This is a genomic window from Bacillus sp. BHET2, from assembly GCF_005938125.1.
GTDB lineage: Bacteria > Bacillota > Bacilli > Bacillales > Bacillaceae_B > Rossellomorea.
Window position 1 is genome coordinate 1,323,772 of the sequence record NZ_VCQN01000001.1, and the last position, 57,671, is coordinate 1,381,442.

Annotated in this window: 54 protein-coding genes and 1 other annotated feature (2 of these 55 only partly in view); of the genes, 1 reads left to right on the forward strand and 53 read right to left on the reverse strand. The window is 41.7% G+C overall.

What is annotated here, in order from left to right:
* The 31 genes from FGG79_RS06790 to FGG79_RS06940 all read right to left on the reverse strand — a co-directional run.
* Positions 1 to 331, reverse strand: the 5' portion of a protein-coding gene (locus FGG79_RS06790) for a putative DNA-binding protein (protein WP_138776960.1). Its footprint begins 2 nt before the window's first position; only the first 331 of its 333 coding nucleotides appear in the window; it begins with the start codon at positions 329 to 331; only part of the stop codon is in view: it crosses the left edge, with 1 base visible at position 1.
* A 338-nt stretch (positions 332 to 669) separates the two neighbouring features.
* The gene (ftsY, locus tag FGG79_RS06795) at positions 670 to 1,659 is read right to left on the reverse strand and encodes a signal recognition particle-docking protein FtsY (protein WP_138776961.1); all 990 of its coding nucleotides are present in this window, start codon (positions 1,657 to 1,659) and stop codon (positions 670 to 672) included.
* 18 nt (positions 1,660 to 1,677) lie between these two features.
* Entirely contained in the window at positions 1,678 to 5,244 is a 3,567-nt protein-coding gene (gene smc / locus FGG79_RS06800; RefSeq protein ID WP_138776962.1) for a chromosome segregation protein SMC, read from the reverse strand.
* An 11-nt stretch (positions 5,245 to 5,255) separates the two neighbouring features.
* Positions 5,256 to 6,002 carry a ribonuclease III gene (gene rnc / locus FGG79_RS06805; RefSeq protein ID WP_138776963.1) on the reverse strand — a complete coding sequence of 249 codons (747 nt, stop codon included), beginning with the start codon at positions 6,000 to 6,002 and terminating at the stop codon, positions 5,256 to 5,258.
* A 193-nt stretch (positions 6,003 to 6,195) separates the two neighbouring features.
* Positions 6,196 to 6,429: an acyl carrier protein gene (gene acpP, locus FGG79_RS06810; RefSeq protein WP_138776964.1), complete on the reverse strand. Its 234-nt coding sequence runs from the start codon at positions 6,427 to 6,429 to the stop codon at positions 6,196 to 6,198.
* Positions 6,430 to 6,523: 94 nt separating this feature from the next.
* Complete coding sequence (gene fabG, locus FGG79_RS06815; protein WP_138776965.1) at positions 6,524 to 7,267, reverse strand: 3-oxoacyl-[acyl-carrier-protein] reductase; 744 nt, start codon at positions 7,265 to 7,267, stop codon at positions 6,524 to 6,526.
* Positions 7,268 to 8,212 carry an ACP S-malonyltransferase gene (fabD, locus tag FGG79_RS06820; RefSeq protein WP_138776966.1) on the reverse strand — a complete coding sequence of 315 codons (945 nt, stop codon included), beginning with the start codon at positions 8,210 to 8,212 and terminating at the stop codon, positions 7,268 to 7,270. It abuts the gene before it with no gap.
* Position 8,213: 1 nt separating this feature from the next.
* On the reverse strand, positions 8,214 to 9,203 hold the full coding sequence (gene plsX / locus FGG79_RS06825; RefSeq protein ID WP_138776967.1) for a phosphate acyltransferase PlsX: 990 nt from the start codon (positions 9,201 to 9,203) through the stop codon (positions 8,214 to 8,216).
* The gene (gene fapR, locus FGG79_RS06830; RefSeq protein WP_138776968.1) at positions 9,204 to 9,785 is read right to left on the reverse strand and encodes a transcription factor FapR; all 582 of its coding nucleotides are present in this window, start codon (positions 9,783 to 9,785) and stop codon (positions 9,204 to 9,206) included.
* Between the two features lie 92 nt (positions 9,786 to 9,877).
* Positions 9,878 to 11,929: an ATP-dependent DNA helicase RecG gene (gene recG, locus FGG79_RS06835; protein ID WP_481747254.1), complete on the reverse strand. Its 2,052-nt coding sequence runs from the start codon at positions 11,927 to 11,929 to the stop codon at positions 9,878 to 9,880.
* Positions 11,916 to 12,809 carry an L-serine ammonia-lyase, iron-sulfur-dependent, subunit alpha gene (gene sdaAA, locus FGG79_RS06840; protein ID WP_138776970.1) on the reverse strand — a complete coding sequence of 298 codons (894 nt, stop codon included), beginning with the start codon at positions 12,807 to 12,809 and terminating at the stop codon, positions 11,916 to 11,918. The genes recG and sdaAA overlap by 14 nt, the downstream gene beginning before the upstream one ends.
* A gap of 45 nt (positions 12,810 to 12,854) precedes the next feature.
* Positions 12,855 to 13,517 carry an L-serine ammonia-lyase, iron-sulfur-dependent subunit beta gene (gene sdaAB / locus FGG79_RS06845; RefSeq protein ID WP_138776971.1) on the reverse strand — a complete coding sequence of 221 codons (663 nt, stop codon included), beginning with the start codon at positions 13,515 to 13,517 and terminating at the stop codon, positions 12,855 to 12,857.
* Between the two features lie 99 nt (positions 13,518 to 13,616).
* Positions 13,617 to 15,281 carry a DAK2 domain-containing protein gene (locus FGG79_RS06850; protein WP_138776972.1) on the reverse strand — a complete coding sequence of 555 codons (1,665 nt, stop codon included), beginning with the start codon at positions 15,279 to 15,281 and terminating at the stop codon, positions 13,617 to 13,619.
* A gap of 15 nt (positions 15,282 to 15,296) precedes the next feature.
* Entirely contained in the window at positions 15,297 to 15,659 is a 363-nt protein-coding gene (locus FGG79_RS06855) for an Asp23/Gls24 family envelope stress response protein (protein ID WP_034755738.1), read from the reverse strand.
* Between the two features lie 349 nt (positions 15,660 to 16,008).
* A complete protein-coding gene (gene rpmB / locus FGG79_RS06860; RefSeq protein WP_138776973.1) occupies positions 16,009 to 16,197 on the reverse strand; it encodes a 50S ribosomal protein L28 in 189 nt (62 codons plus the stop codon).
* A gap of 514 nt (positions 16,198 to 16,711) precedes the next feature.
* Positions 16,712 to 16,792 (reverse strand): stage V sporulation protein SpoVM, encoded by an 81-nt coding sequence (spoVM, locus tag FGG79_RS06865; RefSeq protein ID WP_032088878.1) that lies wholly within the window; start codon positions 16,790 to 16,792, stop codon positions 16,712 to 16,714.
* 111 nt (positions 16,793 to 16,903) lie between these two features.
* Positions 16,904 to 17,551 carry a thiamine diphosphokinase gene (locus FGG79_RS06870; protein WP_138776974.1) on the reverse strand — a complete coding sequence of 216 codons (648 nt, stop codon included), beginning with the start codon at positions 17,549 to 17,551 and terminating at the stop codon, positions 16,904 to 16,906.
* Between the two features lie 62 nt (positions 17,552 to 17,613).
* Entirely contained in the window at positions 17,614 to 18,267 is a 654-nt protein-coding gene (gene rpe, locus FGG79_RS06875; protein ID WP_138776975.1) for a ribulose-phosphate 3-epimerase, read from the reverse strand.
* Entirely contained in the window at positions 18,267 to 19,148 is an 882-nt protein-coding gene (rsgA, locus tag FGG79_RS06880; RefSeq protein ID WP_138776976.1) for a ribosome small subunit-dependent GTPase A, read from the reverse strand. Before rsgA ends, rpe begins: the two co-directional genes overlap by 1 nt.
* Positions 19,149 to 19,294: 146 nt before the next feature.
* A complete protein-coding gene (gene pknB, locus FGG79_RS06885; RefSeq protein ID WP_138777646.1) occupies positions 19,295 to 21,304 on the reverse strand; it encodes a Stk1 family PASTA domain-containing Ser/Thr kinase in 2,010 nt (669 codons plus the stop codon).
* 4 nt (positions 21,305 to 21,308) lie between these two features.
* Positions 21,309 to 22,058, reverse strand: a complete 750-nt coding sequence (locus tag FGG79_RS06890) for a Stp1/IreP family PP2C-type Ser/Thr phosphatase (protein ID WP_138776977.1) — start codon at positions 22,056 to 22,058, stop codon at positions 21,309 to 21,311.
* Positions 22,059 to 22,199: 141 nt separating this feature from the next.
* A complete protein-coding gene (gene rsmB, locus FGG79_RS06895; RefSeq protein ID WP_138776978.1) occupies positions 22,200 to 23,558 on the reverse strand; it encodes a 16S rRNA (cytosine(967)-C(5))-methyltransferase RsmB in 1,359 nt (452 codons plus the stop codon).
* Positions 23,551 to 24,501, reverse strand: a complete 951-nt coding sequence (fmt, locus tag FGG79_RS06900) for a methionyl-tRNA formyltransferase (RefSeq protein WP_138776979.1) — start codon at positions 24,499 to 24,501, stop codon at positions 23,551 to 23,553. The genes rsmB and fmt overlap by 8 nt, the downstream gene beginning before the upstream one ends.
* Positions 24,498 to 24,983, reverse strand: a complete 486-nt coding sequence (gene def / locus FGG79_RS06905; protein WP_138776980.1) for a peptide deformylase — start codon at positions 24,981 to 24,983, stop codon at positions 24,498 to 24,500. Before def ends, fmt begins: the two co-directional genes overlap by 4 nt.
* 31 nt (positions 24,984 to 25,014) lie before the next feature.
* A complete protein-coding gene (priA, locus tag FGG79_RS06910; RefSeq protein ID WP_138776981.1) occupies positions 25,015 to 27,438 on the reverse strand; it encodes a primosomal protein N' in 2,424 nt (807 codons plus the stop codon).
* Complete coding sequence (gene coaBC, locus FGG79_RS06915; RefSeq protein ID WP_138776982.1) at positions 27,425 to 28,654, reverse strand: bifunctional phosphopantothenoylcysteine decarboxylase/phosphopantothenate--cysteine ligase CoaBC; 1,230 nt, start codon at positions 28,652 to 28,654, stop codon at positions 27,425 to 27,427. Before coaBC ends, priA begins: the two co-directional genes overlap by 14 nt.
* Positions 28,655 to 28,790: 136 nt before the next feature.
* A complete protein-coding gene (gene rpoZ / locus FGG79_RS06920) occupies positions 28,791 to 29,012 on the reverse strand; it encodes a DNA-directed RNA polymerase subunit omega (protein ID WP_138776983.1) in 222 nt (73 codons plus the stop codon).
* Complete coding sequence (gmk, locus tag FGG79_RS06925) at positions 29,013 to 29,627, reverse strand: guanylate kinase (protein WP_138776984.1); 615 nt, start codon at positions 29,625 to 29,627, stop codon at positions 29,013 to 29,015.
* On the reverse strand, positions 29,628 to 29,900 hold the full coding sequence (gene remA / locus FGG79_RS06930; RefSeq protein ID WP_034755776.1) for an extracellular matrix/biofilm regulator RemA: 273 nt from the start codon (positions 29,898 to 29,900) through the stop codon (positions 29,628 to 29,630).
* 56 nt (positions 29,901 to 29,956) lie between these two features.
* On the reverse strand, positions 29,957 to 30,832 hold the full coding sequence (locus tag FGG79_RS06935; protein ID WP_138776985.1) for a YicC/YloC family endoribonuclease: 876 nt from the start codon (positions 30,830 to 30,832) through the stop codon (positions 29,957 to 29,959).
* A gap of 113 nt (positions 30,833 to 30,945) precedes the next feature.
* On the reverse strand, positions 30,946 to 33,627 hold the full coding sequence (locus FGG79_RS06940) for a cation-translocating P-type ATPase (protein WP_138776986.1): 2,682 nt from the start codon (positions 33,625 to 33,627) through the stop codon (positions 30,946 to 30,948).
* Positions 33,628 to 33,838: 211 nt separating this feature from the next.
* Between FGG79_RS06940 and FGG79_RS06945 the strand changes: the two genes are divergently transcribed.
* On the forward strand, positions 33,839 to 35,542 hold the full coding sequence (locus tag FGG79_RS06945) for an Rqc2 family fibronectin-binding protein (RefSeq protein WP_138776987.1): 1,704 nt from the start codon (positions 33,839 to 33,841) through the stop codon (positions 35,540 to 35,542).
* A 212-nt stretch (positions 35,543 to 35,754) separates the two neighbouring features.
* On the opposite strand, the gene pyrE is transcribed toward FGG79_RS06945, so the two are convergent.
* From pyrE to sigG, 22 genes are all read right to left on the reverse strand, one after another.
* Positions 35,755 to 36,378, reverse strand: coding sequence for an orotate phosphoribosyltransferase (gene pyrE / locus FGG79_RS06950; RefSeq protein ID WP_138776988.1), 624 nt, complete (start codon positions 36,376 to 36,378; stop codon positions 35,755 to 35,757).
* On the reverse strand, positions 36,375 to 37,085 hold the full coding sequence (gene pyrF / locus FGG79_RS06955; RefSeq protein ID WP_138776989.1) for an orotidine-5'-phosphate decarboxylase: 711 nt from the start codon (positions 37,083 to 37,085) through the stop codon (positions 36,375 to 36,377). Before pyrF ends, pyrE begins: the two co-directional genes overlap by 4 nt.
* A complete protein-coding gene (locus tag FGG79_RS06960) occupies positions 37,057 to 37,998 on the reverse strand; it encodes a dihydroorotate dehydrogenase (protein ID WP_138776990.1) in 942 nt (313 codons plus the stop codon). The genes pyrF and FGG79_RS06960 overlap by 29 nt, the downstream gene beginning before the upstream one ends.
* Positions 37,995 to 38,768, reverse strand: coding sequence for a dihydroorotate dehydrogenase electron transfer subunit (locus tag FGG79_RS06965; RefSeq protein WP_138776991.1), 774 nt, complete (start codon positions 38,766 to 38,768; stop codon positions 37,995 to 37,997). Before FGG79_RS06965 ends, FGG79_RS06960 begins: the two co-directional genes overlap by 4 nt.
* Positions 38,765 to 41,977 (reverse strand): carbamoyl-phosphate synthase large subunit, encoded by a 3,213-nt coding sequence (carB, locus tag FGG79_RS06970; protein WP_138776992.1) that lies wholly within the window; start codon positions 41,975 to 41,977, stop codon positions 38,765 to 38,767. Before carB ends, FGG79_RS06965 begins: the two co-directional genes overlap by 4 nt.
* Positions 41,970 to 43,061, reverse strand: coding sequence for a carbamoyl phosphate synthase small subunit (locus tag FGG79_RS06975; RefSeq protein WP_138776993.1), 1,092 nt, complete (start codon positions 43,059 to 43,061; stop codon positions 41,970 to 41,972). Before FGG79_RS06975 ends, carB begins: the two co-directional genes overlap by 8 nt.
* A complete protein-coding gene (locus FGG79_RS06980) occupies positions 43,058 to 44,344 on the reverse strand; it encodes a dihydroorotase (RefSeq protein WP_138776994.1) in 1,287 nt (428 codons plus the stop codon). Before FGG79_RS06980 ends, FGG79_RS06975 begins: the two co-directional genes overlap by 4 nt.
* Positions 44,345 to 44,359: 15 nt before the next feature.
* A complete protein-coding gene (locus FGG79_RS06985; RefSeq protein ID WP_138777648.1) occupies positions 44,360 to 45,238 on the reverse strand; it encodes an aspartate carbamoyltransferase catalytic subunit in 879 nt (292 codons plus the stop codon).
* Positions 45,239 to 45,404: 166 nt separating this feature from the next.
* Positions 45,405 to 46,736, reverse strand: a complete 1,332-nt coding sequence (locus tag FGG79_RS06990) for a uracil-xanthine permease family protein (protein WP_138776995.1) — start codon at positions 46,734 to 46,736, stop codon at positions 45,405 to 45,407.
* A 149-nt stretch (positions 46,737 to 46,885) separates the two neighbouring features.
* Positions 46,886 to 47,431, reverse strand: a complete 546-nt coding sequence (pyrR, locus tag FGG79_RS06995; RefSeq protein WP_138776996.1) for a bifunctional pyr operon transcriptional regulator/uracil phosphoribosyltransferase PyrR — start codon at positions 47,429 to 47,431, stop codon at positions 46,886 to 46,888.
* Between the two features lie 193 nt (positions 47,432 to 47,624).
* Positions 47,625 to 48,536 carry an RluA family pseudouridine synthase gene (locus FGG79_RS07000; RefSeq protein ID WP_138776997.1) on the reverse strand — a complete coding sequence of 304 codons (912 nt, stop codon included), beginning with the start codon at positions 48,534 to 48,536 and terminating at the stop codon, positions 47,625 to 47,627.
* Entirely contained in the window at positions 48,484 to 49,002 is a 519-nt protein-coding gene (gene lspA / locus FGG79_RS07005; protein WP_138776998.1) for a signal peptidase II, read from the reverse strand. The genes FGG79_RS07000 and lspA overlap by 53 nt, the downstream gene beginning before the upstream one ends.
* Before the next feature lie 108 nt (positions 49,003 to 49,110).
* Positions 49,111 to 49,392: a hypothetical protein gene (locus FGG79_RS07010; protein ID WP_138776999.1), complete on the reverse strand. Its 282-nt coding sequence runs from the start codon at positions 49,390 to 49,392 to the stop codon at positions 49,111 to 49,113.
* Between the two features lie 137 nt (positions 49,393 to 49,529).
* A complete protein-coding gene (gene ileS, locus FGG79_RS07015) occupies positions 49,530 to 52,301 on the reverse strand; it encodes an isoleucine--tRNA ligase (RefSeq protein ID WP_138777000.1) in 2,772 nt (923 codons plus the stop codon).
* 106 nt (positions 52,302 to 52,407) lie between these two features.
* Positions 52,408 to 52,643, reverse strand: a binding site (T-box leader).
* Between the two features lie 51 nt (positions 52,644 to 52,694).
* Entirely contained in the window at positions 52,695 to 53,210 is a 516-nt protein-coding gene (locus tag FGG79_RS07020) for a DivIVA domain-containing protein (protein WP_138777001.1), read from the reverse strand.
* A gap of 89 nt (positions 53,211 to 53,299) precedes the next feature.
* Positions 53,300 to 54,070 (reverse strand): YlmH family RNA-binding protein, encoded by a 771-nt coding sequence (locus FGG79_RS07025; RefSeq protein ID WP_138777002.1) that lies wholly within the window; start codon positions 54,068 to 54,070, stop codon positions 53,300 to 53,302.
* Between the two features lie 118 nt (positions 54,071 to 54,188).
* A complete protein-coding gene (locus FGG79_RS07030) occupies positions 54,189 to 54,452 on the reverse strand; it encodes a YggT family protein (RefSeq protein WP_138777003.1) in 264 nt (87 codons plus the stop codon).
* An 8-nt stretch (positions 54,453 to 54,460) separates the two neighbouring features.
* On the reverse strand, positions 54,461 to 54,907 hold the full coding sequence (locus FGG79_RS07035) for a cell division protein SepF (protein WP_138777004.1): 447 nt from the start codon (positions 54,905 to 54,907) through the stop codon (positions 54,461 to 54,463).
* A 16-nt stretch (positions 54,908 to 54,923) separates the two neighbouring features.
* Complete coding sequence (locus FGG79_RS07040; protein WP_138777005.1) at positions 54,924 to 55,598, reverse strand: YggS family pyridoxal phosphate-dependent enzyme; 675 nt, start codon at positions 55,596 to 55,598, stop codon at positions 54,924 to 54,926.
* Positions 55,585 to 56,421, reverse strand: a complete 837-nt coding sequence (pgeF, locus tag FGG79_RS07045; protein WP_138777006.1) for a peptidoglycan editing factor PgeF — start codon at positions 56,419 to 56,421, stop codon at positions 55,585 to 55,587. Before pgeF ends, FGG79_RS07040 begins: the two co-directional genes overlap by 14 nt.
* Positions 56,422 to 56,472: 51 nt before the next feature.
* Positions 56,473 to 56,760, reverse strand: coding sequence for a YlmC/YmxH family sporulation protein (locus FGG79_RS07050; protein WP_138777650.1), 288 nt, complete (start codon positions 56,758 to 56,760; stop codon positions 56,473 to 56,475).
* Between the two features lie 249 nt (positions 56,761 to 57,009).
* A protein-coding gene (gene sigG / locus FGG79_RS07055) for an RNA polymerase sporulation sigma factor SigG (RefSeq protein ID WP_138777007.1) crosses the window boundary here: on the reverse strand, positions 57,010 to 57,671 show its 3' portion. Its footprint extends 115 nt past the window's final position; 662 of the gene's 777 nt are visible here — the last part of the coding sequence; its start codon lies beyond the right edge, outside the window — the gene reads right to left on this strand; its stop codon occupies positions 57,010 to 57,012.

Here is a 57,671-nt window from a genome sequence, read left to right on the forward strand (position 1 = left end):
AATCCAATATTTCAAGATCATCAATGAGTTTTAAACAATGAGAAGAATCGATTGATGGCTCTTCTATTTTTTGTCTTAGTTTATCAAGAATCTCGTTGCGTTCTTGAAATTTATTAAATAATAAAAGCTTTTCTTCGTACTCCTCGATCATTGCCTCTGTTCGTTTAATGTTATCATATACTGCTTGTCGACTAACATTATACTCTTCAGCGATTTCACCTAAAGAGAAATCATCTAAATAATAGAGGGACATATAGCTTCTTTGCTTGGGAGTTAACAATGATTGATAAAAATCGTAGAGATAATTCATTCTGGTCGTTTTCTCCAGCACGGATATCCCTCCTTGTTAAGTGAAAAACCTTTACATATGAAGAATACAGTCTTTACGGGCGTTTGTCAAGAATACTACGTGATATTTTACGATTTAAAATTGATGTTATTTCATTTTAAGCGGAAATTTAATTATAGCTACTATGCTTCTATCAAGAAGTGAGCGCTATAGATGGTGAGGGGAATAACTTCACTTTCCTAGGACCTACAATCCATCCTCCTAGCACCACCAATCGTTACCTTAAATAGCAACAAAATTTACGAAAACAACTTTTAAATAGAATATAAAAAAGAGCAACCTGGAAACTATTCGTTTCTTCAGGCTACTCTTTTTTTATTCTATTCTTCTTCTTTATCAACGAGATTGGAGAACAGGCCGTATACATATTTTTCTGCATCAAACGGCTGCAGGTCATCCATTTTCTCGCCAAGTCCCACGTATTTCACAGGGATCTCAAGCTCGTTTCTGATCGCCAGTACGATCCCACCTTTTGCTGTCCCATCCAGCTTCGTCAGGACGATCCCTGAGACATTTGTTGCTTCTTTAAAGGTTTTTGCCTGTACCATGGCATTTTGACCTGTTGTAGCGTCAAGTACTAACAGCACTTCATGTGGCGCTCCTGGGATCTCTCTTTCAATGACCCGTTTAACTTTTTCCAATTCTTTCATCAAGTTTACTTTATTTTGTAATCTTCCAGCTGTATCACATATGAGTATATCTGCTTTCTTCGCTTTTGCAGATTGAACGGCATCAAACATGACAGCCGCAGGGTCACTTCCGGCTGCTTGTTTAATAACCGGAACCCCGACTCGCTCTCCCCATACTTCTAGTTGTTCAATTGCTCCAGCACGAAACGTGTCTCCCGCTGCAAGGACAACTTTCTTTCCTTGTTCCTTAAACATATGAGCCATTTTCCCGATAGTGGTCGTCTTCCCAACACCATTTACTCCGACAAACAATAAAACGGTCAGTTGGTCTTCTTGAATGTTAAGGCTGCTATCCTCTACGCGATCTCCTTGGTAGATATCAACCAATTTCTCTGAGATGACAGATTGAACATCCTCTGTGTCCTGTATATTACGACGTTTCACTTCAAGCTTGAGTTCATCAATCAGCTCCATGACGGTATCAAAGCCAACATCTGCACCGATTAGGATTTCTTCCAGTTCTTCAAAGAATTCTTCATCCACATTACGGTATCTGGCAACCAGATCATTTACCTTTGAAGTGAAGTTATCCCTGGTTTTACTTAACCCATCCTTGAATTTCTCCGTTACATTGTCACCGGATTGCGTAAATTTGTCTTTAAGCTTCTTAAAAAAACTCACTCTTTCACACCCCGCTCATTAAGTTTCAAGTAATTCCTTTGTTTCTTGTAATCTGACCGATACTAATTTAGACACACCTGATTCCTGCATCGTTACTCCATAAAGCACATGAGCCTCTTCCATCGTGCCCTTACGGTGAGTGATGACGATAAATTGTGTATCGTCACTGAATTTCTTCAAATATTGACTGAACCTCTGTACATTTGCTTCATCGAGGGCAGCCTCGACTTCGTCAAGTATACAAAATGGGACAGGTCTGATCTTCAGAATTGAAAACAATAGAGCGATCGCCGTCAAAGCTCTCTCTCCACCGGACATTAGTCCCAGATTCTGAAGTTTCTTCCCTGGTGGCTGTGCTACTATATCAACCCCGGTATGGAGAATGTCTGAAGGATCTGTAAGCTTCAACTGAGCTCGCCCTCCGCCAAACAATGCTTTAAATACCCCTTCAAATTCCACTTGTATGGCTGTGAAAGTCTGATCAAAGCGTTTGACCATTTCTGTATCCATTTCATTGATGACCAGATAAAGAGTATCCTTGGCTTCTGCTAAATCGTTTTTTTGCTCTACTAGAAACTCGTATCTTTCTTTTACTCGTTCATACTCATCAATAGCTCCCAGATTAACGGTGCCCAGTTCTTCTAAAGCTAATTTGACAAGCTTTACTTTTTTTCTTGCTTCTTCCACCTCTAGCGTCAATGGGTAATCTGCCTTTGCCGCTTCGAAAGAGAGCATATACTCATCACGCAAATGATCAAGTCGATTTTCTAGCTCAACATCCAGGCGATTGATTTTTACTTCTTCATCCCTTAATGCTCCGACAAGCCCTTTGTGCTGACGTTTTAATTCTTTTAACTCAAGCTCTTCGTCTTCAACAGCGTGTTGAAGATTTAAACGCTCGTCCCTCCGCAATGAGATCAGCTTGGTTGTTTCAGCCTTTTGCAGGGCACATTCTTCTGCTTTTTCACCGAGTTGTTCTTCTCCAGAGAAATTATCCTTCATTTCAGTTTGAAGCCATTCTAGATCATCCTGGAGAGCTTCTTTTTGTTTTTTTGTTTCCAGCATAGATTCGTTCATGCGTTTCAACTGCTGGCGACTGTTTACCAATTGCTCGTTCTTAGCGGCTAGATTTGCCTTCATATCACTGATTTCATTCAATAGTGCATCCTTGGAAGTCCGTTCGCTATTTTTCTGAGTAGTGAGTTCGCTGATCTTTTGGTCAAGCTTGGATATCTCTTCTCCAATTTCTTTTAGAGACTCCTCCAGTTCTTTCGTTCTTGAGCTATGTTTTTCTTTTATCGAGGTGAAATCTTTTTTCTCTAAATCATATAATGACAGTCTTTCGTCGAGGTTTTGTTGCGACAGTTCAATTTCACGAAGTTGAGAGAGCAGTTCTTGCTCTTTAAGGCGCAAACGTTCCCCTTTCACCCTCATTTCTTCCAGCTTTTTCTCCCTGAAACCGCACTCTTCTTTGAGTGATTTCACTTGAGATTGAAGCTGTTCAGTCTGATTTTCCATTGCCACGAGCTTTTCTTTCATTTCTTCAAGCTCACCTTTTCTGGAAAGAAGTGAATTCTTCTTCTGCTTCACCGTACCACCTGACATCGAACCGCCAGGATTGACCACATCCCCATCCAATGTAACAAGACGATAGCGGTATTGAATGAGCTTGGCGATTTCATTTGCGCCCTTTAAGTCCTTCGTGATGATGACATTTCCAACCAGATTAGAGATCACCATTTGATAGCGTTCATCATATGAAAGTAAATCAGCTCCTATTCCAATAAAGGAAGCATGCCCTTTCAGCATATTCTTTTGACTATCAGGTATCGATTTTCCCTTGATTACATTCATCGGCAGAAATGTTGCACGTCCATATTGGTTCTTCTTTAGAAAGGCGATGGCTTTTCGACCATCTTCCTCCTTTTCCACAACAATGTGCTGCATGGAAGCAGCGAGAGCGGTTTCCATAGCCGTTTCATATGATTTAGGAACCGAAATCAACTCAGCTACCGCTCCTTTTATACCAGTTAACTGGCCAGTGCGCTCCTTAAGAACCTCTTTTACCCCCTGGAAGAAACCAGAATAATCTTCTTCCATCTCTTCAAGCATTTCTTTACGGGATTTTGCTTGTTGCAGAAATTGATACGCTTGATAAAGTGTTTTTTCTTGTTTTTCATATTTTACTTTTATCGATTCGAGCTTATTTTGTTCCTCTCGATAAAAGAAAATATGCTCATCGATTTGTTCTTTTTGCTCTTGGAGATTTTTCGCCCGCTCTTTGTGGCTCAACTGTAATTCTTCCCGTTGAGTCACATATTTTTCATTTTCTGCTTCCAACCGTCCACTTCGACTGGATTGTTGGTCCAGTTGCTGTTGAAGGTATTGAATTTCATTTTTCGCTGAAGCCTGTTGATTCAGTTTTTCGATGTAATCACTTTTATAAGATTCGATAACATCTTCAATATTTTCATTGTAGTGCTTGAATTGGTCCTGTTTCGTGATGAGTGTTCTTTTCAGGTCTGCCACTTCTGACTCGATTAATGTGAATTCACGTTCTGCCTCATCTTTTTCAGAAGATAACCGGGTAATCTGTTTCTTTGCATCTATTATGAATTGAATTAATTGAGATTCGTTCGTTGATGAATTTTTTTTTCGTTCCACTAACACTTGTTTTCTACCTTCAAGTTTCTCTAACTCTTCGCTGGTAGAAAGGAGCACTTCTTGAAGATTTGAAATCGATTCATCAAGAGCCGCGATTTTATCCCTGGTTTGGGTCAAGAACGCTTCTTTTTTTTGGATATGCATAGATAGAGCTAATTCTTCTTTTCCATGATGTTCAAATTCTTCGCTAAGCTTTTTCCACTGCTTATGTATATCTTCTATGTCATAAACCGTTAAGGCGACCTCGAACTTCTCCAGCTCTTCTTTCCTTTCGAGATAATCCCTGGCCATTGATGATTGAATCTTAAGAGGTTCCACCTGACCTTCTAATTCATGAAGAATATCATTTACTCGATTAAGGTTTTCTTGAGTTTCAAATAATTTATTTTCAGCCTTTTTCTTTCGTGACTTGTACTTTAATACACCAGCAGCCTCTTCAAAAATGGTTCTCCGTTCTTCCGGCTTACTATTCAGGATTTCTTCTACTTTCCCCTGACTGATAATAGAAAATGCTTCTTTACCAAGACCGGAATCCATAAACAATTCAATTATGTCCTTCAACCGACAAGGCTGTTTATTGAGTAAATATTCACTATCACCAGAGCGATATACTCTTCTTGTGACACTGATTTCTGAGTAATCGATGGGAAGAGCTCCGTCCTCGTTATCTAACACGAGGGTCACTTCTGCTATATTCAGGGCTTTTCTCGAATCACTGCCGGCAAATATGACATCTTCCATTTTCGATCCCCGTAAGCTTTTGGCCGATTGCTCCCCAAGTACCCATCTGATTGCGTCGATAATATTGCTTTTCCCGCTGCCGTTTGGTCCAACAACAGCCGTAACTCCCGGGACGAATTCCACGGATATTCTTTCTGCAAAAGATTTAAACCCCATTACTTCTAGTTGTTTGAGGAACATCTTCTTTCCCCCTATTTCGCGTCTAGCTTTTGTTTTAACATTTCTAGCGCCTTCTGTGCAGCTTGTTGTTCCGCCTCTTTCTTGGAACGCCCTTTTCCTACCCCTAGTTCTTCCCCATTTAAACTGACACGGGAAATAAACTGGCGGTTATGGGCGGGGCCGCTTTCTTCTAAGATACTGTATTCAATCATTCCAGCACTGCCCCTTTGGACCAGCTCTTGTAACTGACTCTTATAATCCATCACATGAGAAAAAGCACCGACATTAATTTTTGGATAGACAACCTTCTCTAAGATTGATACGACTGTTTCCAATCCTTGATCTAAATATACCGCTCCAATAAAAGCCTCAAAGACATCTGCGAGTAAAGCAGGTCTCTCTCTGCCACCAGTCATTTCCTCTCCCTTACCAAGGAGAATGAGCTCTCCAAAGTTCAGTTCAATCGAGAACGTAACAAGTGACGGTTCACACACGATCGCTGCCCTTAATTTCGTAAGTTCTCCCTCACTCATCATGGGATATTTCTTAAAAAGAAATTGTGAAACCGTTAATTCCAGCACGGCATCACCTAGAAACTCCAAGCGTTCGTTGTCTTCATAAGGCTTTCTGCGATGCTCATTCACATAGGATGAATGGGTAAAAGCTTGTTTAAGTAGTTTTTCATCTGTAAATTGAATTCCCATTTGATTTTGAAACGTTTTGAACTTTAAATCATTTTTATGTTTCGATGATCCATTATTTCTACTTTGCTTTCGCATAAGGCACTCCACCTTGCTCCATATGTTCTCATAGTTTACTAATCCAGTTTATTCTAAAAAAATCATTTACGCAAAAATTTCTTCAACATTAGGTTAGAACACAAATAAACTTGGTAGAAGTGAGACCTCTACCAAGTTTGAAATGATGTTGAACGAAAGACGGGTTTATACCACCTTTAATTCAAGCTAACGATTAAGCCTTTGCGTTTATGTAGTTCACAGCATCACCTACTGTGCCGATTTTTTCAGCATCATCGTCAGAGATTTCCATGTCGAATTCATCTTCAAGTTCCATAACCAGCTCAACTACATCAAGGGAGTCTGCTCCTAAATCTTCTTTGAAAGAAGCTTCAAGATTTACTTGAGATTCATCTACACCAAGACGATCTACGATAATTTTTGTTACACGATCTAATACTTCTGCCATTTTTGTCACCTCCCCTCAAGTATTATAGAGCATTTTGACCTCTTATGAAAAGAGTATACATGAAAACGTTCAATAAAATATTTATATCATGAAATTACATGACCATTCCACCATCAATATGGAGGGTCTGGCCTGTCATATAAGAAGCTGAATCAGATGCAACGAACGATACTGCTTTCGCAATATCCTGCGGATCCCCAAAACGGCTTAAAGGAATTTGCTTTAACATTTCCGCCCGTACACCCTCAGGAAGCTGATCCGTCATGTCAGTGGAGATAAATCCAGGAGCAATTGCATTCACTGTGATCCCACGAGGAGCCAATTCTCTCGCTGTTGTTTTCGTTAATCCGATTACACCAGATTTAGCAGCCACATAGTTTGCTTGGCCAGGATTTCCACTCACTCCGACAATAGAGGAAATATTGATGATTCTACCACTTCTTTGTTTCATCATCTGACGGGTGACAGCCTTTGTACAGAGGAATACACCTTTTAGATTGATGTTGATGACATCATCCCATTCGGTTTCCTTCATTCTCATTAACAAATTGTCCTTCGTTATTCCAGCATTATTAACTAGAATATCAATTGAACCGAATTGATGAATGGTTTCCTTCACCATTTCTTGAACCGCTTCGCTATCGGATACATTACATTGTAAGGCAATTGCCTCTCTGCCTAAACTCTTGATTTCGTCAACAACTTCATTTGCTTTCGCTTCGCTTCCTGCATAGTTCACTGTAACATTGCAGCCTTTCTTCGCAAGCTCTAGAGCAATTTCTCTTCCAATCCCACGGGACGCTCCCGTTACCAGGGCTACCTTACCTTCTAAATTCATTTAAGCTTCCTCCTTCAACGATTGAATGGTTTGTTCTAAGGATGCTTCATCATGAACAGCATACGTTTTCACTCGTCTATTCACTTTCTTCACCAAACCCGAAAGCACTTTCCCAGGTCCAACTTCGATAAACGTATCCACGCCTAATCCCAACAGTTTCTCAACAGAATCTTCCCATTTAACAGGTGAGTATAATTGTTCGATTAATAAACGCTTGATTTCTTCAGAATCGGTCACAGGTAATGCTGTCACATTCGCCATGACCGGTACAATCGCATCATCTATCGTAATCGAATCTAAGATTGAAATAAACTGTTCTGCAGCAGGTTTCATTAATTGAGAGTGGAATGGCCCACTTACTTGAAGTGGAATGATGCGCTTTGCTCCCTTTTCCTTGGCTAATTCTGATGCAAGCTCCACGCCTTTCATTGTTCCCGAGATAACAATTTGACCTGGGCAGTTTAAGTTTGCGAGGCCGACAGGATGTCCGTCATTCGTAACAAAATCGGTTATTTCCATAAGAGGTTCTCTTGGCATTCCAAGGATAGCTGCCATCGTTCCCTCTCCGCTAGGAACAGCTTCCTCCATAAATTCCCCTCTTTTACGTACGGCATATACGGCATCTTCAAAACGGAGTGCTCCTGCTGCCACCAAAGCAGAATATTCTCCCAGGCTATGTCCTGCAGTATAATCAGCGGTGATGCCTTCTGCTTTTAACCGCTCCAGAATGGCCATGCTCGTTGTTAATAATGCAGGTTGAGCGTTAGTCGTCTGCGTAAGCTCCTCTTGTGGGCCTTCAAAAATAACTCTAGTTAGCTTTGTATCCAGTCTTTCATCCGCTTTTGTGAAGTACGCTTGAACTTCCGGGTGTTTTTCAGCCAATTCCTTTCCCATACCAACTGTTTGTGAACCTTGACCGGGAAAGATGAACGCGATTTTACTCATATTATTCCACACTCCCCTTAATAGCATCTTTAATTGTATGGCAAACATTGTGTTTTACCATTTCCCTCGCTTGCCTCATCCCATTATAAAAGGCCACTTCATTTGAAGAACCATGGGCTTTAATGACCGGTGCCTTTAGACCGAATAATCCCGCTCCTCCGTACTCCGTATAATCAAGCATGCCCTTTAGTTGTTTCAAGTCATTCTTCACCAATCCAGCAGCAATTTTATTCTTTGTTGAAGCTGTAAACGTCTTCTTAAGCATAGAGAATACGGAAAGAGCCGTTCCTTCTATCGTTTTCAGCACCATATTTCCAGTGAACCCATCGGTTACGACAACATCAGCGGGTCCCTCTAGTAAATCACGGGACTCTACATTTCCTACGAAATTGATCGGAACATTCTTTAATAACTGGAATGCTTTCTTCGTTAATTCATTTCCTTTTTTGTCTTCTGTACCGATATTTAACAATCCGATACGAGGATTGTTAATTCCCCTTACCTTTTCTGCATAAATACTACCCATAATGGCATATTGAGCAAGATGCTCGGGTTTTGCATCAACATTGGCACCTAAATCAAGCATAAGAAATCCATTACCATTCAGTGTTGGTAGCGTCGGAGCTAAAGCAGGACGTTCAATCCCTTCTATTCTCCCAACTATAAACAATCCCGCAGTCATAAGGGCACCGGTATTCCCAGCTGAGATACAGGCATCAGCTTCTCCATCTTTAACAGCTTGGGCCATTAGAACCATCGATGCATTCTTCTTTCGTTTCACGGCTCTGACAGGCTCATCTGTAGCCTCAATCACTTCATCAGTATGAACAATCGTCAGGCGATCATCTTGAGTAATGTATTGCTTGATTTGATTTTCATCTCCGTATAATAGAACTTCCATATCGTTATATTCGCTTAAGGCCCGCTTTACACCCAGAACGATTTCTTTAGGGGCATGATCTCCGCCCATTGCATCAACGGCTATTTTCATCTACTCTTCATCCTTTACAGATTTTTTAGAGCGATACATGTCAAATTCACCTGTAAAAACGAGCTCTCCACCGACTAAGCTTTGGACTTCCACCGTTGTTCGGTCCTTTTGATCTTTCGTATGTACCACTTTTGCTTTAGCGACAACCCGTTCCCCTTCTTTGACTGGCCGGGTAAAACGGATAGTTGATTTAGCTGTCAATGCCAGATCGTCATTAATAACAGCGACTGCAAGGGAATTCGCCTGTGCAAATAAGTGATGTCCCCTCGCAATTCCATTTCGAATAAACACATGTTCCCGTTTTACGTCAAAAATGGAAATAGCACTTTGATCTAATTCTATATCAATAATTTCTCCAATAATTTCTTCGATAGGCAAAGATTTCACTTCGTCTTCAAACGATTTCTCTGCAACATATTTTATTCGTTCCCGAAGCTCTGGTATCGACAATTCCATACGGTCCAACCGAATAGTCTGTACGCTCACCCGAAAACGGTCAGCCAATTCCTCATCAGTGATGAAAGGATTTTCTTTTATCGTGTCAGTAAGGTTTCCCTGTCTTTCTTTTTTTGAAAGTCTCAATATTAACACCGTCCAGTATTAGTACTAGGTACTAATAGTAGTATATAATCAAAAAAAGCAGATTGCAAGAAATAATCTCACAATCTGCCTTTCTAGTCCAGCTTCTCTCCCTCTAATACACCCGATTCAGATAAATATAGTCTGAGGGGTTCAAATTCAGGATTTTCCCAAAAATGATCTGATTGAATTAAGCTTGTCGCATCGTCCCTGGCAACTTCTAACGCCCGGTAGTCATGCACCATATCCGCAACCTTAAACTCAGGAAGCCCGCTTTGTTTTCTCCCAAAGAAATCACCTGGTCCCCTTAGCTCAAGGTCTTTTTCACTCAAAACGAAGCCATCATTTGTTTCCGTCATGATTTTCATTCGTTCTTTTCCGACCTCAGTCTTTGGTTCAGCGAGGAGGATACAATACGATTGATGCTCTCCTCGTCCTACCCTTCCTCTCAACTGATGTAATTGAGATAAACCAAATCGCTCAGCGTCGTATATAAGCATAAATGTGGCATTCGGAACATTCACACCAACCTCGACAACAGTAGTAGATACAAGTACTTGAAGGTTATTCGCACTAAACTCTCTCATCACTCCGTCCTTTTCGTCAGGATGAAGTCTCCCGTGCATCAGGCCGACCTTGTACCTTCCCTCAAAGTAATGAAGCATTTGATTATAGACATCAATGGCATTTTGAACATCCAGTTTATCGGACTCTTCGATCAGCGGACAAATCACATAAGCTTGCCTTCCCTGATCTAATTCCTTATCCATAAATGTAAGCACCCGAGATAGCATATCCGCCTTTGCCCAATAGGTTTCAATTGCCTTTCTTCCTGCTGGCATTTGATCGATTATGCTGACATCCATCTCCCCAAACACTGTAATGGCAAGTGTCCTCGGAATCGGAGTCGCTGTCATGAACAACACATCAGGACTTTCCCCTTTTTCCCTTAGAACCCGTCTTTGGTTTACACCGAAACGATGCTGTTCGTCAGTTACTACTAGTCCAAGATGTTTGAATTGAACATCCTGCTGAATAAGAGCATGTGTTCCGATAAGGATATCAATTTCTCCCTCTTGCAACTTCTCCAACAACAGTCTCCTCTTCTTTCCCTTTACCGAACTTGTTAACAAGGCAACCGATACGCCTATAGGGGCAAACAGCTCACTTAGGGAGTTAGCATGCTGTTCTGCTAGGATTTCAGTCGGGACCATTAACGCCCCCTGATACCCGGCTGTCACACTCGAATATAACGCAATAGCCGATACAACCGTTTTCCCCGAACCTACATCTCCTTGTAAAAGACGATTCATCCGATAAGGAGATAACATGTCTGCTGAGATCTCATTCACGACCCGTTTTTGCGCTTCGGTTAGCGGGAACGGCAAAGATTCAACGAATCCCTTCACCTTATCCAAATCATAATGCTGTTGCATGCCTGAAGAGTGTTCTCTTTCAAACTTCCTTAGTGCCTGCATTTTAAGCTGAAACAACAAAAATTCTTCATATACAAATCGTCTTCTTGCCTGCTTCATATCTTCAGTGGAATCAGGAAAGTGGAGATGATACAAAGCTTCCTTTCGGCTAGAAAGCTTATATTTCTCCATTAAGCGTTGAGGAAGGTTTTCTTCGAGCAAATGGTCATAATCCTCGAAAGCCTTTTTAATGAATTTCCGTAGCGTATTATTTTTCACTGAACCTTTCAATGAGTAAACAGGTTCGAAATCTGCCTGTTTACTGTGAGGTCCTGCCTGGAAATACTGTACTGTGATAATCTGCCGGTTTTTATCCCATTTACCTGTTACTGTCACAGTATCATTGAGGTTGATTTTCTTCTTCAAGTAAGGCTGATTAAAAAATACGGCTTGAACTAAATTTCTTCCCACCAATATACGCAGAGTCAAACGGGATTTCTTTCTTCCATAAAACATTAAGGAAGGCTCAGAATGTACTTTACCTTCCACCGTGACACGCTCATCATGGGCTACTTCCTCAAGGTCTCGAAGCCTGTAATCTTCATATCGGTAAGGCAGATATTCTAACAGATCCAGAACTGAATAAATCCCCATTGTATTCAGCTGTAAAGCTATCTCTTCACCTATCCCCTTAATGTTCTGGATCGTTACCGATTCATTATGAGTCTGCACGTTTATTCAGGGAAACCCCAAAAATTTTCGCTTCAAGCTCTCGACCGGTAGGTGTTGCAGCCAGACCCCCTTGAGCTGTTTCACGAAGAGCAACAGGCATTGTTTGCCCGATCTTATACATCGCATCGATTACTTCATCGCATGGGATTCGGCTTGTTATACCAGCGAGTGACATATCCGCTGCGACCATTGCATTGGCAGCCCCCATTGCATTACGCTTCACACACGGCACTTCAACGAGACCCGCAACAGGATCACATACAAGGCCTAACATATTCTTTAAGGTAATCGCCATAGCCTCAGCTGATTGACTTGGCGTTCCTCCTGCCATTTCCACAATCGCAGCAGCAGCCATTCCACTTGCTGAGCCTACTTCGGCTTGACATCCACCTTCTGCACCTGAGATTGATGCGTTATTCGCCACAACAAAGCCAAATGCTCCTGACGCAAATAAAAATCTGATCATTTCATCCTTCGTGGGATTCAGCTTGTTTTTTACGGCAAACAACGTCCCCGGCACCACCCCCGCAGACCCCGCTGTCGGTGTAGCACAAATCGTACCCATTGCTGCATTCACCTCATTTGTCGCTACTGCCTTACTCACTGCATCTAGAATGGTGTCACCACATAGAGAGTGACCCTTTTCTATATATTTCTGTAAAAGCACAGCGTCCCCACCGGTTAGACCTGAATGGGATTTGACACCTTCAAGCCCTCTTGCAACTGCTTGTTCCATTACTTCTAGGTTCTTCTCCATTTGACTGTATACTTCTTCAAATGTTTTCCCTGTAAATTCGATTTCTTGTTCGATCATGATATCAGAAATTTTCTTATTCTGACTCTCAGCAAGTTCAACTAACTCTGCTACATTTCGAAACATTTTAACGACCTCCTAGTATGTAAACGCTATCATTATAGTAGTTGATTAATCGGTAATCCGTGTAACTTGAGTGATATTAGGCAGAGACGTCAATTCAGTAATGACTGCCTCATCAATCGGCTGATCTACTTCAATGGTCATTAATGCCATCTGACCTTTTTCTTTACGAGAAACATCCATATGCCCGATATTCAACTGATGCTTGGCAATGATGTTGGATACGGACGCGATCGCTCCAAATCGGTCATCATGAACAACCAATATCGCTGGATGGTGTCCGGATAGTTTAAGTTCAAATCCGTTCAATTCAATGATTTCAACTTTCCCACCACCAATGGAAATACCGACCAACTCAATTTCACCTTGTTCATCCCCCATACGGATTCGGGCAGTATTAGGGTGGTCCGTAATGGCATCTTCTTCTAAAAACTTAATCTTTATTCCTTTTTTCTTAGCGACATTAACCGATTCAATTATTCGTTCATCATAAGTATCATAATCAAGGATCCCGCCTACGATGGCTACATCTGTTCCGTGACCCTTGTAGGTCTTAGCAAAGGAACCATAAAAAGAAATCGTTGCCCATTTTGGTTCACGTCGAAACAAGGTTCTTGCCATTCTCCCGATTCTGGCAGCACCAGCTGTGTGAGAACTTGAAGGACCAATCATAACAGGACCAATTATATCGAATACACTTTTGTACTTCATTCTATTTTCCCCCTCACGATACGATCCAGTCTATGCATTCATTCTAACATAGTTTAAGGGGACAAACTCTATAATAGAGCTGCCCCCTTCCTTTATTCCTTATTCAACTGAGAATATATAGGAGTAAAGTGGTTGTTTCCCATTATGAATTTCCACTTCTACATCTTCATGATTTTCTTCTACATATTTTCTAAGTGATTGAACATCCTCTTCGTTTACACCTTCACCGTACAGGATGGTCAAGATTTCAGAGTCTTCATCCAACATTCTCTCTAACAGGCTTTGAGCGGACTTCTGACGATCATGGTCAGAGATTACAATCTTACCTTCTGCAATTCCCATAAAGTCATCTTTCGCGATCGAAACTCCATCAATGTTTGTGTCTCTGACAGCAAACGTGATTTGACCAGTTTTCACCTGCTTAGAAGCTTCTGTCATGAAACGCTTGTTGTCTTCAACTGAGGCAGATGGATTAAAGGCAAGTAAAGCAGCCATCCCCTGTGGCACTGTTTTCGTCGGAACGACCGCCACTTCCATTTCAAGAACTTCAGCCGCCTGCTCTGCAGCCATGATGATATTCTTATTGTTAGGCATGATGATGACTTTCTTCGCGTTCACTTCTTCAACAGCTTTCACAATATCTTCCGTACTTGGATTCATCGTTTGTCCACCTTCAATGACTGAAGTGGCACCAATGCTCTTAAATAACTCAGCAATCCCTTCACCCATCGATACAGTCACAACTGCAAAGTCTACTTCCTTTACAGCTGCAGGGGCTTTCGCCTTCACCGGCTTGCTTTCGCCCACGATACTGCTATGTTGCTGTCTCATGTTTTCTATTTTGATAGAAATTAGGCTCCCATATTTATGTCCATACGTCAATACGTCGCCCGGTTGTTCTGAATGGATATGTACTTTAGCTAATTCATCATCACTGATTACAAGCAATGAATCACCAAATCCGCTTAAGTCCTGACGGAAGTCTTCTTCAACAAATGATTGTTTGTCTTCTTCAAATCTGACCATAAACTCTGTACAGTATCCAAATTCAATATCTTCGGTACTCATGAAATCCTGAGCCGTCTTGTGGTGTTCTGCACTGACAAGGTCATTCATCGATGGTAAAGAAGCTTGGTCTGAAACTTTTTCACCTCTCAGCTCTGCCAAAAAGCCTTCATAAACGAATAATAGGCCCTGACCCCCACTATCGACTACTCCCACTTCTTTTAATACAGGAAGTAAATCAGGTGTACGATTTAATGAAGCCTGTGCTTCTTCTACGATTGCCTGCATCACCTTTACGAAATCACTTTCTGTTTCCGCAACAGTTACACCTTGTCTGGCAGCATCTTTCGCAACCGTTAAAATCGTTCCTTCAACAGGTTTCATAACCGCTTTATAAGCTGTTTCAACACCTGTCTGAAGTGCAATGGCAAATTCTGCACTCGATAAGGATTCTTTACCTTCAATGGCTTTACCAAAGCCTCTGAACAATTGGGATAAGATAACACCTGAGTTACCTCTTGCTCCCATCAATAGCCCTTTTGAAAGAGCAGTAGCCACATTTCCAATATGATCTTGAATATGGTTTTGGACTTCCTTAGCACCAGAAGTCATTGATAAATTCATATTTGTTCCAGTATCACCATCAGGAACAGGAAAAACGTTAAGCGCATCCACCAACTGCGCATTGGCAGATAATTTGGTGGCACCTTGTATCACCATTTGGGCAAAACGTTTTCCTTCCAAAGATGTAATCGACACGAATCTTCCTCCTCACTACGGGTTCGTAACACGAACCCCCTGCACAAAAATATTTACTGAATCTACCGCCAAGCCGACGGTCTTATCAAGAGTATATTTAACCTTGGATTGTACATTATGAGCAATCTCAGAAATTTTTGTACCATAACTCACAATAATATACATATCGATATGTACTTCCTCTTCATCTTGACGAACAATCACTCCGCGAGTGAAATTTTCTTTACGTAAGATATCTGTGAAACCGTCTTTAATTTGGTTCTTTGAAGCCATTCCAACAATTCCGTAGCAATCCACCGCTGCACCTCCAGCAATCATTGCAATGACATCATTCGTAATATCAATTTGTCCGTACTGCGTTTTTAATTCGATGGACATGGAATGTTTTCCCCCTTTAATTACATGCTTGGCTAAAAACATTTTACTATAAGTATGGTGTTTTTGAAAGCTAAACTATTATCTCTCCGTGATTTGTTGGGTATATCCTCTATTTTTTCCTTATAATTCAAAGATTAATCATTGAATCTCTGGAATAAAAACCTTCGCTGGGTATAAGATTGATTAATAGATCGCATGCCAGTAAGGTAATAAAGCGTTTACCCATAGCACCTAGGCAATGGTTTGTGATGGTGGAAAGAAGCAAGTCCCATGGTAGAAGACAAAAAACTTTGTTAAAAGAGCCTAGAAAAAAGACGCCTAGTAACTAGACGTCTTCTCATTTTAAGTATTATACGCGTTCAACTTTACCAGATTTCAACGCTCTTGCAGAAACCCATACTTTTTTAGGCTTTCCGTCTACAAGAATTCGAACTTTTTGCAGGTTTGCACCCCAAGTACGCTTGGTCGCATTCATTGCGTGAGAGCGAGCGTTACCTGAGCTAGCTTTACGGCCTGTTACTACGCATTGTTTTGCCATAATATATTCCCTCCTCACTAACAAGAAGCTGAAGTTAATTTCAGTTCTACATTTCACTTATTATCATAAAGATACTTTAATAATTTATCACACAACTTTCTATAATGCAATACTACATTTAAAACCTTTCAAGAAAAATTACTTTACACCAAGAAAAGCGGAGGCGGCTTGGTCAGAGTCGACAAGCATAAGGCGAATCAACCGGAAAGGCGTTCTTTGCCTTTTTGGTTGATTTGACTTATGACCTCGAGCCTCTAGCCGCCGGAGCTAGCCTCGGTCACAATTTGGCCCAATAAACTCTGAATGTGGCCCGAATATCAGTAAAAGTGGCTCAATACAACCTAAAAGTGGCCCAATTATCAGTGAAAGTGGCCCAATAATACCTAAAAAAATCAAAATATTGCTTTCACGACACTCTAACATGTTCCTAATAAAACAATATGTACTTATCTATCTCCAAACCTCTTCAAATACAAAAAAGAAGATGGCCCCGAGCCATCCCCCACTAAACTATTTATTCTTTTTTAAACGTTCCCAACATCGCCCTCACAAGTCCACCTAAGAATTTTGGTAATTTGATTGTATAAAAGCGCATTTTTAGTCCCTCCCCACAATCTAAAGAACGTAATGTTTCGCTTGACAACATTTTAGTCTATTCAAGCAGTCTCAGTTAAGTACGTCTTCTTTCCCCCTGATTTAAGAAGCTTTAATCACTGCTTCTTATCACCATTAATATGCCATTTGAAAAGGAAAAAGTACCAGATGATTGTATAAGTTCATTACTAATACATAGTGTGGATCCCCTAGAAATATTCCGATTTTTTAATGGATATTTAAAGCCTGAGAGGGTGATCCCCTCAACTATTCCGGTGACGGGAACAAAAGAAATGTAGTTTAATTCAGGGGTCTTTTCAACTCTATGTTCCCCTGATTTCGCAAGGTATAATCGATTTTGCACGTCGATGATTTCTACTATTATGTCCGTTTCTAAAAGACTTGGCATCATTAATAATTGAAGGTTCCCCATGAAATGATCAAGTCGTCCACCAGTAGCACCAAAAATGGTAATTTTATCAGGGTTCTGATCAATGGCCCAATTGAGGGCAAGCTCAAGATCAGTTTCGTCCTTTTCCGGCAAATAACGATTTACTTCCTGAACGCTTTCTTGAATCTGTTTCCATTCTTTCTCATTCACTGAGTCAAAATCTCCAAAAGCAACCATTGGTGCGATCTTTTGTTCCAATAAGGTGTATACGCCACGGTCCACACCAATCCACTTAACTTTATCACCCATATACATTTTTAATTCAGGAATGTACCTTTCAGGGCCACCAGCTACAATATTTAGGTCCATATTCCCTTCACCCCTTCTATAAAAATGGGCTGATCCCCTACAGGATCAGCCCTTGTTCTCTATTATGCTAGAGATTTCTTTAACTCTTCAATTGCTGCTCCACGGTCGTTGCGATTATAGATAGCGGAACCAGCTACAAATACATCCGCACCTGCTTCTGCACAAAGAGCTGCCGTTTCAGTATTAATTCCACCGTCCACTTCGATCTCAAGGGTCGGATTCACTTCATTTGCCCAATCGCGTATTTGTTTGATTTTCGGCAAGACAGAAGGGATGAAGGACTGACCGCCGAACCCTGGGTTTACAGTCATTAGGAGAACCATATCCACGTCTTGCAGGATCGGCTTAATCGACTCAGCCGGTGTGCCAGGATTCAATACAACTCCAGCTTTTACCCCTTTGCTCTTAATCAACTGAATCGTTCGATGAAGATGAGCAGTCGCTTCAACATGGACGGTAATATAATCCGCTCCAGCATCAGCGAAGGCATCGATGTATTGATCAGGATTTTCAATCATCAGATGGACATCCAGGGGTAAAGTCGTGATCGGGCGGATGGCTTTTACCATCATTGGACCGAGTGTGATATTCGGAACGAAGTGACCATCCATTACGTCAACATGGATATAGTCTGCTCCGCCTTTTTCTACATCTTTTATCTCATTACCTAACTCAGCAAAATTTGCAGAGAGAATCGATGGTGCGATTTTCATGATTAGTACCTCGGCTTTCTTTCTTTGATTTCCTTATGGAAGGTTAAATAGTGTTCGTATCGATAAGCAGGGATTTCTCCATCTTCCACGGCCGATTTCACCGCACATTTCGGTTCATTGATATGAAGGCATCCCCTGAATTTACACTTCTCTGCTACTTCAACCATTTCAGGGAAGCATTGTGGTAGCTCTTCTATTTCAAGCTCTGAAAACTCCAATGAACTAAATCCAGGCGTATCAGCTACTAACCCATTTTCAATATCGATGAGTTCAACGTGACGAGTCGTATGCTTCCCTCGTCCTAAATGTGAAGAAATCATGGCAGTCTTTAGTTCCAGCTCAGGTTTCAAAGCATTAAGCAATGATGATTTCCCTACTCCTGACTGGCCGGCGAATACAGAAATTTTATCTTTTAAATAAGGAGTCAATTCTTCTACCCCGTGCTCTGTTTTCGAAGAAGTCATGAGTACTTCATAACCAAACGACCGGTAATCCTCCACAAATCCTTCAATCTTGTTTGATTGATCTGGAGTCAGTAAATCCATTTTGGTTACACATATAAGCGGTTCAATTTCTTTACTTTCCACCAAAACAAGAAAGCGATCCAATAAGGCAGGACTGAAATCCGGTTCGCTGGCTGAGAAGACCAATATCGATTGATCCACATTGGCAATCGGCGGACGAACCAATTCATTCTTACGGTCAAAGACTTTCAAAAGGTATCCTTCCGTTTGATTCTCTGCTTGGAATTCAACATAGTCACCCACTAATGGGGTCACTTTATTTTTACGAAAAATCCCTCTGCCCCGACATTGGGTAACGCTACCTTCTGAAAGAACATAATAAAATCCACTTAATGCCTTAACAATTTTTCCTTCCGGCATTCGAAACCTCCTATTCAATTGCGTTTATCAATACAAATCAGTCATCTATAGTATGTATCTTGATTTATTTCCATTATAAATGAAAACAAGAGGACTGTCCCGTCAGGTTGATTAAAAACCCGGGTACAGCCCCTTGGCATTTGAAGTTATTCTTCTTTAGGATACTCGACATTACCTGATTTATACTCTTTTCCATCAACGAGAATGCTATATGCCCCTTCAGTTCCTTCTTCTAATGTGAAGGTCAAGGTAAACTCTGTATCTTTGGTGATACCATCAATTTGATCTGGATCATCAAATGTACTGTCCTTGTCTTTAATTAGAATTTCCACAGACTGAGGTGCGCCATCTTCTTTCGTATAAGGAACCGTTACTTTCATTGTTACATCCTTAGTCGGAACTTCTTTAGGTGGTTCGGGACCTTTAGACATAACAACATAGACCGTTTCCCTTTTGTAAGTTGGGGTACCTGGTTCTGGTTCATGGGAAACTACTTTACCGGCTTCAACTTCTTCAGAAAAAACTTCTTCTTTTACTACAATATTGACCTCTTTTAAATCTTCATATTGATTTAGAGCTTCCTGGTCATACCCAGCTAAATTATCTAAATCAAATGGCTTGGATCCCTTACTGACCGTTAAGGTAATCGTCGTCTCCTCAGCCACCACTTCATCCCCAGGCGATGGATCTTGGTCCAATATGGTTCCTTGAGGTTCGTCTTCATTAAACTCCTCTTCTTTCTCTACAGTAAATCCTTTTTCTTCTAAATCAGAGGACACTTCCTCATAATCTTCCCCTATAAAATCCTCTACTTCAACCTTTTCCTTACCTGTACTAACATAGAGGTCTATTTCCGATCCTTCATTTGCCATCCGACCAGCTTTCGGATTTGTCTTTATTACTTCTCCTTCGGGTACACTGTCGCTAGGTTGTTCTTTCGTTTCACCTACAACAAAACCTTCGGATACAATCATCGAGACTGCTTCCGTAGTATTTTTCCCTTCTACATTAGGCACCTGTAATTCTTTCGGTCCTAGTAAACCAGGCACCAGCGTTACAGCAGCCACTCCCAATAAAATCAGCAAAAAGAACAGACTAATAATCAGAATCGGCCACTTCTTTGTACTCTTTTTCTTTTGAGAATCTTTCTTTTTGCCCTTCTTCTTTCCCTCTTGGACTGGAGTGGTGGTTTTTGTTTGGATTGAATCTGTACTCGCTTGATGGTGAACGATCGTATCATCTAAATTTGAGTATGCCTTCTGGTCTGTGATGACAGGTATTGCTTTCGTCGCCTCATCATCAATAGGAACGGCAAATTTAGGCTCATTCAGTCGGTAAGGATCCAGAGCCGAAGAGAGATCTCCATCCATTTCCTCGAGGCTTTCGTACCGTCTGAACGGGTCTTTTGCCGTTGCTTTTAATACAATATTCTCCACACTCTGTGGGATATCAGGATTCCATCTTTTTAATGATGGCGTTTCCGATTGCAGATGCTTTAAAGCAATCGAAACCGCTGACTCTCCTGAAAACGGTAATCTGCCTGTTAATAATTCGAACATGACGATCCCCAGGGAATAAATATCCGATTTCTTTGTAGCCATGCCTCCTCTCGCCTGTTCAGGTGAGAGGTAATGAACTGATCCAAGGACAGAATTGGTTTGTGTGATTGAAGTGGCACTAAGCGCCATCGCGATCCCGAAATCGGTTATCTTCACATTCCCCTCTTCATCGAGAAGGATATTGTGCGGTTTGATATCACGATGCACGATATGATTCTGGTGAGCATGTGACATAGCAAACGTCAGCTGTTTCATAATATCGATCGCCTTATCTACTTGAACCGGTGAATGCTGCTGTATGTATTGCTTTAACGTCATGCCATGTACATATTCCATGACGATATAATAAAGCTCATCCTCTTCTCCAACATCGTAAATACTGACAATGTTCGGGTGGGTCAAACTTGTAGCCGATTGAGCTTCCCGTTGGAATCGTTTTATAAACTCTTCTTCATTGGCAAAGTCGATCCGGAGCATTTTAATCGCCACTTCACGATCCAGAATCACATCGTGAGCTAAATAGACGTTGGCCATCCCTCCGCCGCCAATTAATTTGATAATTCTGTAACGCCCACTGATGCGCTTTCCTTCCATCATGGTATCACCCGCTTTCCGTTTCAGCGGCAAACTCGACGATTACTACGGTAATATTATCTTCACCGCCATATTCATTGGCTAATTGAACGAGCGACTCCCCTTTAGTTTCCAGAGAGTGGTCCTGTACTAATACCTCTTTCATTTCCTTTTCAGAAACTTTATTAGAAAGACCGTCTGAACATAAAAGAATGACATCATCATCTTCGAACATAATCGTTTTGATATCCATCGTAATGGAAGCTTCCGTTCCAATCGCTCTGAGTATCACATTTTTTCTAGGATGATGCTCTGCGTCTTCCTTCGAGATTTCACCACTCCTGACCAATTCATTCACAAGCGTATGATCTTCAGTTAATTGGTGAAATCCATTTTCGTTCAGAATATACCCCCTGCTATCCCCAATATTTACAATGGTGGCAAACAAAGAAGTACAGATGGCCCCGACAAGCGTGGTTCCCATCCCTTCACATTCTGTGTTGGATTGAGAATAAGTATATACTTTGTTGTTTACTTCGTTAATGGTCGACTTTAACCAATTTTCTGCATCATCAGCAGTGTTGAATTTCTCGGTTTTCTCCCATAGGTCCTTTAAGATTGAAATGGTCAGCTGACTCGCCACATCTCCAGCTCTGTGGCCCCCCATCCCATCTGCCACAATAGCTAAATGATCTCCATGATGATTTACAAATACCCCGGCACTATCTTCATTAAGTTGACGCACTTTCCCTTTGTCCGTAAAATAAACCGTCTTCACTTAGGTCACCTCGTCTCTTCTTCTGCACCAGATTCCAGCAGCTCCTTAACATCCTGTGTGCATCTTTCTTCAAATAAAAATGAAATCATTAAGGGCTTTTGTACTTTTACGACTCTTCTACTGGATTTTCCTGCTTTTCTTTCAACATTTGATTATATTCGACTTAATCTTTTTTCGAAAGCATGAAATGAAGAACCCATCTCCTCCGAAATCTTGAGGAAATACTTGCAAATGATGTTCTTGAATGAACGGTGTTACAGAATCCGGGAGCTGGTCGAGTGGATGTTTCTCAAATTCCGGATGATCACTTAAGAAAGCTGCTACGGTACCTTCATTTTCATTTTGATCTACAGTACATGTACTATAAACCAATAAGCCATCTTTTTTCAGCAATGGGGCAACAGATGATAATATATCTAGCTGAATCTTCTGTAATGAAAGAAGATCCGCTTCTTTTTTTGCGTACTTTATATCCGGCTTTCTCCGGAGGACACCTAATCCTGAGCAAGGTGCATCGACTAAAATACGGTCAAAACTTTCCTGTTCAAACTTTTCCGCAGCTTTGCGGCTATCGAGGGTGGCTGTTTTGACATTATTCAATCCAAGTCGGTTTGCATTGTCGTCGATTAATTTCACTTTATGTTTATGAAGATCCAACGCATGAACTTCTCCGGTACCAGAAAGCTTTTCTGCAATATGGGTCGCTTTTCCACCCGGTGCAGCGCAAGCATCCAGAACCTTCATTCCTTTCTCGAGCTTTAATGCATAGGAAACGAGCATCGAGCTTTCATCCTGGATAGAGCATTGTCCGTTGCGATAAGCATCTGTTTTAGCCAGGTTCCCCCGCAGTGACTGAATCGCTTCCGGGACGATCGGGCTTTCTTTCACTTCACTACCATTGTCGGTCAACAATAGCATAAGTTCTTCCCGGCTTATTTTAGTTGTATTCACACGAGCTGTCTGTTTCGGTGCAATTAGATTGGTCTCGCACATTTCTTTCGTTTTTTCTAATCCGAATTGCTCTTCCCATCTCTTAACCAGCCAATAAGGATGACTTGTTTCGATAGCCACTCTTTCGACAGGATCTTTAATGGACTCAAGAGAAGGCAAACCTTTGCGCTGCACCGATCTCAAAACGCCGTTCACTAATCCGGATATCCCTTTATGCCCCCTCTTTTTGGCGATTTCAACCGCTTCAAAGAAAACAGCACGATCTGGAATACGATCTAAATAGACAAGCTGATAGAGCGATAAGCGCAACAAGTGACGAACCCACTCATCAAGCTTGCCTTTAATGAATGGTGCCAGATAGAAATCCAGCGTCATTTTCCGCTGAATGGTTCCGTACGTAAGCTCCGTCAACAAGCCAATGTCTTTCGTTGGAAGCTCATTTTTTTCGATCACTGAATGAAGCAATAAATTACTATATGATTGATTTTTTTCAACCGCCTCAATGACATCAAGTGCTGCTTCCCGGACGGTTTTGTTTCGTTTACTCATTTTTCTCTCCTAACTTCATTCCCGCTTTTAAATGTGCTCCAGCTCCGCGTAGGTAATCTTTCGCATTCATTCGTTTTTTTCCGGAAGGCTGTAAATCTGTTATTTTAATTCCAACTGAGTTACCTGTAGAAACTACGAAACCATCTTCTTCTACACTCAGTATTTCTCCAGGTGATGTGGAACGACTTTCGAGCTTTTCTCCCCACCATACTTTCATTACGGAGTCTTCCATGGTGGTATACGCAACCGGCCAAGGGTGAAGTCCTCTAATATGGTTATAGATTTCTTCTCCGTCTTTCGTCCAATCTATTATTTCTTGTTCCCGTTTAATGTTACGGGCGAACGTTGCCTTCGAATCATCCTGTTTCAAAGGAGAGATATCCCCTGACAATAATGCCGGGATCGTGTCTATAAGTAGGGCTGCACCGGCAACACTTAATTTATCGTGAAGCGTCCCGACATGATCCCGCTCTTCGATATCCACTTCTACTTGACTAATAATGTCACCTGCATCCAACTTCTCTACCATATACATAATGGTGATACCCGTTTTCTCCTTCCCTTGGAGAATGGAATAATGTATCGGTGCTCCTCCTCTGAGTTCTGGAAGAAGGGAAGCATGAACATTTATACAACCATATTCCGGTGCCTCAAGCAAAGCGTTGGGAAGAATTTGTCCGAATGCAGCCGTCACAATAAGATCAGGTTTTAATGCAAGCACTTGGTTTAGTTCTTCCTCATTCTTTATCTTTTCCGGTTGGTAGACAGGAATGCCATGCTTTTGGGCTGCTACCTTTACAGGTGGAGGTGTCAGGGTTCTTTTTCTTCCCACTGGTCGATCCGGTTGAGTCACAACCGCGATCACTTCATAATTTTCATCTACTAAAGATTGGAGAACGGGCACCGAGAAATCTGGCGTTCCCATAAAAATCACTTTCGTCATTGAGCTTCATACCCTTCTAAATCTTCTTCTGTAATATATTTTTCTACTTTTGAGGTGAATAAAATGCCGTGAAGATGATCAATTTCGTGTTGAATTGCTCTTGCCAAAAAGTCCTGGGCTTGATATTCGACCATTCTTCCTTTTCTGTCCAGTGTCCGGAACTTTATCGAATAAGGGCGAGTCACTTCTCCGTAAAGACCGGGAAAGCTAAGACACCCTTCAAGATCGGTTTGCGATCCTTCTGATTCGATGATTTCAGGATTGATCAGCTCGAGCGTTCCTGAATCATCGCCGATGTCTACCACGGCAACTTGGAGATCTATTCCTACTTGAGGTGCTGCAAGTCCTACACCATCAGCTTCGATCATAGTGTCATACATATTTGTAAGTAATTTTTTTAATTTTTTATCAAAATCCGTAACCTTTTCGCATTCTTTTTCCAGGATAGGGCTTGGATGCATTACAATTGGAAGTATTGCCATAACTGTCCTCCATCTTTCTGAATAAATATTCTTACATCATCATATAAGGGTTCACATCTATAGAAATTGTTAATCCACTTGATACGTACTGCTGTTGAAATTGGTCTAATACTGTTTTTAAGGTTATACCAAGATTTGGTTCCCGCTTGTATTTTATCAAACATTGATAGCGATATCTATTCTTTATCCTGGGAATAGGTGAAGCAGCCGGTCCAAGAATGATGGTTTCATCAGATAACTTAGAACGAATATACCCAGCCATTTTCTCCGCTATATCCACGACCTTCAAGAGGTCCTCATGACTCAATGTGATCAAAGTAATATAGAAAAAGGGAGGATAGGACCCCATCTTCCTCATCATCATTTCCTGCTGATAAAAGCGGTTGTAATCATGATTTGATGCTAATTCGATTGAATAGTGTTCCGGCGTATACGTTTGTATGACAACCTCTCCTGGCAATGTGTGCCTGCCAGCTCTCCCACTCACTTGAGTCAACAATTGAAACGTCTTTTCCGCTGCCCTGAAGTCTGGTAAATGGAGCATTGTATCTGCACTGAGAACACCTACCAGAGTGATATTCGGAAAGTCGAGACCCTTGGCAATCATTTGTGTGCCCAGGAGGATATCTGCCTTTCCTTCCCCAAAGGCTGTTAACAGCTTTTCATGGGACCCTTTTCGTGAGGTTGTATCCACATCCATCCGAATAATTCGAGCATCCGGGATCAACTTCGTCAATTCTTCCTCGACCTTTTGAGTTCCAGTTCCAAAATAACGAATATGTTCACTTGTACACTCAGGGCAAGTAGTTGGGACGCTTTCTTCATATCCGCAATAATGGCATTTCATCCCGTTCGAAAATCGATGATAGGTTAGAGAGATGTCACAATTTGGGCATTGAAGGACAAAACCGCAATCTCTGCACATAATAAAGGATGAGTGCCCTCTTCGATTAAGGAATAGAACCGTTTGCTCTCCTTTTTCCAACCTATCTTGAAGCTTTTCGAACAGCTCTGTTGAAAACATGGAGCGGTTTCCCTTCCTAAGTTCCTCTCTCATATCGACAATATCAACTGAGGGAAGAGGTCCATCATTCATCCGTTTATCCAGGGTGAGTAGCTTATAGACCCCCTTAGATGCACGGGCAAAGGATTCTAATGAAGGGGTGGCACTTCCCAAAATAACCGGGCACTGATGGTAACTCCCACGATGGATCGCTACATCTCTCGCATGATACCGAGGATTTTCCTCTTGCTTATAACTCGTCTCGTGCTCTTCATCAATAATGATGATTCCAATGTTTTCAAAAGGAGCGAAAACGGCTGAACGTGCTCCAACCACTACTTTTACTTCCTTTCGTTGGATCTTTCTCCATTCATCATATTTTTCCCCAACTGATAATCCACTGTGAAGAACGGCGACATCATTGCCAAAGCGCCCCTTAAACCTGTGAACCATCTGAGGTGTAAGAGAAATTTCAGGAACCAGGACGATGGCTTCCTTCCCTTCTTGTAAAACACGCTGAATGGATTGGAGATAAATCTCAGTTTTTCCACTTCCTGTTACCCCATAAAGAAGAAACGTCTGGTGTTTCTTCTGATCGATAATACTCAAGATGGGACGAATCGCTTGATCCTGCTGTGATGTCAATGTGAGAGGAAATGTCTTCTGAAACGTTCGGTTTTCAAAAGGATCACGGTACATTTCTACGTTTTTCTCCATCAAATACCCTTTATTGACAAGTGATTTAATTGTGCTTGATGTTGTAGACATCTCGTCAAGAAGTGTCGTAGCCAGTAGCCCATCTCCTCCTGGGGCAGAGTCGATCATATACTCAATGATTTGCTTTTGCTTACTTGCCTGAGGAGGAAGGCTGTTCATCACTTCCTCTAAATCATTTTGCGAAATAGTAAGATAAAGCTTTCGAACCGTTTTCTTCTTCCCCTTAGCTTTTACTCTATAGATTACTTCAACTGAACCACGCTTTACCTCTTTATGAATGAGAGGGAGGAAACCATTTTCTTCAATCGCTTTCCAGGCAACTTCTCTTCTGTTCTGAAAGAAATGTTGTAGAGAAAGATGAAGATCAGCTTGATGTTTGTTTTCTTCAAGCTGAAAAAATTTTTCGTATTTCGCTTTCATCGCTGCCGGTAGCATCGCTTGAAAGGCAGATATTTTAAAACAGAGGGTCTTCTCAGTAAGCCAGTTCCCCAATGACAGTAATTCTTTATTAAGCACGGGTACAAGATCCATAGGCTCAACGATTGGTTTGAGTTTCGAGACTTCTCCCTTTTCCTTTATTCCGATGACGAATCCTTGGATTTTTCTCGGCCCAAAAGGAACAATCACCCTCATGCCTGATGTAATACTACCTTTCCACTCATCCGGGATGCTATAATCATAGGTTCGATCCGTCTGCATCGCAGGAACATCTACAATTACACTAGCTACGTTCATGGGGGGGACCCTTCTTTACGTGCTGGGTTGCTTCTCTAAAGATTTCTTTTGCTACCTCAACCTTTGACAATAACGGCAGTTCTCGAACATTCCCATCACTCGTTACAATCGATACTCTGTTTGTATCTGTTCCAAAACCTGAACCTAGTTCTTTCACATTGTTTGCGACAATCATATCAGCTCGTTTTTTCTCAAGTTTTGCTTTCGCATAATTTTCCACATTCGTCGTTTCTGCCGCAAAACCGATAAGGTATTGGTCATTTTTTCTTTCACCTAGACTCATTAAAATATCCTTTGTTCGCTCAAATTCGATCACTAGATTGCCTTCTTGTTTCTTTAACTTATCCTCATATATTTCTTTCGGTCGATAATCCGCTACCGCAGCACTCTTGACAACAATATCAGCTGTCGGGAATGCTTTATGAACAGCGATATACATTTCTTCAGCACTTGTGACAGAAACAAATTCTATGCCTCTTGGAATCGGCAACTGGGACGGTCCTGAAATCAACACGACCTGTGCACCGAGAGATACTGCAGCTTCAGCTAAAGCATAGCCCATCTTCCCTGTTGAGCGATTGGAGAAGAAACGAACGGGATCGACCATTTCCCTTGTCGGTCCGGCAGTTATAACAACTTTTTTTCCAAGTAACAACATTTTATCGCTGTCTAGTTCTAAAAAGTAGCGATCAACCAATTCCACTACTTTCTCTGGCTCTTCCAATCTTCCTTTTCCAACATATCCACAAGCTAAATACCCTTCACTCGGTTCGACAAATTGGTATCCAAACTGGTAAAGGGTTTCTATATTGCGTTTTACCGCTGGATGGTCATACATATGTACATTCATAGCCGGAGCAACCCAAACGCCCGCTGTTGTGGCAAGAATGGTTGTGGTAATCATGTCATCGGCAATACCATTCGCAAGCTTTCCAATGATATTGGCAGTAGCAGGTGCGACAAGAACAAGGTCTGCCCAATCCGCTAAATCGATATGGGCAATTCTCGATGGGTCTTTTTCATCAAAAGTATCCCAGTATACATCTTGACGGGACAATGCCTGGAAGGTGAGAGGAGCGACAAATTTCTGGGCCGATTCCGTCATAATCACCTTTACTTCTGCACCACTTTGAACCAGCTTACTTGTTAAGGCAGCCGCTTTATATACAGCAATTCCGCCAGAGACACATAACAATATTTTTTTCCCCTGCATCATTTTATTTCCCCCATTACTCTTTATCCTCCCTATATTATGAAGGATACTGATAGAAAAAGAAAATAGGGTTGTCTCGAAAAGATGATGAAATCTTTTGAGTCAACCCCGTAGAGTTATTCATTACGCTTCCCGCTATTTATTCATCCGAATAAACTGCTTTGGCATCTCTTTCTTTCATGGATAATTGACCAGCTTGAATTTCTTCCAGCGCTTTTCCTACAAACTTCTGGGAATCATATCTGTTCAGACGGTAGTCTCCTGTGTCTTGCAGGTTTCTCGCACGCTTAGCTGCAATACTGACTAACGAATATTTAGAGTCAATCTTCTTCATTAATGAATCAATCGATGGGTTTAACATTTATTCAACCTCCAGCATATTTAAGTATCGTTGTTGCACTCGTTCTCGCTTGCAATGTTCAGCCTGCACAATGGACTTGATCTTACCGACCGCATGTTCAATCTGATCATTTTCAACAATGTAATCATATAGATTCATCATTTCTATTTCTTTTCTCGCTGTATTCATTCTTCCCTTGATGAGATCATCCGTTTCAGTTCCTCTTGTTACAAGGCGGTTCTGAAGTTCAGAAAGACTTGGGGGTGCGAGAAAGATAAATAAACCTTCAGGGAACTTATCTCTAACCTGCTGTGCCCCCTGTACTTCAATTTCAAGAAATACATCTTTACCGGCATCGAGTGTTTGGCGAACATAGTCCACCGGCGTTCCATAGTAGTTTCCAACGAACTCAGCATGCTCCAGCAGCTTTCCTTGCTCGATAAGCAATTCAAAATCTTCTCTTGACTTGAAGAAATAATCTACCCCATCCACTTCTCCTTCCCGGGGATTCCGGGTTGTCATGGAGATGGAATATTCAAACTTGGTATCTTCCTGGGAAAAAATCGCTTTACGAACAGTCCCTTTCCCTACACCTGATGGTCCGGAAAGAACGATCAGCAATCCTTTTTCTTTCATTTATTTACCCTGCCCTTCTTCTACTAAATCCTCTTTATCAGTTAAACGATGAGCAACGGTTTCGGGTTGAACAGCTGAAAGAATAACGTGATCGCTATCCGTAATAATAACCGCTCTAGTTCTTCTTCCGTATGTAGCATCAACGAGTGTTCCACGATCTCTGGCATCTTGAATCAAACGTTTAATTGGTGCTGATTCGGGACTGACAATTGAAATGATTCGGTTAGCGGAAACAATATTTCCAAATCCTATATTGATGAGCTTGATCGACATAACGCTCCTCCTAATCAATAGTTTAGTTTCGCCGGATTAATGGGAACCTAAACTTCTTATTCTACATTTTGAACTTGTTCTCTAAGCTTCTCAAGTGTTGATTTCAGTTCTACAACAATTGTGGCAATGAAGGAATCATTTGCTTTCGAACCTATGGTATTCACTTCACGATTCATTTCCTGAATCATAAAATCCAATTTTCTGCCCACAGGGCCTTCACCTGTCAAGGTGGCATGAAAGTACTGGATATGACTTTCTAACCTCGTCAGTTCTTCCGTAATATCGGATTTATCTGCAAAAATGGCCACTTCCGTAAGTAATCGACTTTCATCGAATGATGTTTCATTGTATTCTACAATCCTTTTTCTCAAACGTTCCCTATATTGATTGACCACTTCCGGAGCATGCTTGGTTAGTTCTAATACACTATTTTCAAAATGGTTGAGATGGGTGAGAAAATCTTTCTTTAGGAGCTCCCCTTCTTTCGTGCGCATTTCCTTAAGGTCTGTCGCTGCTTGATCAACAGCTTTCAAAACCAGATGCTGAAGCTCTTCATTCTCCTCTTCCATTTCTTCTATCAACACAAACTCTTCCCTGTTTAAGAGATGTGATAATCGCACTTCATCTTTTAAGGAGTAGGTTTCTTTCACTTTATTTACTAACTGATAATAATCTTGAATGAGCTTCCAGTCAATATGTAGATTTTTATGTACCAGGCCATCCCCGGTTATGGTGATGAAAATATCCACTTTTCCTCTTTTAACGCTGTGGGATACTTGCTTCTTGATTTTATCCTCGATTTTCATTAATTGTCGGGGCATTCTTATGTAACATTCACTGAATCTGTGATTAACGGATTTCATTTCAACCGTTACAGTATGTTGTTCAGAATCCACTTTGCTTCTTCCAAAGCCTGTCATACTGACAACCATTACGATCACATCCAATCTTTTGACGATATTTCTATGTAGATTAAAAGGATAGAGATTGATATAAAAAAGGTAATAGAGGCTTTTCTCTATTACCTTTAGGATTATACCATATTTCACTGTTTTTTTCTTGCAAAAAATGACCCGGCAAGTAAAAAGGTTGGAACGGAACTTAATCCAATGATTAAAAGCCAGTCCTTTAACACAATCGGCACGGTATGGAAAACCGGCTGCAAAGAAGGGATATAGATAACAAGTAACATTAAGACAAGTGAAGACAGTACAGCGAAGACCAGATACATATTCCCAAATGGATTTCTCGAAAAGACCGATACTTCACTACGGCAGTCGAATACATGGATTAGCTGAGCCATGACCAAAGTGGCAAAGGCAACGGTTTGAGCATAGGCTAGGTGATCAGGGTGGGTCTTATACGATAATATAAACGCGAGTAATGTTGCACCACCAATCAAAAACCCCCTCGACACGACCTTCCAACCTAAGCCTCTTGCGAACACCCCTTCCTTAGGATGTCTCGGCTTTCTCTTCATCACATCATCTTCAGGCTTATCAAGACCAAGTGCCATGGCAGGGAGCCCGTCTGTTACAAGGTTCACCCAAAGAATCTGTATCGGGACCAGGGGTAGCGGAAGTGCCAGAATCATTGCAAATAGCATAACAAGGATTTCCCCTACGTTAGAGGCCAGCAGATACCGGACGAACTTCCGGATATTTTCGTAAATATTTCTACCTTCTTGAATTGCTGATTTAATTGTGGCAAAGTTATCATCCAATAATACGAGGGAAGAAGATTCCTTCGCCACGTCTGTACCGGTTATCCCCATGGATACACCGATATCCGAGGATTTGATGGCCGGGGCGTCATTTACTCCATCTCCCGTCATCGCCACTACATGGCCTTTATTCTGCAATGCTTTGACTATTTTTAGTTTATGCTCTGGTGATACACGAGCAAACACCGACACATCGTCTACCATTTCTTCGAGTTCATGTACGTCCATCTCGTTTAATGCTTTTCCATCGAGTACCCGGTCTTTATTCTTTAAGATTCCAAGCTGCTTGGCAATTGCCTTAGCCGTCAAGACATGATCTCCTGTAATCATCACTGTCTTGATTCCGGCTGCTCGGCACTCTTTCACCGCTTGTTTCACTTCGGGGCGAGGAGGGTCAATCATCCCCTGCAAACCAATGAACGTTACTCCATGTTCTATATCCCCCTCTGTCATCGATTCGACTGATCTTGCATCGATTGGTTTATATGCAATCGCAATATTTCTTAGCGCGTTGGATGACATTTCACTGATCGCATCTTCCACTTTTTGAGATAACTCGTTTGTTTTGGCATGCAATCTACCTTCCCATAAAATGGATTCACTTTTCCCGACTAATACGTCTGGAGCCCCTTTCGTTACTGAGAAATGTTTACCATTTTGGTCAACAACGATGATACTCATCATTTTTCTGGTGGAATCGAAAGGAAATTCTTTTACAATCGTAAATTTTTTCTGTAAAGACTCTCTAGTGAGTCCCGCTTTTAATCCTGCCACAAGGATTGCACCTTCTGTAGGATCTCCATCAACGATGAAGAGTTGTTCCCGAGTTACAAGCTCTGCATGATTACATAACATCCCGAAGGTCAATAATTGCTGAAGGGGGGGTTCACTGTGAGGCGTGACCCTTTGTTCTTCGCTGTAAAATTGACCATTGGGTTCATACCCTGATCCTGTAACGGTCCAAGTTCTTCCTCCGCTCCAAAGATGTGTAACCGTCATCTTGTTTTGGGTAAGTGTTCCTGTTTTGTCCGAGCAAATGACCGATGCACAGCCTAATGTTTCAACTGCCGGAAGCTTACGAACGATTGCTTTTTTCTTAATCATACGCTGAACGCCTAGGGAAAGAGCAACGGTCACAATAGCCGGTAACCCTTCAGGAATGGCTGCCACAGCCAAAGAAACTCCTGCCAAGAACATTGTATACATGTCATGGCCTTGGATCACCCCTATACCAACAACGAGCGCCGTTAATATGAGGGCAACCGTAATAAGGATTTTCCCGAGTTCCTCAAGTCTTCTCTGAAGAGGTGTAGTCATGGTTTCCGCCTTCTGAATCATATCAGCGATTTGTCCCATCGCTGTTTTCATCCCAATTGACGTTACGACCCCTATCCCGTTGCCCCTTGTGACCATCGTCCCCATGAACGCCATATTTTCCAAGTCTCCGAGACTCATATTTTCCCCGTTCACGGGATTTTTGGATTTAGTAACAGGTATTGACTCCCCTGTTAAGGCAGATTCCTCCACCTCCAAATTATTCACTTCAATGAGCCGGACATCCGCTCCGATCCGATCTCCGCTGCTGAAGCGAATGATATCTCCAATTATCACTTCTTTTGATATCATTTTCACCCAGTTACCGTCCCTCAATACCGCTACCTGTGGTGCCGAAAGCTCCTTTAATGCTTGCAGGGATCGCTCTGCTTTCCTCTCCTGAAAGAAACCTAGGAAACCGTTAATCAAAACAATAGCAATGATGGCAATCGCATCAATATATTCACCAAGCAATCCGGAAATAAGCGTGGCTGCCAATAACACGAGAACCATGAAGTCCTTGAACTGACTGAAAAACAATAATAAAGCTGACTGTTTCTCAGCTTCTTCTAATTGATTATAGCCAAATTGTTTTCGTCTCCCTGCTACATCCTCTGATGAAAGCCCTACTTGATAATTTGTATTTAATGACTGCTCTATGTCCTCTTGTCTCATCTCATGAAATTTCATGCAACCATTTCACTCTCCTCCTACGATACGAAAAGTTGTCCTTCTCATAGCATTCTTATTCAGACTCGTCCTGAAAAATGATATGATTTAGATACGTTTTGCATTTTATCCTGTAGAAGGGTAAAATCGATTACATTTGGTACTCTCAAAACATACCACTGATAGAAGGATCATGAACGAATGAAACCGTTTAAAGCAAAGGATGTTGTATATGTCATTTGATGGATTATTTACTAGAAGCATGACGAACGAATTGAGCGAGAATTTATTACACGGACGAATCAATAAAATACATCAACCATATAAAAATGAAATCATCATGATCATCCGGGCAAATGGGAAAAATCACAAGGTGCTTTTATCCGCCCACCCAAGTTATTCCAGGGTTCAGATGACCAATGAAAACTATGAAAATCCCGCTGTCCCGCCCATGTTCTGTATGCTTTTGCGCAAGCATCTTGAAGGGTACATTGTCCAGGGAATAAATCAGGTAGGACTGGACCGGATGATCATTTTCGAAGTGAAAGGCAGAAATGAAATCGGTGATATTTCCTATAAACAGTTAATTGTCGAAGTAATGGGTCGACATAGTAATATCATTTTGGTCGATAAAGAACGAAATATGATTCTTGATAGCATCAAACATATTTCACCAAGCATGAACACACATCGTACCGTCTTGCCCGGACATACGTATGTACTTCCACCTCAGCAGGACAAGAGAAATCCTCTTGAAGTAACGGAGGATGACGTACTTAGGGCTCTGGATTTTAATTCTGGCAAGCTCGATAAACAGATTGTTCAATCTTTCGCCGGAATTTCCCCTCTTTATGCAAAGGAAGTAGTTCATCGTGCAGGAATCGGAAACCAGTCTACGATTGCAGAATCATTCTTACGATTAATTCAATATGCAAAAACGGATGACAGAACGCCTACCCTTATCAGCAGTGACAAAGAAACATTTTACTGGTTGGATCTTGAGCACATCCAAGGGGACAAGCAAACGTTCTCCACTTTAAGTGAATTATTGGACCGCTTCTTTTACCAAAAGGCAGCACGTGATCGCGTTAAACAGCAAGGGAATGATCTAGAGCGATTTATCCGGAATGAACGTGATAAAAATGTAAATAAAATCGAGAAATTAAAGCAAACATTAGAAGATGCAAAGCTCGCTGATCGCTATCAATTACTTGGTGAACTCCTTACCTCGAATTTATATGCGGTCGAACGGGGCATGACTGAAGTTAGCGTGGTCAATTACTATGATGAGAACGGGGAGAGTATTACGATTCCTCTCAATCCGCAAAAATCGCCATCCGACAATGCACAACTCTATTTCTCACGATATCAAAAAGCCAAAACTGCTATAAAGATTGTTCATGAGCAAATTGAAAAAGCGAACGATGAGATTGCGTACTTGGAGCAATTACTGCAACAGTTGGAATCGGCTTCTACGAAAGACGTTGAAGAAATAAGGGAAGAACTTGAGGAAGAAGGCTACTTAAGGATCCGAAAACAAACCAAAAAGAAAAAAGCCAACCAAAAGCCCGTCTTAGAAAATTATACATCAAGTGACGGAACGCCTATACTAGTTGGGAAAAATAATAAACAAAACGACTACTTAACAAACAAGGTTGCAGGCAGGGAAGAAACCTGGCTTCATACGAAGGATATCCCAGGCTCTCACGTCGTCATCAAGAGTCAAAATCCGTCAGAAGAAACGATCAAGGAAGCGGCTAATATTGCAGCTTATTTCAGTAAAGCACGTGAATCAAGCTCGGTCCCTGTTGATTTCACTGAAGTCAAACAAGTGAAGAAACCAAAAGGTGCAAAACCTGGTTTTGTCATTTATGAAGGACAGCAAACCGTTTATGTGACACCTGATTTGGATTTGGTACGATCGTTGAAGGATTGATATATTGAGAATGCACTTTCATTTAGTCTGAGATGGGACTGGGTGGGAGTGTTTTTGTTTTGGTCGTTACAGGAGGTTTTAGGATTTGTCGAAAGATGCATATAGTTGTGGGATGGCAGATAACCGAAAACATGACCTTCCACACGTCCTTTTCCCAGTCTTTTTATACAAAAAAAACAAAAAGCAACTCACTAACGAGTTGCTTCCCCATCTTAACTATCCCAATTCTCCGGATCCTCTCTCCAAAGCTTCAGTTGTTCTAATTCATCTTCACGAATAATTGAATTTTGCAGTGCTACATCCAATAAACTTGAATAATCGGATAAAGCATAGGCTTTGATGTCATTTTCATTCAGCATCCTTTTTCCTTTTTCAAGTTCATATGTAAAGATGGCAACCACTCCCAATACGTCACATCCCGCTTCCCTTAATGCGTTAACTGCTGTTATACAGCTTCCGCCTGTAGAGATAAGATCTTCCACAACGACGACTTTTTGTCCTGGGACGACTTTTCCTTCAATTTGCTTTCCCTTTCCGTGGGCTTTCGCTTTTGAACGAACATAACACATCGGAAGATTTAACTTCTCACTCACCCAAGCGGCATGTGGTATTCCTGCCGTCGCAGTTCCTGCGATAACTTCTACCTCAGGAAGGTGCTGTTGAATCATCTTGGCAAGCCCTGTTGAGATTTCATTCCGTACTGAAGGATAAGACTGTGTTAGTCGATTATCACAATAAATCGGGGACTTTATTCCGGATGACCAGGTAAACGGCTCACTCGGGTTTAAAAATACAGCTTCGATATCTAATAGTCTTTTGGCGATTTCTTGTTTCATTGTTTTCCCTCCCATTCATGTACGATGCGCTCATAAGCCTCCACTGGATTTCCGGCACCTGTAATGCTTCTTCCCACGACAATCAAGGAAGACCCTAATTCTTTTGCCCTTTGAGGAGTAGTGACTCTTTTTTGATCTCCCTTTTGATCTTCTGCTAACCTTATCCCTGGAGTGACACGGATAAAGTCCTCCCCACAGTGTTCTCTTATCTGGGTTGATTCGTGCGGGGAACATACCACTCCATCGAGTCCCGCCTCTTTTGCAAGAGTAGCGTAATGCAAAACAGACTCATTGATGGTCTTAGGTATAAGTTGTTCTCCCTGCATTTGTTCTTCCGTCGTCGACGTCAGCTGTGTAACGGCAATCAGATTTGCACGTGTTTGATTGGCAGATGTGCCAGCATAAAGACCTTCCAGCGCCCTTTCCATCATCACGCTTCCACCTGCAGCATGTACATTTACCAGTTCAAGGTCGAACCCCGCAAGGCCCTTCATGGCACCGTAAACTGTATTGGGTATATCATGGAGCTTGAGATCAAGGAAAATACGATGATTTTTATTTAGAAGCTTCTCTAAGATAACCGGTCCATTTTGAAGGTACAGCTCCATACCTACTTTTACGTTTAATCCCCTTGGAAATTGATCCAAAAAGGTTGATGTCATCTCCCAAGAAGGGAAATCAAGAGCTATAAACGGTTTTTGATTCATGCTTCCCCCAGCTCCTTCCGGTTAAATCAGATATATGGTCCACTCCAAGTTCATCAAGTAAAGTGGGTAATTCGTTTATGATTCGCTGACACACGAAAGGATCAACGAAGTTCGCTGTCCCTACGGCGATGGCACTTGCTCCTGCGTAGAAGTATTCAATTACATCTTCAGCTGATTGGATTCCACCCATCCCGATAATCGGAAGATCCACTTGTTGACTCACTTCATAAATCATCCGGATGGCAACAGGCTTTATGGCCGGTCCGGATAATCCCCCAGTCTTGTTCGCAAGGATCGGCTTTCCTGTCTTCATATCGAGTCTCATCCCGAGGAGTGTATTGATCATCGTCAAGCCATCCGCTCCTCCTGCTTCAACGGCTTTAGCCATTTCAACGATATTGGAAACGTTCGGAGATAGCTTTACATATAGAGGTACCTGTGAGACTTCTTTTACCTTCTGGGTCAACTCCTTAGCCACTTCAGGAATGGTCCCAAAAGCGATTCCACCCGTTTTTACATTTGGGCAGGAGATATTCAGTTCAAGAGCTGTCACGTTTTCTGCTTTAGAGACGACTCTTGCCACTTCAACATAATCCTCAACTTGGGACCCTGCAACATTTGCAATGATCGGTACATCATACTGGGAAAGCCATGGAAGTTCATTTTCCATTACACTTGCTAGCCCAGGATTTTGTAACCCGATCGCGTTTAACATACCTCCATTTGTTTCAGCTACCCGGGGAGTCGGATTTCCAAATCGTGCTTCTTCCGTCGTCGCTTTGATCATGATTGCTCCAAGCTCACTTAGATCATAGAACTGACTATATTCACGACCAAAGCCAAAACATCCTGAAGCTGGCATGACCGGGTTCTTTAAAGACAAGCCTGGTAATTCGATTTGTAATGATTTCATAGTTGCACCACCCCTACTGGAAATACAGGCCCGTCACTGCAAACCTTTACATAACTTGGCCCTTCCGGATCATCCTGTTTGTGACAAACACAGGCGAAACAAGCACCAATCCCACAGCCCATTCGTTCTTCTAATGAGATGAATCCAGGTTTGTCACCCAATTGTGATTCCAGTGCTTTAAGCATCGGTGTCGGACCGCAGGAATAAAACACATCATAGGCAGGCGCTTCCTCACGGATGACATCTGTTACAAAACCCTTCACGCCAAGGGAACCGTCCACTGTGGCAACATACGTTTCACCTAGTTCCCTGAACCTGTTTTCATAAAAGCTTACCGATTCAGTCTGAAAACCGAGGATGTGTTTCACTGTCCAACCGTTTTCTACAAGCTTTTTGGAAAGACCGTAGAGCGGAGGAACTCCTATTCCTCCACCTACTAACAGAGCAGTCCTTCTTCCCTCTTCCACAGGGAACCCATTTCCAAGCGGTCCTAAAACGTCGACAACCTCATTACATTTCACTAAGGAAAGAAGTCTCGTTCCTTTCCCTTCAGCCCGATAGATCAATGCCATGGTAAGATTTTCATGGTCGAAAGAGGCGATTGAAATCGGCCTTCTAAGTAAAGGGTCGATTCCCGCCCCTACTTTCACGTGGACAAATTGGCCAGGTGCCTTTATTTCACCAACTAAATCTCCTCGTAGAACCAGTTCAAAGATGTTTTCAGCTATCCTTTCATGAGAATGCACAACCATCTTTTCGTTTACGATCATTGAAAAACCGCCTCTCTCGATTTCGGTTGTGATCCAAGGGCTTCAGCTGAGAATGTCATGGATTCGATCACTCTCAGGATGGCTTCAGCTGTGTCCAGAGATGTTAGACATGGAATGCCGTTTTCTACTGATTCTCTTCTGATTCTGAATCCATCCCGTGCAGGTTGCTTTCCTTTTGTCAGAGTATTGATGACAAGCTGTGTTTCTCCACTTTGAATGATATCCAATAATGTAGGTCCACTGGAACCGATCTTATCCACTTCACGAACAGCGATATTGGCTTTTGTCAGATGGTCTGCAGTCCCCTTTGTCGCGAGGATCTGATAGCCAATATCGATAAAACGCTGAGCTAAGAGAACTGCTTCGTTCTTGTCTTTATCTGCCACAGTCATGAGTACCGATCCATATTCTTTCATTTGCATTCCTGCTGCAACCATCCCTTTGTAAAGGGCTTTTTCCAGTGTAATATCTTTCCCCATTACTTCGCCTGTTGATTTCATTTCAGGTCCCAAAGTAATGTCCACCCGTCTTAATTTGGCAAAGGAGAATACCGGAACCTTTACATACACACCGTGTTTTTCTGGAATCAATCCTGAATCATATCCTTGATCCTTAAGGGAAATTCCGAGGATGGATTTAGTTGCAATATTCGCCATCGGTACATTTGTGATTTTACTAATAAACGGCACTGTCCGGCTGGAACGCGGATTCACTTCCAGAACAAAGACTTCGCCTTTTGAGATGACATATTGGATATTTAGTAACCCAACAATGTTTAAGCCTTTCGCGAGTCGCGTTGTATAATCGACTATGGTTTGTTTCTGTTCAGGTGTCAGCTGCTGTGGAGGATACACCGCAATTGAATCTCCAGAGTGAACTCCAGCTCGTTCGATATGCTCCATAATACCAGGAACGACAACGTCTACTCCGTCTGAAATGGCATCCACTTCGATTTCTTTCCCGATCAGGTAACGGTCTATTAATACCGGGTGCTGTGGATTGACTTTCACTGCATTATTCATGTAATGAAGAAGTTCCTCTTCCCGGTAAACGATTTCCATCGCTCTTCCACCGAGAACGTATGATGGTCTGACCAGTACCGGATAACCGATGTTTTCTGCGATTTCAAGTGCTCCTTCTACAGAGACTACTGTTTTCCCTTTTGGTTGAGGGATGCCGAGCTCGTTCAGTGTATGTTCGAATTTATCCCGGTTCTCTGCACGGTCCAGATCCTCAAGTGACGTGCCGAGTATCGTTACACCCCTTCTCACTAGCTCATCTGCCAGATTGATAGCGGTTTGACCACCAAATTGAACTACTACACCTTTAGGTTTTTCTAGATCAATGATGTGCATGACATCTTCTACAGTCAGCGGCTCGAAGTATAATTTATCCGAGATACTGAAGTCAGTCGAAACGGTTTCCGGATTGTTGTTCACGATGATCGCTTCATAACCTGCCTCTTTAATGGCCCATACAGAGTGAACCGTGGCGTAATCAAACTCCACGCCCTGCCCAATCCTGATGGGTCCTGATCCAAGGACCATGACACTTTCCCGTTCTGAAACCCTAGATTCATTCTCATCCTCATAGGTTCCGTAGAAGTATGGGGTTTCTGATTCAAACTCTGCTGCACAAGTGTCTACCATCTTATATACAGGAATCAGTTCATTCTCTTTTCTCCAGTAATAAACATCTGCCTCTGAGCTATTCCATAGCTTTGCCACAGTGATATCTGAAAAGCCCATGCGTTTTGCTTTTTGACCTAGTTCAAGATTGAATGAATTTCGGGATAATTCCTTTTCAAACTTTACGATTCTATTCATTTTGTATAAGAAGAAGAGGTCAATTTTGCTCCAATCATGTATGGTCTCAATCTCCACTCCCCTTCTCAGCGCTTCACCGATATAGAAAAGGCGTTCATCTCCGGCTTTGCGGATTCTTTTCTCGATCCACTCGTCTGTCATTTGGTCAGCATCACTTAATTCCATGTGATACGTATTGCTTTCCAGGGAACGAATTGCTTTAAGAAGTGACTCTTCGAATGTTCGGCCAATCGCCATTACTTCACCGGTTGCTTTCATTTGAGTCCCAAGATTACGCTTGGCGGCTTCGAATTTATCAAATGGCCATCTAGGAATTTTGGTCACTACATAATCAAGTGCAGGTTCAAATGATGCATATGTTTTACCCGTTACCGGATTCATCATTTCATCTAGGGTCAGACCAACTGCAATCTTCGCTGCAAGCTTAGCGATAGGGTATCCTGTTGCTTTTGATGCAAGTGCAGACGAACGACTTACCCTTGGATTTACTTCGATGATGTAATATTGAAAGCTGTCAGGGTCCAGGGCAAGCTGAACATTACAGCCTCCTTCAATTCCTAATGCACGGATGATCTTTAAGCTTGTATTCCTCAGCATTTGATATTCACGGTCACTCAAGGTTTGACTTGGTGCCACGACGATTGAATCTCCCGTGTGGATCCCAACCGGATCAATGTTTTCCATATTACATACGACGATGGCGTTATCGGCTGCGTCCCTCATAACCTCATATTCAATCTCTTTAAATCCTGCAATACTTTTCTCCAATAGACATTGGGTTACCGGGCTATATTTTAATCCTGAGGTTACAATTTCGATCAGTTCATCTTCGCTGTGACAGATTCCCCCTCCAGTTCCACCTAACGTATAGGCAGGCCGTACAATGACCGGAAATCCTACTTCTTTCACGAAATGAAAAGCTTCATCCACAGTACGTATGATTTCACTCTGTGGAACCGGCTCTTTCAGTTCATTCATTAGGTTTCTAAATAAGTCGCGGTCTTCTGCTTTCTCTATTGCTGAAAGTTTCGTACCCAGAATTTCTACTCCGCAATCTTCTAAAACCCCCGATTTAGCGAGTTCAACAGCCAAGTTTAATCCCGTTTGACCACCTAAAGTTGGAAGGAGGGCATCCGGACGTTCTTTACGGATGATCCTGCTGACAAATTCCAGTGTCAATGGCTCAATATACACCTTATCTGCCATTTCAGCGTCTGTCATAATTGTTGCCGGATTCGAATTTACAAGAATAACCCTGTATCCTTCTTCTTTTAATGCGATGCATGCTTGAGTTCCGGCATAGTCGAATTCTGCCGCCTGTCCTATGATGATGGGTCCGCTTCCTATAACTAAGATACTTTGGATGTCTGTACGTTTAGGCATGTTGAAGCTCCTTTCTTTTCTCTTCTTTCATAAGTTGTAAGAAATCATCGAATAAGTAATTTGAATCCTCTGGTCCTGGAGATGCTTCCGGATGATACTGAACCGTAAATGCCGGAAAGTCTAAATGTTTCAGTCCTTCTACTGTTCCATCATTGATGGCCATATGTGTTACTTGGATTCTTGAACCTGCCAATGACTTTTCATCGACTGCATAGCCGTGATTTTGAGAAGTCAGGGCGACTTTTCCAGTTTTCAACTCTTTTACTGGATGGTTGCCTCCACGGTGACCAAATTTCATTTTGAAGGAGTCTCCCCCACATGCCAGTGCAAACAATTGATGACCTAAACAAATTCCGAAGAGTGGTATTTCTCCTATTAGGTCTTTAATAGTTTCAATGGCTTCTGGCACATCTTTCGGATCCCCCGGCCCATTGGATAGCATGATTCCGTCAGGCTGCAAACGGCGAATCTCTTCAGCAGAAGTATCGTAAGGAACCACTATCACGTCACAATCACGCTTATTTAACTCCCTCAAGATTCCGTGCTTCATCCCAAAGTCCATTAACACGACACGGTAGCCTCTTCCTGGACTGGCATATGCTGTTTTCGTGGAAACTTGCATGACTTGATCTGTTCGTAATGGTGCATCATGCAATTTCTCAAGCATCGCTTGTGGTTCTAATTCTGCTGAGCAAATGATACCTTTCATTGCCCCATGCTGTCTGATGATTCTTGTTAACTTTCTGGTATCGATTTCTGAAATTCCTGGAATTCCTTTTACTTTTAATAATTCATCCAATGTTGATTCATTTCTCCAGTTTGAAGGAAAGTCTGCCACTTCTTTCACAATGAACCCTTTGATTGCAGGAATGATCGATTCAAAATCGTCACGGTTGATCCCGTAATTCCCTACAAGTGGATAGGTCATGGTGACAAGCTGTCCGCAGTATGATGGATCTGATATAATTTCCTGGTAGCCTGTCATGCTCGTATTGAATACAACTTCACCAATCGTTTCTTCATTTGCTCCAAATCCCTCTCCTACGAAAACTGTTCCATCGTCTAAAATGAGTTGTCTTTTCATTGATTGTTTCCTCCTTCATTCCATACAAGAGATCCCTGATAAAAAGTAGCTGCCGGCCACCCTTTACACTCCCATCCTTTAAATGGGGTGTTTTTACCTTTTGATAAAAATACAGCCGGGTCAATCATTTTTGGTTCATTTAAATCTATGAGAGTGAAGTCAGCATCTCCTCCTACTTCGAGTAGTCCAAACGGAAGATTGAAGGCTGAGCTCGGTTTAATCGTCATCCAGTCAATCAACTGCTTCAATGTAAAGATTCCTTTTTCAACAAAGTGAGTGTAAAGGAGCGGAAATGCTGTTTCCAATCCTACTATGCCGAAAGGTGCAAGTTTCATTCCTTCTGACTTTTCCTCATCTGTATGAGGAGCATGATCGGTGGCGATAAAATCAATCGTTCCATCTAGCAGCCCATCTATTAGCGCTTGTTGGTCCCCTTTACTTCTTAATGGTGGGTTCATTTTGAAATTCGGATCATGTCCTGGTATATCTTCTTCACACAGTATCAGATGATGCGGTGTCACTTCTGCTGTCACATTGATTCCAGCCTTTTTCGCATCCCGGACTACTCTGACAGATTCTTTCGTCGAAATATGGCATACATGATAATGTACGCCAGCCGCTTCTGCCAGAAGCACATCCCTTGCTATATGTACGGCTTCACAAATGGAGGGAATTCCCGGCAGGTCCTGTTCTTTGGAGAACGTCCCTTCATGAACTACCCCTCCGTAAATCAGCGTATTCTCTTCACAATGGGCCACAATAGATGCCTTGATGCTGGCTGCCTTTTTCATCGCTTCAAACATCATGCCCGCTGATTGAACTCCTACTCCATCATCAGTGAAGGCAAATGCCCCCGTTTTCTTTAAGGACGGTAAATCATTGATCGTTCTCCCAATTTGCCTTTCCGTAATGGAGGCATATGGTAAAACCCGGACGCTTGCTGTTTCGGTGATTATCTGGTTAAGAGACTGCAAGGTTTCTACAGAATCAGGTACCGGTCTTGTATTTGGCATCGCTGCTATCGTTGTGAAACCACCCTTGGCAGCGGCTTTCGTTCCCGTTTCAATCGTTTCTTTGTGTTCACCGCCAGGTTCTCTTAAATGGACATGAAGATCAACAAACCCCGGCGAAATCAGTAATCCTTCTGCCTGAAATTCCTGATGTTCATTCCCCATCAAATTCGTTCCCATCTCGATGATTCTCTTATTCTCTACCTTCACATCGACCTGTTTAACTTCACCATTTTTTGTTAGAATTTGTGCATTTCGGATTATCCAATTCATTTCAATTCCTCCTAGTTAGTTAATTTCAAGTGCTCTTTTTAGCACAGCCATTCTAACGTATACTCCATTTTCCATCTGCTTAAAGATTCTTGATTGATCGCATTCCACCAATGAATCTGCCAGTTCGACTCCTCGATTGACCGGTGCTGGATGAAGGATGATGCCGGATTGTTTCATTCTTGCTTTTCGATTCTCCGTTAAGCCAAAGCGTTCATGATATTCTTCTTTCGTCAGGGAGGATGTACTACCGTGGCGCTCATGCTGTATTCGAAGCAGCATGATCACATCAGAATCTGTCATACACTTATCTACTGGCATATATTGATGTCTATCTTGTAAAGGGAACCATTCTCTTGGTCCTGAGAAATTGACTTCTGCACCCAGTTTTGTTAAAGCATCTGCATTGGACCTGGCAACACGGCTATGGGCGATGTCTCCAATAATGGATACCTTCAATCCTTCAAATCCCCCAAACTCCTGACGTATGGTTAGTAGGTCTAACAAGCATTGAGTAGGATGATTCCCACAACCATCACCACCGTTGATCACGCTTATGTTGAGTGTTGCCAATTCATCAAAGTAACGTTCAAGCGAATGGCGTATGACCACAGTTTCAACTCCGATACTTTCTAGTGTTTTCACTGTGTCATATAGGGTTTCCCCTTTTTGAACGCTTGACGTTTGAGCTTCAAATGGAATGACCTCGAGCCCAAGCTTCCTTTCTGCCATTTCAAAACTGCATTTCGTCCGGGTACTTGCCTCGAAGAAAAGATTAGCTACATATTTAGTTGAGCCATCCTTCCACGTTTCCCCCTCTTTAAAACGTTCGGCTGCATCTAAAATTTCTATGATTTCTTCATTTGATAAATCATTCATTGTCAACAAGCTCTTCATCACGGGACAACCCTTTCTTCTCTCAACTTTCAAAAAAAACACCCCGTCATTTTCCTGACAGGGTGTTTTTGAACATGTCAACAGGGACAGTGGGAGAGTCCTCTCCCTACCTGTCTTGTTCAAATTCACCCTTCTTAGACTCTCTGGACCATGTTAAAAGGTGGTTCTATGCAACATCATGCTGTTTTGTATTTTCTTCTTCAAATAGGTTATTTTCCCCTTCCGACTCTTCTCTGCCTGGTAACACCAGGTTAAGAAAGACGCCTACGATTGCTGCCAGAGCCATACCAGATAAGGAAACATGTTCGTTCACCTTTACGAAAGCTCCTCCCACTCCGATCACCAGAATGACACTGGAGATGACTAAGTTACGCTTGTTACCCAAATCCACTTTGTTATCAATCAACATCCGCAGTCCGCTTGAGGCGATGATACCGAAAAGCAGGATGGATACACCACCCATGACGGCAGATGGAATCGATCCGATCAATGCGGTTATCTTTCCGACAAATCCGAACATAATAGCGAGGACAGCGGCTCCACCGATGACGAATACACTGAAGACACGGGTTATGGCTAACACGCCGATATTTTCACCATACGTTGTATTAGGAGGTCCCCCAAGGAAGGAAGCAATCACGGTTGCTACTCCGTCTCCAAGAATGGAACGATGAAGGCCTGGCTTTTCAATGAAGTTTCGTCCTACCACTTTACTTAACACCATCTGATCTCCCGTATGCTCTGCTAAAGTGACAAGGGCAACCGGGACCATGATGGAGACAATTTCCCATGAGAAGCTTGGCGTGTAGTCAACAAATGGGACAAAGAAGTCCGGCACCTGTAGGAAAGGCGCCTCGATTACCTGTTGAAAATTCACAAGTCCTGCGAAAACCGCGATGATGTATCCTCCAATAATACCAGCCAATATTGGCACCATTCCGAGAATTCCCTTGAAGTAGATCGAACAGATTACAGTGATCCCTAATGTGGCTAAGGCGACCATAAAGTGTGTATTACTGTAAACCAATTGTTCTGCACCGGGATTTTCATACATGGCCATATTCACAGCCGTTCCTGCCAACCCCAATCCGATGACCATGATCACGGGTCCCACTACTATAGGAGGAAGGATTCGCACGAGCCATTTCAATCCCAGCTTTGATATGAGTAAAGCGACGATTCCGTAAACAATTCCAGCTAGGAAGCTTCCCATCATGGCTGCTTCCGGTCCTCCAAAGCTCTTAGCTGCAAGAATCGGAGCAATGAATGCAAATGATGACCCTAAGTAAGCTGGAATTCTCCCCTTCGTAATTAAAAGATAAGCAAGCGTTCCTAGTCCGCTTGAAACCAAGGCCACCCCAGGGCTCAGCCCTACTAAGAATGGAACTAAAACCGTTGCTCCAAACATGGCGAATAAGTGTTGAATGCTAAGAATTATCCATTTACCTATTTTCGGTACTTCCTCTACATCTAAAACGATTTGCTTATTTTGATTCATATATGTTTCCACCTCTAATACCCAAATTTCCCCATAAAAAAACCCTCTTTGTCCAAAAGAGGGCACAAAGAGGGTACAAGAAGGTCTGGTTGCTACCTTCATTCCCATCCTTTGTCAGCCTCACGGGACCAATCTTAAAAGGACTTCCGTTATTCTTTTTCGTGTATGCTTACTATATCTTCCTGATCAACTTCTGTTAAAGCCACCATGATTTTTTCCGAACCTGATGTCGGGATGTTTTTCCCGACGAAGTCTGCTCGTATCGGAAGCTCTCTATGTCCTCGGTCGACCAGTACGGCAAGTTGAATCTGGCTTGGTCTTCCAAGGTCCATTAAGGCATCCAATCCTGCCCTGACCGTTCTTCCTGTAAATAAGACGTCGTCTACCAAAATGACTTTCTTATTTGTAATATCCACCGGCAGATTCGATCCTTTCACTTCCGGTTCATGATCCTCTGTCTTCTTTGTTAGATCATCCCGGTAAAGTGTGATGTCGATCTCACCTACGGGAATCTCTTCTCCTTCAATGGCGTGAATTCTCTCTGCCAATCGGTTCGCGATGTATATGCCTCTTGTTTTAATACCTACAAGGATACAATCTTCAATTCCTTTGTTCCGTTCGATGATTTCGTGAGCGATCCTTGTCAGAGCTCTTCGAATGGCGGGTTGATCCAGTACTGTTGCTTTCTTTGTCATTTACGCCACCTCGTCTTCTTGTTTTTAATATAAAAAATCCCTCTCACCGTAGAGATGAGAGGGCACAGTTATCGTTATAATCTGATTGCACGCCAAAGAGTTTGGTCGTACTTTGCTCCTTCTCAGCCTCACGGGACCGTATTAAAGGTTACTTATTCGATTAACTACATGATAAGGCTCAAGTCGAAATTTGTCAACGATTATTTTCCAAGTGTGTTACGAGTTTCGTGAACTCCTCTGGCAGCTCTGCATGAAACTCCACGTATTCTTCCGTTCTTGGATGAACAAATCCTAATACTCCCGCATGAAGGGCTTGTCCTTCAATACTCAATGTTTTGCGTGGGCCATACTTCGGATCACCAGCAAGTGGAAAACCGATGTATTTCATATGAACACGGATCTGATGGGTTCTACCAGTCTCCAATTCACACTCAACCAACGTAAAATCCTTATATCGATCCAAGACTTTGAAATGAGTGACCGCTTGTTTGCCGTTATCCACAACAGACATACTTTGACGGTCTTTAGGGTCTCTTCCAATCGGAGCATCAATCGTGCCGTATTCGTGGGGAATCAGACCATGTACGATGGCCGTATATTTTCTTGTTACAGATTTCTCCACCAATTGATTCACCAGATGCTCATGAGCCAAATCATTCTTGGCTACCATCAATAACCCGGATGTATCCTTATCGATCCGGTGGACAATTCCCGGTCGAAGAACTCCATTAATGCCTGATAGATCTTTACAATGATGCATCAACCCATTGACCATTGTGCCTGAATAATGCCCCGGTGCAGGATGAACCACCATCCCTTTCGGTTTATTCACAACGATGACATCCCCATCTTCATAAGCAATGTCAAGATTCAGGTTTTCAGGCTCTACATCCAATTCTTCCGGCTCCGGGATCGAAACCGTGATCACTGCATTCATCGGGCACTTAAAGTTAGGCTTGACCGACTCTTCGTTTACCTTAACATGACCTTCTTTAATCCATTGTTGAACCTGGGAACGGGACCATTCCTTATTCAATTGACTTACGACCTTATCAATTCGTTCTCCCTGGTCTTCCTGCTGTATGTTGTGCTGAATTACTTCCATTTTTGTTCTCCTTCTTTGCTTTTCGTTCGTCTAAATACATGTAAATTAGTAACAACGCCACTCCAATCGTTAAAGCTGCATCTGCAATATTAAAGATTGGGAAATCATAGGAAAAGATGTATGTATTTAAGAAATCAACCACTTCTTTTCTGAAGACACGGTCAATAAAGTTTCCAATCGCTCCACCAAGCATAAAGGCCAAACTTAAGCTAAACAATGAATGCCCTTTTGCATGGACTTGCATATAATACACGATACCTACAATCACTACTAATGTAATAATGTAAAAAAACCACATTTGCCCTTGGAGTATTCCCCATGCTGCACCTTGATTTCGATGAGAAGTGAGATAAAAGACATTGTCAATCATCGTGATACTTTCTCCCTCTGCCATTCGTTTCACAACCAACCATTTTGTTAATTGATCGAGTCCAATCACAACCAAAGCCACTAAATAATAATACACAAAGGTAACCTCCGAACATCGTTAAATGATTACCTTTGCATTTTAGCACAAAAGGGGAAAGAAAGACACTTAAACCGGAGAAGAACGAGGGAATAAGTGTTCAAGGATTTATGAATAAGATGAGATTTTCCCAAACCGCCTCCACTCTAATGCCTCATCGAGAGTCGCACAGGTAGGATTCATCTTCATGAAATCAAATGGGATTTCTTCCCCACTCATCTCACAGAAGCCGTATTGATTATCTCTTACACGCATCAATGCTTGTTTCACTTCTGTAATTTCTTTATCTATATACTGTTGAATTAAAGGATGTTGAGATTCACTAGCCTCTAGCTCTTTCAAGGATGTAATCAGGTCTTCTACAATGGATGTGTATCGGTCATATGTCATCTTGATCCCTCCATTTATAGTATGGAGGAAATGCACGTGAAAATTGTGTTGCAAGATATAGCAATTATGGAATTAGAAAAGTTCACGTATAGAACATGAAAAAGGGTGACCCACTATAGGAGTCACCCTTTTTAACATTATGCTAAGTGAGAATAGCTTTCTTTCACAACAGATGCACAACGTGTGCAAAGCGTCGGATGTTCATTATCCTCGCCTACTGTAGTTGTGACAATCCAGCAGCGATCGCATGTTTCACCTTCAGCTTTTTCAACGACAATATTATTTTCACCGAGGCTTAAAGCATTTTCTGGTGCCTCGTTCACTTCTCCACCGATTTCAAATGCGGAGACTATGAACAATTGCTTTAGATCTTCTTTGATAGAACCGAGTAACGCTCTTGTTTCATCATTTACGTAAAGGGTCACTTTAGCCGTTAACGATTTACCGATCATCTTCTGATTCCGAGCTTCCTCGAGGGCTTTTAATACATCATCTCTTAATTCCAGGAATGCATTCCATTTCTTCTGAAGCTCACCAGCATTTTCCAATTCCTGGACATCAGGCATATCGGTCAGTTGAACACTTTCCCCTTCAACTCCAGGGATATATGCCCATACTTCGTCGGCTGTATGAGAGAGAATTGGAGACATTAGTTTCGTAAGTGCCAATAAACATTCATATAGCACAGTCTGAATTGCCCGGCGCTCGTAATGATCTTCTGACTCAATATAAAGAACGTCTTTCGCAAAGTCCAAGTAGAAAGAGCTTAAATCCAATGTACAGAAGTTATTCACTGCGTGATAGATGCTTGCAAATTCATATTTATCATAAGAATTTTTCACATTCTTCACAAGATCATTTAGCTTCACTAGCATAAATTGATCCACTTCTCTTAATTGATCAAAGGATACAGCATTGGTACTTGGATCAAAATCGGAAAGGTTCCCTAGTAAGAAACGGAAAGTGTTACGGATTTTGCGATACACTTCAGCTACTTGCTTCAGGATTGGATCTGATACCCGGACATCTGCCTGGTAATCAACTGATGCTACCCAAAGACGAAGAATATCTGCACCGAGTTGTTTCATGACTTTTTCAGGAACAACTACATTGCCCAATGATTTACTCATCTTTCTTCCATCACCATCAAGAGCAAAGCCGTGACTTAGTACGCCTTTATAGGGAGCTTTCCCGGTTACAGCTACACCTGTTGTCAAAGAAGAGTTAAACCATCCTCGATATTGATCTGAGCCTTCCAAATACAAATCTGCTGGACGTTTTAAGTCGTCTCTTTCCTCTAGCACTGCCTGATGTGAAGAACCTGAGTCAAACCATACATCCATAATATCCTGTTCTTTGGTGAACTTACCATTTGGACTTCCCTCATGAGTGAATCCTTCCGGTAGCAGATCTTTCGCTTCTTTTTCAAACCAAATATTCGACCCTTGCTCTCGGAAGAGCTTTGATACATGCTCGATTGTTTCATCGGTGATGATCTCTTGGCCATTTTCTGCATAAAACACAGGGATTGGTACACCCCAGGCACGTTGACGTGAAATACACCAGTCACCACGGTCTCTTACCATATTGTAAAGGCGTGTTTCGCCCCATGCAGGTAACCACTTCGTCTCATTTACAGCTTCTAGTAGTACTTTACGGAATTTGTCAATGGACGCAAACCACTGAGCCGTAGCTCTGAAAATTACAGGTTTTTTCGTACGCCAATCATGTGGATATGAATGGGTAATAAAGTTTAGCTTTAATAATGCTCCTGCTTCTTGAAGCTTTTCGGTAATTGGTTTATTCGCTTTGTCATAGAATAAGCCTTCAAATCCTGGAGCCTCAGAAGTCATAACCCCTTTATCGTCTACTGGACATAATACATCCAGTCCGTATTTCTTTCCTACAAGGAAGTCATCCTCACCATGTCCAGGTGCTGTATGAACACAACCTGTACCTGAATCTGTCGTCACATGCTCTCCAAGGACAACAAGTGATTCCCGGTCATATAGTGGGTGTTTCGCTACGATATGCTCAAGTTCAGCACCTTTTACTTTTTTGGAAACCGAATAGTCTTCCCATTCAAGATTTTGAGCTACATCTTCAAGCAATTCTTCTGCAACGACATAGCTATTTTCTTTCACGTTGACAACGACATAGTTCAAATCTCCGTGAACAGCAATTCCAAGATTGGCAGGAATCGTCCAAGGAGTTGTCGTCCAGATCACTAACTGGGTGCCTTCCTGAAGGATCCCCTTTCCTTCTGAAACAGCAAAGCCTACATAGATAGACGGAGATCGCTTATCCTGATACTCGATTTCCGCTTCAGCCAGGGCAGATTCACTAGAAGGTGACCAATAGACCGGCTTTTTCCCTTTGTAGATATAGCCTTTTTTCGCCATATCTCCGAAAACTTTAATCTGTTGCGCTTCATATTCGGGCTTTAATGTGATATAAGGGTTTTCCCAATCACCACGAACTCCAAGTTGTTTGAACTGTGTCCGTTGGTTGTCAACTTGCTCATAAGCATATTCCTCACATAATTTACGGAACTCAGCTGTCGTCATCTCTTTACGTTTCACGCCTTTATTCGTTAACGCTTGCTCGATTGGTAGACCATGTGTATCCCAACCTGGCACATAAGGTGCACGAAATCCACTCATGGATTTATATCGGACAATGAAGTCCTTAAGGATTTTATTTAACGCGTGACCGATATGGATGTTCCCATTCGCATATGGAGGTCCATCATGCAGCACGAACAAAGGACGATCACTCGTTCTTTCCTGTACCTTTTGATAAATATTCATCTCTTCCCATTTCTTCTGTGTATCTGGTTCGCGCTTCGGTAAATTTCCTCTCATCGGAAATTCAGTTTTGGGCATCAGTAATGTATCTTTGTATTCCATGATTTCATCCTCCTAGACGTTTCTCTTTATTGCCAGCTTTTCTAAATCATTCACTTCTTAATCAGACCATTACTCATTGAAATAAAAAAAAGCTTTCTCATCCCTGAAAAGGGACGAGAAAGCTTTTCCCGCGGTACCACCCTCATAAAGATCGCTGCCGATCTTCACTCGTTAAGATTCGTAACGTGAATAAGACGCTATTCATTACTATCCGCAAAGAATTTCATGAATAGGGCTCGAGGGTGATATTCCGCACTTGTGTTCCTTGTCGAGCTCACACCGTCCCCGACTCGCTAGAAAGGATTCATTATAACTACGTACTGTCCCTGTCTTAGCCTTGTAAATGACAATTTAAGATTGTTGTTCAATTATATGAAAGTATTACTCTTTTCGTCAAGACAATGTCTCTTCTTCTTTTAAAGTTTTTAAATCTGTCGCATCCAAATCGAATTCCATTAACTGTTCCCAGTCGTTTGTATCAAGGAGATCAAGCTGAGCTTCAATCAACATTTTAAAACGGGTTCTGAACACTTTTGACTGTTTTTTGAGCTCTTCGATTTCAATGGCAATCTTCCGAGCTTTAGACAACGATTCGTTCACGATTCGATCTGCGTTCTTTTCAGCTTCTCTGATAATTAACTTGGACTCTTTCATAGCATTGCGTTTAACTTCTTCCCCTGCTTCTTGAGCGATGACGATTGACTTGTTTAACGTTTCCTCGATGCTCGTAAAATGACCTAAACGTTCATTCAAAGAGTTTAAACGCTCTTCCGTTTCTTTCTTCTCACGAATAAGGATTTCGTAATCTTTAATAATTTGATCTAAAAATTCGTTAACATCGTCCTCATCATAACCACGAAAGCCACGACTAAATTCCTTATTATGTATGTCTAATGGCGTTAAAGGCATGGGAGCCACCTCCAGTACTTGGTGAATTACATATTTATTATAACTAAAATTTCGACAGCATGTGGGGGAATTCCTTTATTTTTCTTAAATTATTTCAGTATTCCTACAGAAATTCGCCATTTATCTCGTTTTGTTCTTCCTTCAATAGACAATAACTTGCTTCTTCCGTACCCTCTTGCTGAAATTACATCCCCTGCTTCCACTTCAAATGAGGCATTTTCGACGGGTTTCCAGTTAACTTTCACATGATTGCTTTTAATCAAGGTTTGAGCCTTTTGACGGGAATCATTATAAATGGAGGCAAGTACCACATCCAGCCGTAGGGAACTTACGGTTGTGACTTTATCCTGCCATTGTTCATGACTTTCGATTCTTTCTTTAAGATGAAGATCCTTTAACGAAATCTTCGCCTTACCTATCTGTGTGAGTTCCATGCGAACGTATTCTGAAATTTCTTCAGCTAGCAAAAGTTGAATGGTATCGTTCTCGGATATGATATCCCCGAATTTTTCCCTTTTCAAACCTAATGACATAAGAGTCCCTAATACTTGCCTATGTTCTATTGTAACAAACTTGGACGGATACTGTATTTCAAAAAGCCTAATTCCAAAATCTTCTTCCTCGGGCTGGAAATAGGAGGGATACAATAAAGCTCTTTTCCGTTCAGCATTTTCCGGATAAAAGGAAAGGAGGATTTCATCGTTATGTCCAATAATTGATTCAACAATATGTTGCTGTCTCGGATCTAAGAAGTCCGTGCGCTTCGCCGAATATTGGTTTTCTACGTTCAGTTTCCATTCCAATACCGCGTCCACAAACTCTTTCTCGTCCGGTCTGAAGTGTTGATGGATTGAAGACATATGCACACCCCTCTTTGCTTAAAGTATTTGTTCTGACTCTCATTACAAAATAAAAGAACTGAAACTGTTCAATCCGGTTTCAGTTCTTCCATGTTAATCTGGATTACTTCATTCACCATTAAATAAGCCATCTAAACAATTGGTATAAACCATTTTGGGCCAGGTTCAACACAATGAAAGCCACAATTGGTGAAATATCGATCATACCGATCGATGGGACAATACGTCTGAACGGTTCTAAATACGGTTCGCAAATTTTTACCAGGAACTGACCGATCGATGTTTCTCTTGCACTGGGAAACCATGACATCAAAATATAAATGATTAATGCCCAGGAGTAAATTTGAATTAGTTTTGATAAAATTTCATAGAGCAATACCATAATTTACATTACCACCTCGAATCTGATAGATCTTCCTCTTTTAAAAATTCAGAGATATTCCCGCTTACTTCTACATTGTCAGGGGTGCATAGGAAAATATTATCCCCTACCCTCTGAATATCACCGCCGATTGCATAAACCGTCCCGCTAAGGAAATCGACAATCCTCTTTGCTTGGTCATGCTGAATTCGCTGTAAGTTCACAAGGACAGAGCGCCTATTCTTCAAGTGATCTGCAATTTCCTGAGCTTCAGCATATACCCTTGGTTCCACAAGAATCACCTTAGATGACTTTTGAACACTCTGCAGACTCACAACATTTTGTTTAGAACCCGCCACCGATTGTGACTTCATAGGCTTTTTCTCCTCAAATTCTTCTTCATATTGCTCTTCATCATAATCGTATTCATCTTCATCGAGCAAAAAGAATGTTTTAAACTTTGATTTTATGCCCATTTGTATTCATCCCCTTTCAGTCATTTCCAACTAATGCAGTTCCAATACGAATGCACGTAGCCCCTTCTTCAATCGCAATCATATAATCATTGCTCATACCCATGGATAATTCTGTACATGGTGCATGTGAAAGGTGTAGGGAGCATACTTCCTCCTGAATCGTTTTCAACTGGCGAAAACAGGTCCGTAAGAACATTTCATCGTCTGTATGTGGGGCCATCGTCATTAATCCAACGACCCTAATATTGGTGAATTCTTTTATATTCCCAATGAATTCGATCACTTTATCAGGAGATAAACCATGTTTCGATTCTTCTCCAGAAACATTTACCTGTACGAAACAAGCAATGGGCTTGTCAGCTCTTTTGTGAATTTCTTTCGCTAATGACAGACGGTCAAGGGAGTGTATGTACGATACTTTATCTATGATGTTTTTTACTTTTCTCGTTTGTAGAGATCCGATGAAATGCCAGTGAGGCTTGTCCTTCAGTATCTCCCATTTTTCAGCAAGCCCTTCATCCCTGTTTTCACCTAGGTGGTCGAGGCCAGCTTCTAGCGCTTCTTCAGCTCGTTCAGTCGATACATATTTCGTGACTGCAACAACACGTATATCTTCAGAAAATCTACCACTGCGATCACAGGCAGTCTTAATGTTATCTTGGATGATTTTAAAGTTTTCAATTACTTTCATCTTTTTTCTCCTTCCAGCCAATATAACTCATTATTCTCCCTGTCTTCCCACCATCTCTTCTATAGGAGAAGAAATCATCTTGACAGGATGAACAAAAACCAGAAGTGTAAATTTGATTCGTGTTCAGCCCACACTGAACTAATAGACGCTTATTTATTTCCTTTAAGTCCAGCTGGTATTGTCCCTCTTCTATTAAATTATAGGGTAAGTTGTTTTCATCTTCTAGTGTTTTTTTCACTTTATCGATTACATAGTCATCTACAACGTAGCATTCTTTACATATGGATGGTCCGATGACCACCTCTAGTGAAGATACCTGAGACCCATTTCCCCTAAATGATTCGACCATTTTTGGACCTATTTCAAGGACTGTTCCTTTCCATCCAGCATGCGCTAATCCAATCATTCCCGTCATCCTGTCCAGGAAATAAAGGGGGACACAGTCTGCATAACACATGGTTAACAGTATTCTTTCTTCCCGTGTTATAAGGCCGTCAGTATCTTTAATGCTGCTTTCATAATTCTTTGCACCTTTTCCTGCGTCTGTTGTCCCTGGAATGAAAATATTATTTCTATGAGTCTGTTCAGCTGCCACCCAGTTTTCGACAGGCATGTTTAAGCGAGAAGCAAGTAATTGACGGTTATGATTTACTGCCGCTTCTTCATCACCTACATGTAATCCCATATTGAAAGATTCGAATGGTGATACACTAACACCACCCCATCTTGATGTAATCCCAGCGACCAACCCTTGGCTTTCTGTTTGCCATGGATCAATGGAATAATAAGATTCTGTCTCTTTAACAAAAGGTTCTTTGGACACGTTGAATCTCCTTCTTTTTTTAATTAGTGTACCATAGTCCTTTAAGAGCCGTCATGTATCGGGAGATTGTTTCGGCTCCTGTAATTGTCCTTGTATATAATGACTATCTTTATATCTTACAAGAATAACATCTTCGCCAATTTTCACAATGCTGCTCCACGGAATCACAATATCTTCTTCCTTGCCAAAAAAACCCAATATTTTCCCTCCGCTACCAATCACAATTGCATCAATTCTGCCTGTATCCAAGTTAATCTCAATGTCCCCAATATTACCTAATTTTCTTCCGTCTGAAATACTGACGACATCTTTCACCTGAAATTCAGATATGCGTACCATATCAATCGCCCTCGTTTCTTGTTGTTCATATTGTATATAAAAATGGTGATGGTCTATTGACATATCCCTCACCTATTTAACCTGTTTATACTATAAGTGTATGCAACAAAAAGAAAGGCAGACCTTCTGTGAGGATGATCTGCCTTTCTTTTCTTTTATTCACCTACATTACTTGTCGCCTATGGGCAAAACCCTCCGCTTTTCGTTTCTCCATCTCCGGCGGCTAGTCCCTCGAGGTCATTTCGTTTCTTATTGAATATTTTTGTTCATTTGTTTGATTGCTGCTTTTTCCAGTCTTGAAACTTGCGCTTGAGAGATGCCGATTTCGTCAGCGACTTCCATTTGTGTTTTTCCTTGAAAGAATCGTTTACTGATAATGAGTTTTTCACGATCATTTAATCGTCTCATTCCTTCTTGAAGCGCAATTTCTTCTATCCAATGGAAGTCACGGTTCTTTTCGTCGCTCAGTTGATCCATCACGAATATTGGATCTCCCCCATCATTATAAATGGGTTCAAACAATGAAACAGGATCCTGTATGGCATCTAAAGCAAATACAATTTCTTCATGGGACACATCAAGTACTTTTGCTATTTCTTCTGCAGTCGGTTCCTTTGATGTTTCTCCCATTAATTTTTCCCTTACTTGGAGAGCCTTGTAGGCAATATCGCGCAAGGAACGTGATACTCTTATTGGGTTGTTGTCCCTTAAATATCGACGGATCTCCCCAATGATCATTGGAACCGCGTATGTAGAGAATCGAACATTCTGACCCAAATCGAAGTTATCGATGGATTTCATTAATCCGATGCACCCTACTTGAAATAAATCATCAACATACTCACCACGGTTATTAAAGCGTTGAATTACACTTAAGACGAGGCGTAAATTTCCATTTACAAGCTTTTCTC

Coding starts and splice junctions, on each gene's coding strand:
- FGG79_RS06980 (WP_138776994.1), bottom strand. CDS start 44,344: ATGAATTGGATAATCCGAAATGCACAAATTCTAACAAAAAATGGTGAA.
- rsgA (WP_138776976.1), bottom strand. CDS start 19,148: ATGCCGGAAGGAAAAATTGTTAAGGCATTAAGTGGATTTTATTATGTT.
- spoVM (WP_032088878.1), bottom strand. CDS start 16,792: ATGCGCTTTTATACAATCAAATTACCAAAATTCTTAGGTGGACTTGTG.
- sdaAA (WP_138776970.1), bottom strand. CDS start 12,809: ATGTTTCGAAATGTAGCAGAGTTAGTTGAACTTGCTGAGAGTCAGAAT.
- FGG79_RS07010 (WP_138776999.1), bottom strand. CDS start 49,392: ATGACATATGACCGATACACATCCATTGTAGAAGACCTGATTACATCC.
- FGG79_RS06960 (WP_138776990.1), bottom strand. CDS start 37,998: ATGAAATCATTACAAATCGAATTACCAGGCTTGTCTTTAAAGAACCCG.
- FGG79_RS06945 (WP_138776987.1), top strand. CDS start 33,839: ATGTCATTTGATGGATTATTTACTAGAAGCATGACGAACGAATTGAGC.
- rnc (WP_138776963.1), bottom strand. CDS start 6,002: ATGCGAAAGCAAAGTAGAAATAATGGATCATCGAAACATAAAAATGAT.
- rpmB (WP_138776973.1), bottom strand. CDS start 16,197: ATGGCAAAACAATGCGTAGTAACAGGCCGTAAAGCTAGCTCAGGTAAC.
- remA (WP_034755776.1), bottom strand. CDS start 29,900: ATGTCGATCAAGCTCATCAATATAGGATTTGGAAATATTGTTTCCGCT.
- plsX (WP_138776967.1), bottom strand. CDS start 9,203: ATGAAAATAGCCGTTGATGCAATGGGCGGAGATCATGCCCCTAAAGAA.
- pyrF (WP_138776989.1), bottom strand. CDS start 37,085: ATGAATCAAAAACCGTTTATAGCTCTTGATTTCCCTTCTTGGGAGATG.
- acpP (WP_138776964.1), bottom strand. CDS start 6,429: ATGGCAGAAGTATTAGATCGTGTAACAAAAATTATCGTAGATCGTCTT.
- FGG79_RS07000 (WP_138776997.1), bottom strand. CDS start 48,536: ATGGAAGTAATTCAGCACAACATACAGCAGGAAGACCAGGGAGAACGA.
- ileS (WP_138777000.1), bottom strand. CDS start 52,301: ATGGAATACAAAGATACATTACTGATGCCCAAAACTGAATTTCCGATG.
- FGG79_RS06965 (WP_138776991.1), bottom strand. CDS start 38,768: ATGATCGTAAACGAAAAGATGGTTGTGCATTCTCATGAAAGGATAGCT.
- FGG79_RS06870 (WP_138776974.1), bottom strand. CDS start 17,551: ATGGACCTAAATATTGTAGCTGGTGGCCCTGAAAGGTACATTCCTGAA.
- FGG79_RS06975 (WP_138776993.1), bottom strand. CDS start 43,061: ATGAAAAGACAACTCATTTTAGACGATGGAACAGTTTTCGTAGGAGAG.
- pyrR (WP_138776996.1), bottom strand. CDS start 47,431: ATGACAAAGAAAGCAACAGTACTGGATCAACCCGCCATTCGAAGAGCT.
- pknB (WP_138777646.1), bottom strand. CDS start 21,304: ATGATGGAAGGAAAGCGCATCAGTGGGCGTTACAGAATTATCAAATTA.
- rsmB (WP_138776978.1), bottom strand. CDS start 23,558: ATGAGTAAACGAAACAAAACCGTCCGGGAAGCAGCACTTGATGTCATT.
- def (WP_138776980.1), bottom strand. CDS start 24,983: ATGGCAATACTTCCAATTGTAATGCATCCAAGCCCTATCCTGGAAAAA.
- sdaAB (WP_138776971.1), bottom strand. CDS start 13,517: ATGAAGTACAAAAGTGTATTCGATATAATTGGTCCTGTTATGATTGGT.
- FGG79_RS07025 (WP_138777002.1), bottom strand. CDS start 54,070: ATGTCTTCAATCCATCAACACTTCAGACCGGACGAGAAAGAGTTTGTG.
- coaBC (WP_138776982.1), bottom strand. CDS start 28,654: ATGATGCAGGGGAAAAAAATATTGTTATGTGTCTCTGGCGGAATTGCT.
- FGG79_RS06985 (WP_138777648.1), bottom strand. CDS start 45,238: ATGAAGAGCTTGTTGACAATGAATGATTTATCAAATGAAGAAATCATA.
- fabG (WP_138776965.1), bottom strand. CDS start 7,267: ATGAATTTAGAAGGTAAGGTAGCCCTGGTAACGGGAGCGTCCCGTGGG.
- priA (WP_138776981.1), bottom strand. CDS start 27,438: ATGAACGTAGCTAGTGTAATTGTAGATGTTCCTGCGATGCAGACGGAT.
- FGG79_RS07050 (WP_138777650.1), bottom strand. CDS start 56,760: ATGGTACGCATATCTGAATTTCAGGTGAAAGATGTCGTCAGTATTTCA.
- FGG79_RS07035 (WP_138777004.1), bottom strand. CDS start 54,907: ATGGGCATAAAATCAAAGTTTAAAACATTCTTTTTGCTCGATGAAGAT.
- carB (WP_138776992.1), bottom strand. CDS start 41,977: ATGCCTAAACGTACAGACATCCAAAGTATCTTAGTTATAGGAAGCGGA.
- FGG79_RS06855 (WP_034755738.1), bottom strand. CDS start 15,659: ATGTCCATCGAATTAAAAACGCAGTACGGACAAATTGATATTACGAAT.
- FGG79_RS07040 (WP_138777005.1), bottom strand. CDS start 55,598: ATGAAAGTAATTGAAAACTTTAAAATCATCCAAGATAACATTAAGACT.
- smc (WP_138776962.1), bottom strand. CDS start 5,244: ATGTTCCTCAAACAACTAGAAGTAATGGGGTTTAAATCTTTTGCAGAA.
- pyrE (WP_138776988.1), bottom strand. CDS start 36,378: ATGAAACAAGAAATCGCCAAAAGACTATTAGATATCGAAGCTGTATTT.
- gmk (WP_138776984.1), bottom strand. CDS start 29,627: ATGAAAGAAAAAGGATTGCTGATCGTTCTTTCCGGACCATCAGGTGTA.
- fmt (WP_138776979.1), bottom strand. CDS start 24,501: ATGACGAAAGTGATTTTTATGGGAACGCCAGATTTCTCGGTGCCCGTT.
- fabD (WP_138776966.1), bottom strand. CDS start 8,212: ATGAGTAAAATCGCGTTCATCTTTCCCGGTCAAGGTTCACAAACAGTT.
- FGG79_RS07020 (WP_138777001.1), bottom strand. CDS start 53,210: ATGCCTTTAACGCCATTAGACATACATAATAAGGAATTTAGTCGTGGC.
- FGG79_RS06990 (WP_138776995.1), bottom strand. CDS start 46,736: ATGAATCAAAATAAGCAAATCGTTTTAGATGTAGAGGAAGTACCGAAA.
- FGG79_RS06935 (WP_138776985.1), bottom strand. CDS start 30,832: ATGGTTGTCAGTATGACAGGCTTTGGAAGAAGCAAAGTGGATTCTGAA.
- rpoZ (WP_138776983.1), bottom strand. CDS start 29,012: ATGTTAAACCCATCGATTGATTCATTAATGAAGAAGATTGACTCTAAA.
- FGG79_RS06940 (WP_138776986.1), bottom strand. CDS start 33,627: ATGAAATTTCATGAGATGAGACAAGAGGACATAGAGCAGTCATTAAAT.
- FGG79_RS07030 (WP_138777003.1), bottom strand. CDS start 54,452: ATGGTATTGCTCTATGAAATTTTATCAAAACTAATTCAAATTTACTCC.